Annotated in this window: 45 protein-coding genes and 1 tRNA gene (1 of these 46 cut by a window edge); 20 read left to right on the top strand and 26 right to left on the bottom strand. The window is 66.7% G+C overall.

The genetic code is table 11. From position 1 onward, the window contains the following. Positions 1-1,028 carry the 3' portion of a Gfo/Idh/MocA family protein gene (locus ABWO17_RS15880; protein WP_353120243.1) on the top strand. The gene continues 55 nt to the left of window position 1, outside the view, so the window shows 1,028 of its 1,083 coding nt (coding positions 56-1,083); its start codon lies beyond the left edge, outside the window; its stop codon occupies positions 1,026-1,028. 237 nt (positions 1,029-1,265) lie between these two features. On the opposite strand, the gene glmS is transcribed toward ABWO17_RS15880, so the two are convergent. The 8 genes from glmS to rimO form a co-directional block, all read right to left on the bottom strand. After that, positions 1,266-3,089, bottom strand: coding sequence for a glutamine--fructose-6-phosphate transaminase (isomerizing) (gene glmS / locus ABWO17_RS15875; protein ID WP_353120241.1), 1,824 nt, complete (start codon positions 3,087-3,089; stop codon positions 1,266-1,268). A gap of 327 nt (positions 3,090-3,416) precedes the next feature. After that, on the bottom strand, positions 3,417-4,964 hold the full coding sequence (malQ, locus tag ABWO17_RS15870; RefSeq protein ID WP_353120253.1) for a 4-alpha-glucanotransferase: 1,548 nt from the start codon (positions 4,962-4,964) through the stop codon (positions 3,417-3,419). Between the two features lie 238 nt (positions 4,965-5,202). Then, positions 5,203-6,168 (bottom strand): GNAT family N-acetyltransferase, encoded by a 966-nt coding sequence (locus ABWO17_RS15865; protein ID WP_353120239.1) that lies wholly within the window; start codon positions 6,166-6,168, stop codon positions 5,203-5,205. A gap of 136 nt (positions 6,169-6,304) precedes the next feature. Then, a complete protein-coding gene (gene sppA / locus ABWO17_RS15860) occupies positions 6,305-7,198 on the bottom strand; it encodes a signal peptide peptidase SppA (RefSeq protein ID WP_353120237.1) in 894 nt (297 codons plus the stop codon). Further along, positions 7,182-8,915 (bottom strand): 30S ribosomal protein S1, encoded by a 1,734-nt coding sequence (locus tag ABWO17_RS15855; protein WP_353120235.1) that lies wholly within the window; start codon positions 8,913-8,915, stop codon positions 7,182-7,184. Before ABWO17_RS15855 ends, sppA begins: the two co-directional genes overlap by 17 nt. A 609-nt stretch (positions 8,916-9,524) precedes the next feature. Next, positions 9,525-10,559, bottom strand: a complete 1,035-nt coding sequence (locus ABWO17_RS15850; RefSeq protein ID WP_353120234.1) for a DNA-processing protein DprA — start codon at positions 10,557-10,559, stop codon at positions 9,525-9,527. Beyond that, entirely contained in the window at positions 10,560-12,635 is a 2,076-nt protein-coding gene (locus tag ABWO17_RS15845; RefSeq protein ID WP_353120232.1) for a RecQ family ATP-dependent DNA helicase, read from the bottom strand. A gap of 199 nt (positions 12,636-12,834) precedes the next feature. Beyond that, positions 12,835-14,184 carry a 30S ribosomal protein S12 methylthiotransferase RimO gene (gene rimO / locus ABWO17_RS15840; RefSeq protein WP_353120230.1) on the bottom strand — a complete coding sequence of 450 codons (1,350 nt, stop codon included), beginning with the start codon at positions 14,182-14,184 and terminating at the stop codon, positions 12,835-12,837. 263 nt (positions 14,185-14,447) lie between these two features. On the opposite strand from rimO, the gene ABWO17_RS15835 reads away from it, so the two are divergent. The 3 genes from ABWO17_RS15835 (at position 14,448) to ABWO17_RS15825 (ending at position 20,358) form a co-directional block, all read left to right on the top strand. Further along, on the top strand, positions 14,448-16,247 hold the full coding sequence (locus ABWO17_RS15835; protein WP_353120228.1) for a two-component system sensor histidine kinase NtrB: 1,800 nt from the start codon (positions 14,448-14,450) through the stop codon (positions 16,245-16,247). 233 nt (positions 16,248-16,480) lie between these two features. Next, on the top strand, positions 16,481-17,170 hold the full coding sequence (locus ABWO17_RS15830; RefSeq protein WP_353120226.1) for an XTP/dITP diphosphatase: 690 nt from the start codon (positions 16,481-16,483) through the stop codon (positions 17,168-17,170). A gap of 296 nt (positions 17,171-17,466) precedes the next feature. Then, positions 17,467-20,358 carry a bacteriohemerythrin gene (locus ABWO17_RS15825; RefSeq protein ID WP_353120224.1) on the top strand — a complete coding sequence of 964 codons (2,892 nt, stop codon included), beginning with the start codon at positions 17,467-17,469 and terminating at the stop codon, positions 20,356-20,358. Positions 20,359-20,432: 74 nt separating this feature from the next. On the opposite strand, the gene ABWO17_RS15820 is transcribed toward ABWO17_RS15825, so the two are convergent. The 3 genes from ABWO17_RS15820 to ABWO17_RS15810 form a co-directional block, all read right to left on the bottom strand. Continuing rightward, on the bottom strand, positions 20,433-20,750 hold the full coding sequence (locus ABWO17_RS15820) for a hypothetical protein (RefSeq protein WP_353120222.1): 318 nt from the start codon (positions 20,748-20,750) through the stop codon (positions 20,433-20,435). Positions 20,751-21,101: 351 nt separating this feature from the next. Then, positions 21,102-21,761 carry a response regulator gene (locus tag ABWO17_RS15815; protein WP_353120220.1) on the bottom strand — a complete coding sequence of 220 codons (660 nt, stop codon included), beginning with the start codon at positions 21,759-21,761 and terminating at the stop codon, positions 21,102-21,104. After that, a complete protein-coding gene (locus ABWO17_RS15810) occupies positions 21,749-23,206 on the bottom strand; it encodes a sensor histidine kinase (protein WP_353120218.1) in 1,458 nt (485 codons plus the stop codon). Before ABWO17_RS15810 ends, ABWO17_RS15815 begins: the two co-directional genes overlap by 13 nt. Before the next feature lie 293 nt (positions 23,207-23,499). On the opposite strand from ABWO17_RS15810, the gene ABWO17_RS15805 reads away from it, so the two are divergent. From ABWO17_RS15805 to ABWO17_RS15790, 4 genes are all read left to right on the top strand, one after another. Then, positions 23,500-24,099, top strand: coding sequence for a hypothetical protein (locus ABWO17_RS15805; RefSeq protein ID WP_353120216.1), 600 nt, complete (start codon positions 23,500-23,502; stop codon positions 24,097-24,099). Between the two features lie 194 nt (positions 24,100-24,293). Then, positions 24,294-25,130, top strand: a complete 837-nt coding sequence (locus tag ABWO17_RS15800; protein WP_353120214.1) for a MipA/OmpV family protein — start codon at positions 24,294-24,296, stop codon at positions 25,128-25,130. A 67-nt stretch (positions 25,131-25,197) separates the two neighbouring features. Next, positions 25,198-25,536, top strand: a complete 339-nt coding sequence (locus tag ABWO17_RS15795; protein ID WP_353120212.1) for a hypothetical protein — start codon at positions 25,198-25,200, stop codon at positions 25,534-25,536. A gap of 258 nt (positions 25,537-25,794) precedes the next feature. Continuing rightward, positions 25,795-27,003, top strand: coding sequence for a histidine phosphatase family protein (locus ABWO17_RS15790; RefSeq protein ID WP_353120210.1), 1,209 nt, complete (start codon positions 25,795-25,797; stop codon positions 27,001-27,003). Positions 27,004-27,133: 130 nt separating this feature from the next. On the opposite strand, the gene ABWO17_RS15785 is transcribed toward ABWO17_RS15790, so the two are convergent. The 3 genes from ABWO17_RS15785 to ABWO17_RS15775 are packed head-to-tail and all read right to left on the bottom strand — an operon-like array spanning position 27,134 to position 31,379. Further along, positions 27,134-27,763: a cytochrome b/b6 domain-containing protein gene (locus ABWO17_RS15785; protein ID WP_353120208.1), complete on the bottom strand. Its 630-nt coding sequence runs from the start codon at positions 27,761-27,763 to the stop codon at positions 27,134-27,136. Between the two features lie 2 nt (positions 27,764-27,765). Next, entirely contained in the window at positions 27,766-29,478 is a 1,713-nt protein-coding gene (locus ABWO17_RS15780) for a tetrathionate reductase family octaheme c-type cytochrome (RefSeq protein WP_353120206.1), read from the bottom strand. A 44-nt stretch (positions 29,479-29,522) separates the two neighbouring features. Continuing rightward, positions 29,523-31,379 carry a 4Fe-4S dicluster domain-containing protein gene (locus tag ABWO17_RS15775; protein ID WP_353120204.1) on the bottom strand — a complete coding sequence of 619 codons (1,857 nt, stop codon included), beginning with the start codon at positions 31,377-31,379 and terminating at the stop codon, positions 29,523-29,525. Positions 31,380-31,892: 513 nt separating this feature from the next. Between ABWO17_RS15775 and ABWO17_RS15770 the strand changes: the two genes are divergently transcribed. The 4 genes from ABWO17_RS15770 (at position 31,893) to ABWO17_RS15755 (ending at position 36,449) form a co-directional block, all read left to right on the top strand. Further along, a complete protein-coding gene (locus ABWO17_RS15770) occupies positions 31,893-33,437 on the top strand; it encodes a sigma-54 interaction domain-containing protein (RefSeq protein WP_353120202.1) in 1,545 nt (514 codons plus the stop codon). Positions 33,438-33,795: 358 nt separating this feature from the next. Next, positions 33,796-34,197 carry an RT0821/Lpp0805 family surface protein gene (locus ABWO17_RS15765; protein WP_353120200.1) on the top strand — a complete coding sequence of 134 codons (402 nt, stop codon included), beginning with the start codon at positions 33,796-33,798 and terminating at the stop codon, positions 34,195-34,197. A gap of 173 nt (positions 34,198-34,370) precedes the next feature. Continuing rightward, entirely contained in the window at positions 34,371-36,092 is a 1,722-nt protein-coding gene (locus ABWO17_RS15760; protein WP_353120198.1) for a polysaccharide biosynthesis/export family protein, read from the top strand. A 102-nt stretch (positions 36,093-36,194) separates the two neighbouring features. Then, positions 36,195-36,449 (top strand): hypothetical protein, encoded by a 255-nt coding sequence (locus ABWO17_RS15755; protein ID WP_353120196.1) that lies wholly within the window; start codon positions 36,195-36,197, stop codon positions 36,447-36,449. Positions 36,450-36,769: 320 nt separating this feature from the next. On the opposite strand, the gene ABWO17_RS15750 is transcribed toward ABWO17_RS15755, so the two are convergent. Further along, positions 36,770-37,924, bottom strand: a complete 1,155-nt coding sequence (locus tag ABWO17_RS15750) for a hypothetical protein (RefSeq protein WP_353120194.1) — start codon at positions 37,922-37,924, stop codon at positions 36,770-36,772. 329 nt (positions 37,925-38,253) lie between these two features. Here ABWO17_RS15750 and ABWO17_RS15745 point away from each other — a divergent pair. Further along, positions 38,254-38,329 (top strand) — tRNA-Val (locus ABWO17_RS15745). A 109-nt stretch (positions 38,330-38,438) separates the two neighbouring features. On the opposite strand, the gene ABWO17_RS15740 is transcribed toward ABWO17_RS15745, so the two are convergent. The 6 genes from ABWO17_RS15740 to ABWO17_RS15715 form a co-directional block, all read right to left on the bottom strand. After that, a complete protein-coding gene (locus ABWO17_RS15740; protein ID WP_353120192.1) occupies positions 38,439-38,663 on the bottom strand; it encodes a helix-turn-helix domain-containing protein in 225 nt (74 codons plus the stop codon). Between the two features lie 2 nt (positions 38,664-38,665). After that, positions 38,666-38,878: a type II toxin-antitoxin system HicA family toxin gene (locus ABWO17_RS15735; protein WP_353120190.1), complete on the bottom strand. Its 213-nt coding sequence runs from the start codon at positions 38,876-38,878 to the stop codon at positions 38,666-38,668. Next, the gene (locus ABWO17_RS15730; protein WP_353120188.1) at positions 38,856-39,083 is read right to left on the bottom strand and encodes a type II toxin-antitoxin system HicB family antitoxin; all 228 of its coding nucleotides are present in this window, start codon (positions 39,081-39,083) and stop codon (positions 38,856-38,858) included. Before ABWO17_RS15730 ends, ABWO17_RS15735 begins: the two co-directional genes overlap by 23 nt. 497 nt (positions 39,084-39,580) lie before the next feature. Further along, positions 39,581-39,817 (bottom strand): hypothetical protein, encoded by a 237-nt coding sequence (locus ABWO17_RS15725; protein WP_353120186.1) that lies wholly within the window; start codon positions 39,815-39,817, stop codon positions 39,581-39,583. 12 nt (positions 39,818-39,829) lie between these two features. Then, positions 39,830-40,357 carry a hypothetical protein gene (locus ABWO17_RS15720; RefSeq protein ID WP_353120184.1) on the bottom strand — a complete coding sequence of 176 codons (528 nt, stop codon included), beginning with the start codon at positions 40,355-40,357 and terminating at the stop codon, positions 39,830-39,832. A gap of 87 nt (positions 40,358-40,444) precedes the next feature. Continuing rightward, on the bottom strand, positions 40,445-41,152 hold the full coding sequence (locus tag ABWO17_RS15715; protein ID WP_353120182.1) for a hypothetical protein: 708 nt from the start codon (positions 41,150-41,152) through the stop codon (positions 40,445-40,447). 324 nt (positions 41,153-41,476) lie between these two features. Between ABWO17_RS15715 and ABWO17_RS15710 the strand changes: the two genes are divergently transcribed. Both ABWO17_RS15710 and ABWO17_RS15705 read left to right on the top strand, forming a co-directional pair. Further along, positions 41,477-41,818: a helix-turn-helix transcriptional regulator gene (locus ABWO17_RS15710; RefSeq protein ID WP_353120180.1), complete on the top strand. Its 342-nt coding sequence runs from the start codon at positions 41,477-41,479 to the stop codon at positions 41,816-41,818. Next, complete coding sequence (locus ABWO17_RS15705) at positions 41,808-43,076, top strand: type II toxin-antitoxin system HipA family toxin (protein WP_353120179.1); 1,269 nt, start codon at positions 41,808-41,810, stop codon at positions 43,074-43,076. Before ABWO17_RS15710 ends, ABWO17_RS15705 begins: the two co-directional genes overlap by 11 nt. Before the next feature lie 147 nt (positions 43,077-43,223). On the opposite strand, the gene ABWO17_RS15700 is transcribed toward ABWO17_RS15705, so the two are convergent. The 3 genes from ABWO17_RS15700 to ABWO17_RS15690 form a co-directional block, all read right to left on the bottom strand. Further along, positions 43,224-45,554, bottom strand: a complete 2,331-nt coding sequence (locus tag ABWO17_RS15700) for a methyl-accepting chemotaxis protein (RefSeq protein ID WP_353120177.1) — start codon at positions 45,552-45,554, stop codon at positions 43,224-43,226. Positions 45,555-45,929: 375 nt separating this feature from the next. Beyond that, positions 45,930-47,477, bottom strand: a complete 1,548-nt coding sequence (locus ABWO17_RS15695) for an ATP-binding protein (protein ID WP_353120175.1) — start codon at positions 47,475-47,477, stop codon at positions 45,930-45,932. Continuing rightward, positions 47,474-48,289 (bottom strand): response regulator, encoded by an 816-nt coding sequence (locus tag ABWO17_RS15690; RefSeq protein ID WP_353120173.1) that lies wholly within the window; start codon positions 48,287-48,289, stop codon positions 47,474-47,476. Before ABWO17_RS15690 ends, ABWO17_RS15695 begins: the two co-directional genes overlap by 4 nt. A gap of 367 nt (positions 48,290-48,656) precedes the next feature. On the opposite strand from ABWO17_RS15690, the gene ABWO17_RS15685 reads away from it, so the two are divergent. The 5 genes from ABWO17_RS15685 (at position 48,657) to ABWO17_RS15665 (ending at position 54,276) form a co-directional block, all read left to right on the top strand. Continuing rightward, the gene (locus tag ABWO17_RS15685) at positions 48,657-49,805 is read left to right on the top strand and encodes an ABC transporter permease (protein ID WP_353120171.1); all 1,149 of its coding nucleotides are present in this window, start codon (positions 48,657-48,659) and stop codon (positions 49,803-49,805) included. A gap of 19 nt (positions 49,806-49,824) precedes the next feature. Further along, the gene (locus tag ABWO17_RS15680; RefSeq protein ID WP_353120169.1) at positions 49,825-50,751 is read left to right on the top strand and encodes an ABC transporter ATP-binding protein; all 927 of its coding nucleotides are present in this window, start codon (positions 49,825-49,827) and stop codon (positions 50,749-50,751) included. Positions 50,752-50,879: 128 nt separating this feature from the next. Beyond that, positions 50,880-52,031, top strand: a complete 1,152-nt coding sequence (locus ABWO17_RS15675) for an efflux RND transporter periplasmic adaptor subunit (protein WP_353120167.1) — start codon at positions 50,880-50,882, stop codon at positions 52,029-52,031. 134 nt (positions 52,032-52,165) lie between these two features. Continuing rightward, entirely contained in the window at positions 52,166-53,794 is a 1,629-nt protein-coding gene (locus tag ABWO17_RS15670; protein WP_353120165.1) for an efflux transporter outer membrane subunit, read from the top strand. Positions 53,795-53,856: 62 nt separating this feature from the next. After that, entirely contained in the window at positions 53,857-54,276 is a 420-nt protein-coding gene (locus tag ABWO17_RS15665; protein WP_353120163.1) for an EF-hand domain-containing protein, read from the top strand. A 366-nt stretch (positions 54,277-54,642) separates the two neighbouring features. Here the strand turns inward: ABWO17_RS15665 and ABWO17_RS15660 are convergent, their stop codons facing one another. After that, positions 54,643-56,319, bottom strand: coding sequence for a sensor histidine kinase (locus ABWO17_RS15660; RefSeq protein WP_353120161.1), 1,677 nt, complete (start codon positions 56,317-56,319; stop codon positions 54,643-54,645). Beyond that, positions 56,300-57,118 carry a response regulator transcription factor gene (locus tag ABWO17_RS15655; protein WP_353120159.1) on the bottom strand — a complete coding sequence of 273 codons (819 nt, stop codon included), beginning with the start codon at positions 57,116-57,118 and terminating at the stop codon, positions 56,300-56,302. Before ABWO17_RS15655 ends, ABWO17_RS15660 begins: the two co-directional genes overlap by 20 nt. Between the last annotated feature and the right edge of the window lie 243 nt (positions 57,119-57,361).

Raw genomic sequence — 57,361 nt, 5'->3', positions numbered from 1 at the left:
ATTGCGAATTGCTGGGTGGGGGAATGATTCAGGGGGCAAGCCTTGCCGCCGTCTGCGACATCCGTCCCGAAAGGGCCGAGGCCGCTGGCGCCCAATGGAAGGTGCCCGCCTTTACCGACATGCACGAGATGATGCGCTTCCTGAAGGACGATGTGGACGCCGTGGCGGTGCTTACGGAAAGCGGCAACCACGCCCGCCACACCCTGGAATTGGCCCCCTACGGAAAACACATCATCGTCGAAAAACCCATGGCCCTCACCCTGGATGATGCGGACGCCATGATCCACGCCTGCGACTCCAACGGCATCAAGCTGTTCGTCATCAAGCAGAACCGGTTCAACCTGCCGGTGCAGAAACTGCGCGAGGCCCTGGAGGCTGGCAGGTTCGGTCGCCTGGTTCTCGGTACGGTGCGGGTACGCTGGTGCCGTACGCAGGCCTATTACGACCAGGATGCATGGCGGGGCACCTGGGCTCTTGACGGCGGGGTGCTGTCCAACCAGGCCAGCCATCACCTTGATCTGCTGGAATGGATGATGGGTGACGTGGAAAGCGTGTTCGCCAAAAGCACGCGGGCGCTGGTGGACATAGAGGCGGAGGACACGGCCGTGGTGGTGCTGCGGTTCCGCAATGGAGCGCTCGGCATCATAGAGGCCACCAATGCAACCCGCCCCAAGGATCTTGAAGGATCATTGTCGGTACTGGGCGAACTCGGAAACGTCGTCATCGGCGGGTACGCCGTCAACAAGATCGAAAGCTGGGCGTTCTCCCGTCCCCTGCCCAGCGATGAAGACGTGATGGCGAACTATTCGACCAACCCGCCTGACGTGTATGGCTTTGGTCACCGCAGCTACTACGAACACATCGTCAAATGCCTGAACACGGGCGGCAAGATGCTGGTGGACGGTCTGGAAGGCCGCCGCAGTCTGGAATTGATCATGGCCATCTACGAATCCGTCGAAACCGGAAAGGAAGTCTTCCTGCGGTTTGCCCCCCGCAAGTGCCGTCTGGGCATCGGTCACCCCAGGTAGGTGCCGCGCGGGGAGCGCAGCGGGCATGTTGCGCCCGGTGCGCATGTCGTTCGTGGGTGTCGATTTTCAAGGCTCCGGATCATCAGGGCGTGCCCGATGGTCTGGAGCCTTTTTGAACTCTGTCGGGTTTCTTTCTTCCGAGGATACCATCGCGAGGCTGATGGCGATTGCGGCTGGTCATAGGCCAAATAAAAAGGCCCCCTTTCGGGGGCCTTCATGATGAACGGGCAGGGGGCGCTATTCCACCGTCACGCTCTTGGCGAGGTTGCGCGGCTGGTCCACGTCCTTGCCGAGGTAATCGGCGGCCTCGTAGCTGAACAGTTGCAGGGCGGGCAGCACCAGAAAGGCGGCCATGGGCCCCCAAGCGTCGGGGATGGACCAGGGGTGGTCCACCTTCAGTTCCACGCCGGGGTTGGTCAGGGCAATGATCTTGCCGCGCCGGGCCTGCACTTCTTCGATGTTGGACTTCACCTTGGGGAACAGCTCGTCGTTGAGCGCCAGGGCAAAGGTGGGAAAATCCGGGTCGATGAGCGCGATGGGGCCATGCTTCATTTCGCCGGATGCGTAGCCCTCTGCATGGATGTACGAGATTTCCTTCAGCTTCAGGGCGCCTTCCAGTGCCAGCGGGAAGCAGTGGCCACGCCCCAGGTAGAAGAAGCTCTTGGCCTTGGAGTAGGTGCGGGCCAGCACCTGCGCCTCGTCGCGCATGGCGGGCAGCACGGTTTCCAACTGGTCCGGCAGCTTCCTGAGGGTTTGCAACACGTTGGCGCGCACCGTTTCGGAAAGGGCGCCGGTGCTGCGGCCCCAGTGCAGGGCCATCAGGGTCAGCAGCACCATCTGGCTGCACATGGCCTTGGTAGAGGCCACGCTGATTTCCGGCCCGGCCTGGGTGTAGATGACCGCGTCCGCCTCGCGCGCGATGGACGAACCCACCACGTTGCACAGGCCCGCCACCTTCACCCCGTGCTCCCGCGCTATGCGCAGGGCGGCCAGGGTGTCCGCCGTTTCGCCCGACTGGCTGATGACCAGCACCATGTCCGCCGGGTCCAGGATGATGTCGCGGTAGCGGAATTCAGAGGCGATTTCCACGTTCACCGGCACGCGGGCCCAGCTTTCCAGCAGGTGCTTGCCCCACATGCCCGCATGGTACGAGGTGCCGCAGGCCACGATGTGCAACCGTTTGGGCACGGGCAGCGCGGCCAGTTCCGGCAGGGTCACTTCCATGCGGTTCCAGTCCACGCGGCCCGCAAGGCAGTCGGTGATGACCTTGGGCTGCTCGAAGATTTCCTTGAGCATGAAGTGCTTGTAGCCGCCCTTCTGGGCCGCCTGCATGTCCCACTGGATGTGGTTGACGGTCTTTTCCACCGGCGAAAGGTCGGCGATGCGCATGACCTTCCACGCGTTGGCGTCTATGCGCACCAGTTCGCCGTCTTCCAGGAACACCACGTCGCGGGTGTAGGGCAGGAAGGCGGGGATGTCGGACGCCACGAAGTTCTCGCCGGTGCCCACGCCCAGGATCAGCGGGGCGGACAGGCGCGCGGCGTAGAGCACTTCCGGCTCTTCGGGCGTGGTCAGGGCCACGGCGTAGGCCCCGTGGGCCTGGCGCAGCGCCCAGGCAAAGGCGTCGAGCATGGTCGCGTTGTGCTTGCGGCCCTCGGAAATGAGGTTGGCCAGCACTTCGGTGTCGGTTTCGGAATGGAAGACGTAGCCCTTGGCGGCAAGGTCGGCCTTCAGTTCCGCGTAGTTCTCGATGATGCCGTTGTGCACGATGGCGAGGCCGCCGTCGTTGGACTTGTGCGGGTGGGCGTTGCGTTCCACGGGAATGCCGTGGGTGGCCCAGCGGGTGTGCCCCATGCCCGTGGTGGCCACGGTGTTGGGACAGGACGCCAGCTTTTCGTCAAGGGCGGAAAGCTTGCCCTCGGCGCGCACGGTGACCAGTTCGCGGTTCTGGACAAAGGCGACCCCCGCCGAGTCGTAGCCCCGGTATTCCAGGCGGCGCAGGCCTTCTATGATGAGGGGAACGGCGGGACGATGACCGGCGTATCCGATGATGCCGCACATAGGTGGTGTGCTCCTTGGCAGAGGCGCGGCGCAGGCCGCGCGGCGACGGCCTGGGTGGCCGCCGGAAGGTGTGGGCGAGGGCCGCAAGCTTTCGGAAAAGGCGGCGGCCGGTGCGGGAATCTTCCCGGTCGGCGCATGCCGCCCGAACGATTCCTCGCGGTGTGGCATGTATCAGGTTTGCGGCACGGTTCGCAACTGGTGTGGGGGCACGCGGCGGCGCGGAAAATGTGGTGCGCGCAAGAATGCGGCCTGCCGGAACGGGTGGCACAGACGGTTCGCGCATGCGCTGTGCACGGCGCTTGGGTGCCAGACAAAGGCGCGCCCGCGCTACCGCCCGAACAACCGCGTCAACCGTCCCAGTTCCGCGTACAGTCCGGCGTCCATCTGTTCCGGCGTCATCCGCCAGGCCCAGTTGCCCGCCGCCACCGAAGGGGTGTTCATGCGCGCCTCTGCCCCCAGCCCCAGCACGTCCTGCACCGGGGCCACGGCCAGTTCCGCCACGCTGCCCATGGCCAGGCGCAGCAGCACGCCGGGGGCCTCGTGCGGGGCAATGGCGTGCCCGACGTATTCTTCCACCCGCGCCCGCTCATGCGCCGGGGCAGCTTCAAACCATGCCCGCGTGGGCGCGTTGTCGTGGGTGCCGGTGTAGACAACGCTGCGCGCCTCGTGCCGGAAGGGGACATCCGGGTTGTCGGCGGGGTCGCCGCCAAAGCCGAACTGCAACACCTTCATGCCCGGCAGGCCGAAGGTCGCCTTCAATTCGCGCACGTCGGCGGTGATCACGCCCAGATCCTCGGCAATGAGCGGCAGCGCCGTGAACCGCCGGGCCAGCGTGCCGAACAGTTCCATGCCCGGCGCATCCACCCAGCGGCCATTGATGGCAGTTTCCTCCTCCGCCGGTATTTCCCAGTACCCCGCGAAGCCCCGGAAGTGGTCCAGCCGCACAATATCGGCCATGCGCAGGTTGTGCGCCACACGGCGCACCCACCAGCCAAAGCCGTCGCGCCGCAGGGCGTCCCAGTCGTACACCGGGTTGCCCCAGCGTTGGCCCGTGGCGCTGAAATAGTCCGGGGGCACCCCTGCCACGTGGGTGGGGGCGAAATCCTCGTCCAGCCGGAAATAGCCGGGGTTGGCCCACACATCGGCGCTGTCGTGGGTGACGTAGATGGGCACGTCACCCACCAGCCGCACGCCAAGGTCGGTGCAGGCGGCCCGCAGGTCGTACCACTGGCGGAAGAACAGGTACTGGCAGAAGCGCACGTGATCCAGCGCGGCGACCTCCTGCGCGTCCAGCAGGGTCAGGGCGTCCGGGTGGCGGCGGGCGAAGGGCTCGTCCCAGGTGGTCCAGGCTGCCCCGCCGAAGCGTTCCTTCAGCACCGTGAACCGCGCGTAGTCGTCCAGCCAGTGGGCGTTGCCCCGGCAAAAGCGCAGGTAGGCGGTGTCCATGCCCAGTTGGTGTCGGTTGCGTTCCCACGCGGCGCGCAACAGGATGCGGCGGTGTGCCTCCACGGCTTCGAACCGGATCGGATCGTGCGACACGTCCCGGAACTGTTCCGTCCCGGCGTCCACGTCGGCCCACGAGACAAAGCCTTCTTCGGCCATGCGTTCGGGGCTGACCAGCAGGGTATTGCCCGCGAAGGCCGAGGGGCTGGAATAGGGCGAGTTGCCGATGAACGTGGAGGTGGGCGCAAGCGGCAGGAACTGCCACACCGTCTGTCCGGCCCCGGCCAGCAGCCGCGCGAAGGCACGAGCCGCCGGGCCAAGGTCGCCGATGCCGAAGGCCGAGGGCAGTGAGGTAATGTGCAGCAGGATGCCGCTGGCGCGGACCGGTCGGGTCATGGCGTGCTCCTTGAAACATGTGCGGCGGCGAAAGATGCGTCCGGATCATTGTCGAGCGGGGCGATGGATGCATCCGACTGCGACGCTAGCATGAACGGAAACCGCGCGCCATGCGCGTAGACAGGGTGGTAGCGGGAAGGGGCGCGAGGTGCTGCGCATCGGGAGGGGAGGTACGCGGGGCCGGACTGGGACAAACGGGGCCGGGCCAAGCCGAGCGCTGCCGGGCGAGGCCAGGCGGAAACGTATGGGACAGCACCGTTCCCGCACGACAGCGTCACCGCAGCACGCGGTACCAGTACCCGTAGCTGGTGGTGAACCCAAGCCCCTCGTACAGCGCGCGGGCGGGCGCATTGCCCTGCCCCACCTGCAACCAGGCGTTGCGTGCGCCCTCACGCCGGGCAGCCATCAGCATGGCGGCAACCAGTGCGCGTCCGTGGCCTTGCCGCCGCAGGTCCGGGCGGGCCACCACGGCGAAGATGCCGTAATCGTCGCCCGTGCGCACCCCAAGGCCGCAGACGGCGGGCTGCCCGTTCACGGACAGCAGCCATGTCATACCGGCGGAACCAAGGGTGGCCAGCAGAATGCGCAGCACGGGATTTTCCGTGGCGCTGCCGGTGCGGCCACGCACTGCACCCTCTGCGGCCAGCCATGCGGCGTGGTCCACCATGGCGCACTGCCGGGATGGTGAGGGCGTGGTGGGCACGGTGGACGTTGTCACGGACCGGACTGCGGAACCATGGGGGGCGGTTTCCGCGCCCTCGGCCCAGTTCACCAGGTTCAGTTCCTGCACCAGCGTGGGGTCGGTGGCGGTGTAGCCCATGGCGGCCAGCACGGGATCAAGGCCGCATCCCGCGTCGCAATGGGGTGCCACCGTTGCGGCGCGTCCGGCCATTTCGGCAGCGCATTCCGTCGCCTCGCCTTCCAGCGGCTCCGGCACCCTGAATTGCGCGGGCAGGCCCCGCGCGGCGAACCATGCCTCGGCATCACGCACGTGGCCTTCGTCCCACGCAACGCCAGTGCCCGCAGGCAGCAACGGCACGCCGCTGTTGATGCGCATGGAATAGCCCCCGGCCGCGCGCAGCAGCAGGTTGCCCCGCCGTTCTTCCTCCTGCGCGGGCCACGCGGCGAAGCAGGCCGCCTCCAGCCGCAGGCAGCGGGCCAGCCGATCCTGATGGGCGGTACACGCCGGGGCTACCGCGAAAGTGAAGGGCTGGTGGTATGCGGCATCGAGCTTGATCACGGCTGTCTCCCGGTTCCCGAATTCATGACCACTCTCTTGTGCTGCGAACCATACATGCTGGGCCGCCCCAAAACGGAAGCCCCTGCGGCGTGGGCGGCAGGGGCGGAACATTTGCTTCGATGCTTTGCCGTTGCGGCTAATATGCGTACAGGAAACCGGGCGTAACCACCCGCGACGCCGGTTGCAGGTCCAGTACCGTTTCCAGCGCGTCGCGCAGCCACGAGGAAGGCTTGGGCTGTTCCACCAGCACTGGCCGCTCCGTGATGCCGCAAAGCTGCTGCAAGTCGGTCAGGGCCACGTCCATGCTGCCCAGGGCGTCCACAAGTCCCAGTTCGTGGGCCTGCCGCCCGGTCAGCGCCCGGCCGTCGGCCACGGCGCGCACCTTTTCCACCGGCAGGTTGCGCGAATTGGCCACCTCGGTCACGAACTGGTCGTACATGTCCATGACCAGCGCTTGCAGGTACTCGCGCTCCTGCGGGGTCATGGCCCGGAACGGGGAACCTGCGTCCTTCATGTCGCCGGAAACCAGAGTCTGCCGGGCCAGGCCCAGCTTGTCCATCAGGCCCTGCACGTTGGGCAGTTCCATCTTCACGCCGATGGAGCCGGTGAGCGTGGCGGGGTTGGCGATGACGCGCGTGGCCCCCAGCGAGATGTAGTACCCGCCGGACGCGGCCACGGTACCCATGGACACGACAACCGGCTTCACGCTGGACATGCGGCGCACGGCCTCCAGCAGTTCCTGCGATGCGGCAACGCCGCCGCCCGGCGAATCCACCCGCAGCAGCACGCCGCGCACCGTGGGATCGTCGCGCAGCGTATCCATCCACGCCGTGGTCTTGGAAATGTCGGTGATCATGCCTTCAACCCGCACCACCCCGACGCGCGGGCCCGCGAACGGACCCGCGCCGCCGGTCAGATGGCGCAAGGCGGCCGAAGCCCCCATGAAGAGGGCAACGGCCGCCAGAATGAGCAGGAATCCGAAGATGAACGGATGCCGCTGGCTGAAGGAGGGTCTAGCTGTCGGAAGCATCCTCTTCCAGCTTCTGCTTCAGCAGGTCACCAAGGTTCTGGCCGCCCGTATCAGCGGGGCCGGCGCGGAATTCCTTGGGCTTGCGACGTTCTTCCTCGTCCTTGAGCTGCTTGATGGACAGCCCGAGGCGACGTTCTTCGGCGGAGACGTGGATGACCTTGGCCTGAATGACCACGCCTTCCTTGAACATCTCGGAGGGCGACTTGATCTTCTTCTGGCTGATTTCGGAGACGTGGACCAGGCCTTCGATGCCTTCTTCCACTTCAACGAACAGGCCGAAGTCGGTGATGTTGGTCACGGTGCCTTCGATCAGCGCACCCACCGGGTAGCGCGAAGGCACGTGGGTCCACGGGTCTTCGGTCAGTTGCTTGATGCCGAGGGTGAACTTTTCGTTCTCCTGGTCGACGGTCAGCACCTTGGCCTGCACCACGTCACCGGTCTTGAACACTTCGTTGGGATGGCGGATCTTCTTGGTCCAGCTGATGTCGGACACGTGGATCAGGCCGTCGATGCCGTCCTCGATGCCGATGAACATGCCGAATTCGGTGATGTTCTTGATCACGCCTTCAAGGACGGTGCCTTCAGGGTACTTTTCGGCCACAACTTCCCACGGGTTCGGCTTGACCTGCTTCATGCCGAGGGAGATGCGCTTCTTGTCCTGATCGACGCCGAGGATGACCACTTCCACTTCGTCGCCCACGCGCACCATCTGCGACGGATGACGCAGCTTGCGGGTCCACGACATTTCGGAAATGTGGACCAGGCCTTCCACGCCGGGCTCCAGCTCGACGAACGCGCCGTAGTCCACCAGGTTGGTCACGCGGCCCTGCAGCTTGGCGCCTTCGGGGTACTTGGCGGTGATGTCCTGCCAGGGGTCGGCCACCAGCTGCTTCATGCCCAGCGACACCTTCTGGTTGTCGCGGTCGAAGGAGAGCACCTTCAGTTGCAGTTCCTGGCCAAGGGTGACCAGTTCCTTCGGGTGACGGATGCGCTTCCAGGACATGTCGGTGATGTGCAGCAGGCCGTCCAGCCCGCCAAGGTCCACGAACACGCCGTATTCGGTGATGTTCTTGGCCTTGCCGGTGACGATCTGGTTCTCTTCGAGAGTGCGCAGCAGATCCTGACGCTTGGAATCGCGTTCCTCTTCAAGCAGGACGCGGCGGGAAACGATGACGTTGCTGCGCCGACGGTTGATCTTGAGAACACGGAATTCGTATTCCTGGTTGACCAGCGCGTCCATGTCGGGGACGGGGCGCAGGTCCACGTGCGAACCGGGCAGGAAGGCTTCGACGCCGCCGAGATCGACGGTGTAGCCACCCTTGATGCGACGCACGATGCGGCCGGTGATGACCCCGTTGTTTTCCTGAATCTCTTCGAGCTTGTCGAAGAGCTGCATGCGCTTGGCCTTCTCGAAGGACAGGGTGATGGTGCCTTCCATCTCGTTCTTGCGAACGACGAAGACGTCCACCTTGTCGCCCACGGCGATGTTGACCTTGCCGGTGCTGTCCCTGAACTCGGAAGCGGAAATCTGCCCTTCGGACTTGAAGTTCACGTCGATGAGGACGCTGTCCTCATCCACGCGAACCACCTCGCCCTTGATGATCGACCCTTCTTCAAGGTCGCCGAAATCGGAGCTGAGGTAATTCTCGAGGGCGCTCTCGAAACTCAGATCCATTTCAAGAGCGGCGTTTTCCATGTTTTCGGGGGTTGCTGTCATACGTTTCCTCCAACCGACGCAAATTTTCCCGCCCAAAGAGCGGGATTGGTCTGCATAGCAGAATGCCCCGGGAATGACAACCGCGCGAGCCGCGGCGGACAGGTGGCGGGAAAGAAAGAGACGGTGGGGCGCGACGGGAACAAGGGTGGCACGGTGCGCGTATCCGCCATGCCCAGACGCCATGCCAGACGCCATGCCAGCCGCTATGCCCAGACGCCATGCCTGTCGCCATGAAGCGCGGCAGAACGCCGTCAGGGTTGCGGGCGGTGTTTCAGGCTGTACGTCACGGGGTGCCCGCCCTTTTCCAGCACCCCCCCAGGCCAGCAGCAATTCCAGCCAGGCACGAGCCAGCCCGGCGGCCACTCCCAGCGCGGCGGGCACCTCGTCCTCTTTCTTCGGGGTGTGCAACAACTGCGGCCGCACCCGGTGGACCAGTACCGGAAGTTCATCGACCGGGGGCAGCGGCACTGCCGCAAGCCCGTCCCGTTGCCGGGAGGGCGGCTGCGCGAACGGCTCCCCGCACGGTTGGACGGATGGCTGGGGCTCAGCCCGTTACGCCCCGGACAGACCTGTCGCTTCGTCGGGGCGCCCCGTGCCCGCTGGTACGCCTTATTCGGTGGTGGGTTCCGGGGGCGTCGTCGCGGCGGCATCCAGCAGCGACAGCGCCTGCACCCTGGGCGGCGCGGCAACGGGGTGGCGCAGCAGTGCCGTCAGCGCGGCAGGGTCGGCGGGTTCCGGCCAGGGGTGCGCCCCCTTGGCGCTCAACGCCTCCAGCCCGTCACGGCGCGTGCCTGTGGCGCGCACGTAGACCGGCACCAGCCGCAGCGTGTCCAACTGCTCCTGCGCTCCGGCCCAGGTGCCGCCCCTGCCCGCATCGCAGCAGACCACCAGTGCCGCGTTCGACAGCGCATGAATGAGTTTGTTGCGCTGCATGGCGTTGCCCGCGTTGAAGGCCGCGTTGGGGTCATACGGCGAAAGCAGCAGCAGGCGACCTTCCGCTATGGCGTTGCGATTTTCACGGCGCAGGGCGCGCGGCTCCAGCCCTTCGGCCAGCACGCTCACCGCCGTGCCGCCCGCTGCCAGTGCTCCGCCGGTGGCCGCCTCGTCGATGCCCCGCGCGCCGCCGGATACCAGCACCACCCCTGCTGCGGCGGCCAGACCGCCCACACCCGCCGCGTAGTCCAGCAGGGCATCGTCCGCATTGCGCGAGCCGACCACGGCCAGCCCTTCCCGTTCGAGCAGCGACAGGTTGCCGCAGGCATACAGGACCGGGGGGCTGTTTTCCTTCAACCGGCCCTTCAGGCGGGCGGGATATGCGGCGTCGGCACGACTGACCACCCGGATGGACCTGGCCTGCCAGCGTTGCACCGCCTGCCCCAGCAGAAAGCCGCGTCCCAGCAGCCGCCGCAGGCGCTCCGGCTCGACGATGTCGGCGCAGTCCGCGCACAGCGCCTCCCCGTCCGCCGCCAGCAGGTCGGCGGGCTGGCGGGAAAGCTCGCGCAGGCGACGGGCAAGGCGCTTGTACTCGCCAAGGTGCAGCACTTCCGCGGCCGGGCCGCCGTAGCCCATGGAACCCGACCCCACCAGCAGTGGGGCCGTCAGCAGCAGGATGGCCCTGGTATTCAGCGAAAGGGTGTCGTTCATCTATCCCTGACCTGTCCGGGAAAGCGCGACCGGCCACACCTCTCCGCTGCCGCCCCGGCGCAGCAGCCAGGCGGCCACGGTCAGCGTCCACCGCGAATCCACCATGTCGTCCACCAGCAGCACGGGGCCGGCGGGCAGGGGAACATCGGCAAGGCCCAGCGAACCGTCCACGTTGCGCGCCTGCTGCACGCTGTTGCCCATGGTTGCCTGCTCCGGCCTGTCTTCCGTCTTCTCCAATGCCGGAACAAACGGCAAGCCCAGCCGTGCTGCCAGACGGCGCGCGAAGTCCGGCACCAGGTCCGGGTGGCGCAGCGAAGGGATGCAGGTCACCCATTGCGGCGCGGGCTGGGGATCCCATCCCTGTACCATGGCGGCGCAGGCGTCCACCAGTTCATCGGCAAAGCGCCCGTCCCGGTGCTTTCCCTGCCGCACCGTGGTTCCCCAGCCTGCATCGCACCACGCGCTCAGGGCCATGCCCTGCATCGCCCGCTCGGCGGCGGGAATCCTGCCCCGGACATCGCAATGCGGCATGCCGCCCACGGGCCACTGCAACCGGGGTTCGATGGGCATGTTGCCCCGGCGCAGGAACGCCATGGCCTCGTGCACCAGCGCGGGGTCTGCGGCTTCCGGCAGGGGCGGCAGCGTGGGGGGCGTGATGTCCGCCACGTCCCCGTCCAACGCCCGCACCAGATGCTGCATGTGCCCCCCGAAGGGCAGGTCCACGTATTCCTGCATCTGCGCGTTTTCCGCATGGCGCAGCGCCGTCAGGCGTTCCGCCCGCTGCCAGAACGCCTCGGACAGCGGCGCCGCCGTCAATTGCCACCTGGTGCCTTGCCTGGCGATGGGCGCGGGCGATTCCAGCGACAGCAGGGTGATGCCCTTGTCGATGCGGCCCTTGCCCATGTTCACGCGGATCATCAGTTCCGGGGTCGAAAGCCCGTCCGGCGCGCCTTCCAGGGCATCCAGAATCTGTTGCACCTCGGCGCGGGTGGGAAAGGCGCTGCGGATGAACCAGTCGTTGATGTCGTCTTCTTCCGGCCCGCTCAGCAGCACGCCGTAGGCGGCGGGCAGGGCGCGTCCGGCGCGGCCCACCTGCTGGTAGTACGCCACGACCGACCCCGGCGTCTGGAAATGTATGACGAAGGCAAGGTCCGGCTTGTCGTAGCCCATGCCCAGCGCCGTGGTGGCCACCAGGGCCTTGACCCGGTTGTGCAGCAGTTCCTGCTCCAGGCGTTCCCGGTCCTCGCCGGTTTCGCCCGTGTAGGCCGCCACGTTGAACCCGCGCTGTTGCAGCCATGCCGCCACCAGCCCGGCATCGCGCACCGTCAGGGTGTAGATGATGCCGTGCCCGTCCAGTTCGTCAAGCCGCTCGGCCAGCCAGGCCAGGCGCCCGGCCCGGTCCGGCAGGCGGATGGTTTGCAGCGTCAGCGAGTTGCGGTTCAGGTTGCCCCTGGATACCGCAAGCCTGGGCCCCAGCACGGTGGCCAGGTCGGCCATGACCCGGTCGTTGGCGGTGGCCGTGGTTGCCAGCAGGCGCACGGTGGGGGGCAGGTTGGCGGCCATGCGCCCCAGCAGCCGGTAGTGTGGCCGAAAGTCGTGCCCCCAATCGGAAATGCAGTGCGCCTCGTCCACCACCAGCAGCGACACCCGATCCGCCACCGGGCCCAGCACCTGCGCCTGGAACCAGTCGTTGCCCAGCCGCTCCGGCGAGATGAGCAGGATGTCCACCTCGTCCCGGGCAAGCCGCGCCTCCACGTCCGCCCAGTCGTCCCGGTTGTCCGAGTTGATGGTGGCGGCCCGCACGCCCATGCGTTCGGCGGCGGCGATCTGGTTGCGCATCAGCGCCAGCAGGGGCGACACCAGCAGCGCGGGCCCCTGACCGGCGTCGCGCAGCATGCGTGTGGCAATGAAATAGACGAAGCTCTTGCCCCAGCCCGTCTTTTGCACCACCAGCAGGCGCCCCCGGCCTTCCACCACGTGCCGGATGGCGTCTTCCTGCCCGTCCCGGAATTCCGCCCCGGCCAGCCCGGACCCGGCGCGCAGCAGTTCCAGCGCCCGTTCATGCGAATAGGTCATGTCCACTCCCCGAAGCGTGAAAGGGTGTCTGCATCACGGCTGCGATGCGCATGCGTCGCCAGCATACGGACACGCCCCCGCCGGGGAAAGGCACCCGCGTACCACCGGACGCCCGCGTACCGCGCCCGCGCCCTTCGGGCCGGAAGCCAAGGGAGAATAGCGCAAGGCAAGGGACAAAGGGGCGTTCCGGAAACCGCACCTAGTCTTCCGGCTCGGCCAGGGCCACCAGATCGTAGGTCCGGGCTTCCACCATGTCCGCCTCCACCAGCGCGCCGGGCACCACCCCTGCCCCGCTCACGTAGGTCACCCCGTCTATCTCCGGGGCCTGGAACCAGGTGCGGCCGGTGTGCAGGCCGGGCCATTCGTCGTGGGGGGCGTCCACCAGCACGGGCAATCGCTGTCCCACGTAGGATTCCATGATCTCCTCGCTGATTTCGGCCTGCACTTCCATCAGCGCATCGCGCCGCCATTCCTTCACCTTGTCGTCCACCTGGTCGGGCATGGCGGCGGCGGGGGTGCCTTCTTCCGCCCGGTAGGCGAACACGCCAAGGTGATGAAAGCGCGTCTCCACCACGAAGTCGGTGAGCGCGGCGTAGTGTTCTTCCGTCTCGCCGGGAAAGCCCACGATGATGGACGTGCGCAGGGCCGCGTCCGGAAAGTGCTTGCGGATGCGTTCCACCACCACGCGGGGGTTGCGGGCGAATGGGCGCCCCATGCGGCCCAGCACGTCGGGGTGGGCGTGCTGCAGGGGCACGTCGAAATAGGGAACGAAAGGCGCGCCCGCCGCCGCGAGGTAGGACAGCAGGTCGTCGGTGAGTCCGGCGGGGTACAGGTACATCAGGCGCAGCCGGTCCAGCCCCGCCAGCGGCAGCAGCCGGTCCAGCAGGGGGCGCAGGTCGCCCTTGCCGCTTGCGCCATCCAGATCGCCGCCCCAGGCGGTGACGTCCTGGGCCACCAGGATCAGTTCGCGCACGCCCATGCCCAGCAGTTGCCGCGCCTCGCGTTCCAGTTCCGCCGCCGGGGTGGAGCGGTGCGCGCCGCGAATGGAAGGGATGGTGCAGAACGAACAGTTGTGGCGGCACCCGTCGCTGATCTTCAGCCAGGCGTACGACGGCCCGGTGGACAGAAGCCGCGTGCCCCCCGCGTAGCCGGGCGCCACGGTGCCAGCGCCGGTCACCCCTGTCATCCTGCCCCCCACGGCCCGTGCCAGCAGGTCCGGCCATGTCTCGATGGACTGGTTGGGCAGCCACAGGTCCACCTCCGGCAGTTCGGCGGCCAGATCGCGCTCGCCGTAGCGGCCCACCAGGCACCCGGCCACGGCCAGCAGGGGCCGCCGGGCCAGGCCGGAAATCTCGTCCACGGCCTCCACCACGGTGCGCACCGATTCTTCCACGGCGGGAAGGATGAAGCCGCAGGTATTCACGAGCACCACGTCGGCCTCGGCCATGCTGGCCACGGGATGCACGGGGGTGCCCAGCGCGCCCAGCAGGCGTTCGGTGTCCACGCGGTTCTTGGGGCAGCCAAGGCTGACGGAATAAACACTTATCATTGGATGACGTTCCGGGTATGGGAAGGATGGAGGGTACCACACGCCCCGTGGCGGCACATGCCGTGCCACGGAAGCCGATGCGCCTTCGGACGCCTGCGGCGGAAACCGCAGAATGGCCCGTGGGCGTGGTGCTGGGTGCCGCGTACCCGCAATGTGCGCCGGGCGCAAGCCCCGCGTCCGGCAGGCCGGGCGTGGAGCATGCTCCATCCCGGCATTCGCGCAGGACGTCCGCCGCCATCACTCCCCGGCCCAAGGAGCCCCGCATGACCACGCAGCCCTCTTCCGGCCCCCGCACACCGCACACCGCCACGCCGGAACCCGGCGATGCACCGTCCCGTCCCTCGACCGGCTGTCCCGAATGCGGCCAGATGCATGCCGGACAGGGCGAAAGAGACGTGCCCCCCGTCGGTGCCGCTGCCTTGGGCGAAACGGAAGGGTACGCTGCGCCGCGCCGCCCCTTTCCCGTGGCGCTGGCCGGGGTGGGCCGCGCCCTGCGCCCGGTGGCCGGGCTGCTGCAACGCCCCGATTTTCTCCAGGGCTTTCCGTGGGTGCATCTGGCGGGCATGCTGCTGACCGGGCAGGACCACGAAGCGTTGGCACATCACGCCTGCCAGCCGCTGAGCGCACCCGATGCCACGGGTACGCCGCACGAGTGCCGCACGCCGCTGCCCACTTCACCGCCCCTCGCCGTGCTGGAGGCCCGCGCGGGCCTGCCCCCCGCGCCGCCCGCGCCCGGGGGGGTGCCCCGCTTCGATGACGCCGCCGCCCTGTTCGCGGCCCGGCCCGAACTGCGCCTGGTCATCGACCTGACCGACGATGGCCGCCACATGGCCGACCTGCGCGCGGCGGCCCCCGCCGGGGTTTCGCTGCTGGACGCGGGCGGCGCGTTGTGGGTGTGGGAAATGCTGGCCTCGGAAAAGCTGTGCTCCACCTGCAACCTGCACCTGCGCGAGGCGCGCGACCTGTTCGCCACGCTCATCGACCAGGTGGACGAGGACATCCTGCTGCTGGACACCGAAGGCCGCATCGTGGACCTGAACCGCAACATCCTGCAACGCAAGGGCGGCACCAAGGACGACTGGATCGGCACCTGCTGCTGGCAACTGGACGGCGCCTCTTTCTGCTGCCCGCCCGAACACGGCGGCTGCACCTTTCGCGAAACCGTGAGCACCGGGCACAAGGCGGAGCGCATCCACACCAGGGTCAACGACGATGGCCGGGTGCAGTATTTCCGGGTGTACACCTACCCGGTCACCGACGATGCGGGCCGACTGACGCGGGTCATCGAGATGCGGCGCGACATCACCAACCGCACCAACATGGAAATCCGCCTGCAACAGGCCGAAAAGATGGCCGCCATCGGCGAACTGTCCACCTACGTGGCGCACGAGATCCGCAACCCGCTGTTCGCCATCGGCGGCTTTGCCAATTCGCTGCTGCGCTCGCCCTCGCTGGACGAGGCCGCGCGTGGCAAGGTGCAGGTGATTCTGGAAGAGTCGCGGCGGCTGGACACCATCCTGAAGTCCATCCTCAACTTTGCCCGGCCCACCTCGCCCCGCACGGGCGAAGTGGACCTGAACCTGCTGTCCCGCCAGACCATGGAACTGATGAGCATGGGCTTCGACCAGCGGCGCATCACGGTGGACATGCAGCTTGCGCTGGATATCCCCAAGGCCCACGGCGACGGCGAAATGCTCAAGCAGTGCCTGATCAACCTGGTGAAGAACGCGCAGGAAGCCATGCCCGACGGTGGCCGCCTGACCGTGCGCACCGGCATGAACCAGCAGCATGTGTATGTGGCCGTGGCGGACACGGGCGTGGGCATTCCGCCGGAACTGCACGACAAGATATTCAGCCCGTTCTTCTCCACCAAGGAGAAGGGCGCGGGCATCGGCCTGGCCATGAGCCGCAAGATCATCGAGGAAATGGGCGGCAAGGTGGACCTGCAAAGCCAGGTGGGCAAGGGCACCACCATCACCCTGTATCTGCTGCCGCTGCTGGCCGTGCCGCAATCGACGGAACCCGCGCGGGACGACCCGGCGGGCGAGGGCATGAGGGGCTGACCACACGTCGGCCCGTCTGGCCCGGCCCTGTCCCGTCTGGCCAATCTGGCCAGTCTGGCCACGCCGGGCTCTGCCCGCAGCCTGTCGGCACGCTATTGCCTCCGGGCCGATTCTTCCGCACAATGCGCACCGCGCGGCTTTCGCATGCCCCCGCGCCCGGCGGCCTTCTGCCTGGCCCGTGCCGTGGGGCTGCCCGCCGCCTTCACCCCAACCTCGAACATCATCGACACGCCATGACCACCCCCCCGAACAGCACCCCCACGAACATTACCCCTCCGAACAGCACCCCCCCGAACATTACCAATGACACCGCCGTCATCGTGCTGGCCACCCGCAACGCGGGCAAGATCCGCGAACTGAACGACATGCTGCAAGATACCGGTGTCACCGTGGTCGGCCTCGACGCCTATCCCGAAATCGGCGAAATCGAAGAAACCGGCACCACCTTCGAGGAAAACGCCCTGCTGAAGGCGCGCACCGTGGCCGAACTGACGGGCCGCATCGCCGTGGCCGACGATTCCGGGCTGGAGGTGGACGCCCTTGGCGGTGCACCCGGCGTGTATTCCGCCCGCTATTCCGCCGAAGACGGCGTGCCCGCCACCGACGCCCGCAACAACGAAAAACTTCTGGCCGCCCTGGCCGACGTGCCCGATGCGCAGCGCACGGCGCGGTTCCGTTCGGTGATAGCCGCCTGCGCCTCGGACGGGCGCCACATCACCGCCGCCGGGGCCTGGGAAGGCCGCGTGGCCGCCGCCCCGCAGGGCGACAACGGCTTCGGCTACGACCCGCTGTTCTTCGACCCGGAGCTGGGCCGCACCGCCGCCACCCTTACCCGCGACGAAAAGAACGCCCGCAGCCACCGGGGCAAGGCCCTGCGCCGCCTGCTGGAAATGTGGCCCGCCTTTGCGGGCGGCAAGAGCTAGCCCGCGCCGCACGCATCCGCACTGAACGCGCCCCGCCCGTTCCGGTTCATCCGGCGGCGCGGGGCGCTGCACATGCGCGGGGCCGCCTGCCTGCCTCGCCACCCCTCTCAGATGGCACGCCCCTTTTCCGTTCATGCGGCACGCGTCCAGCCCCCGTTCAAGGCGGCACCCCGCGAATTATCACGCCCCGCGCAGTCTAATCATTGCTCCTTCTCCCCCGCCCTCCCTTATATTGACAGTGCGGAGGCCGGACGCCTTTCGCCCTGGCCCGACGACCGGAACGACGAGGGGATGGCATGACGCTGCGTTTGAAATTGCTTGGGGGGTTCATTGGTGCCCAGGTGCTTACCTGCCTGCTGACGGCAGGGCTGCTGTGGTATTTCGGTTCTGATGCCATGCGCAGCGTCAATGCTGCGGGCGTGACGGCCATACGGCAGCGGGCCACGGACCAATTGTCGAGCATCCGCAGCTCCAAGGCATTGCACGTGGAGGATATGTTCCGCCGCATGCGCAACCAGCTACATACGCTGGCTGCGGACATTGCCGTGCACGACGTCGCGCGGGAGATACCTTCGGCGTTCCACGCCGCGGATCGGGAGTCGCAGGGGCAACTGACGCCCGAAGGGGCCAGGAGTGCCCTGTTGCAAGGCTATGCCGGTGCGGACTACCTGGGTGCCCCCTTTGCCCCGTACCCCCCCGGCCATGCCGCACGCGCCCCGGAACGCTACCTGCCGGAAACGACCAGCGGCATCCTGCTGCAAGCCATGTACGCCGTTGCGCCGGGCAACCCCAACCCGCCCGACCAGCGCCAGAACCTTACCCAACACCCGCTGCGCATCACGTACAATGCGCTGCATGCCCGCTATCACCCCTTCCTGCGGCAGTTCGTGCAGACGTTCAACTACGGGGACATCCTGCTTGTGGAACCTGCTACGGGCGTCATCATGTACAGCGTGTGCAAGCAGCCGGACTTCGCCACCTCGCTGCTCACCGGTCCCTACAAGGATTCCGGATTGGCAGAGGTCTTTCGCCGGGTAATGGCCAACCATTCGGGAAAAACTGCGGTGCCGGGGTCCTATCCCGTGGAACTGGGCGACTTCGCCCCGTACGAACCTGCCCGCAACGCGCCTTCTGCCTTCATGGCCACCCCGGTGCGGGATGGCGACGGCAAGGTGCTGGCCGTGCTTGCCTTCCGCATCAACGAGACCGGCATCAACCGCATCATGACCTCCGAAGGCAAGTGGGGGGACGTGGGCCTTGGCAAGACCGGCGAAACCTATCTTGTCGGCAGCGACAGGAAGACACGGTCCGTGCTGCGCGCATCGGACAGGCGGACCATGCTTGCGGACACCGTGGACACGGAAGTCGCGCGCAAGGCCCTGGCAGGCGATACCGGAGATGGAACCGGTACCGACTACCGGGGAAAGACCGTCCTTGCTTCGTGGCAACCGTTGCATATCGACGGGCTGTCCTACGGGCTTGTCGCGGAAATAGACACCGATGAAGCGCTTGCCGCCGCGAGTGACATAGCCGCCGTGAGCGACAAGGCAGAGCACAGGATGCTGACCGGCGTCGCCATCGTCCTGCTGTTGGCGGTGGCATTGGGTTCGGCATTTGCCTTCATGCTGGTGGCCACGATCTCCACGCCGCTGCGCAGGCTGTGCGCCTATGCGGGTGACGTGGCGAAGGGCGATCTGGATACGCACCCCGAAGGTGCATATCCCCCGGAACTGGACGCCTTGCGTCACTCCATCGAGCGCATGGTGCAGAACCTGCGCCAGCGCATCGAAGAGGCCGACGCCCAGGGGCGGGAAGCCGCGCGCATGGCCCGCGAAGCCCAGGACGCCATGAAGAACGCCACCGCATCCGAGACGCGCATCAAGCGCCTGATGGAGCGTATGACCGGCGCGGCGGGCAAGACGCGCACCGTGTCGGAGCATGTCTCGCACTCCATCGCCGACCTGACCAGCCAGGTGCACACCGTCACCGGCGGGGTGGAAACCCAGCGCCAGCGCATGGACGAAACGGCAGAGGCCGTGGCCGACATGCGGGTGACCGTGGCCAACGTCACCGACAACGCCCGCAGGGCCGCCGAGCAGGCGGACCTTTCGCGGGGCAACGCGGACGACGGCGCGCGCGGGATGCGCGAGACCGTGGCGGCCATCAACGGCATCCGCGAACGCATCCAGCGGCTGAACGAGGCCATGGGGCGCCTTGGCGTGGAGGCCGAGAACATCGGGCAGGTCATGTCGCTGATTTCGGACATCGCCGACCAGACCAACCTGCTGGCGCTGAACGCGGCCATCGAGGCGGCCCGCGCCGGTGACGCCGGGCGCGGCTTCGCCGTGGTGGCCGACGAGGTGCGCAAGCTGGCCGAAAAGACCATGACCGCCACCCGCGAAGTGGGCGAGACGGTGGCGCGCATTCAGGGCCACACGCGGGAGAATATCGCCGCCGTGGAACAGGCCGCCCGCGATGCCACGGCATCCGCCGAGTCGGCAGAGGCCGCCGGGCAGGCCATGGCCCGCATCGTCTCGCAGGTGGACGAAACGGCGGGCATGGTCCAGTCCATCGCCGCCGCCAACGGCCAGCAGGCGGCCGCCAGCGAGGTGGTGGGGCGCAGCGTGGACGAGGTGAACCGCATCGCCGGGGAAACCGCCGCGGCCATGACCCGCTTCACCGGCACGCTCAACGACATCTTTGCCCAGGTGCAGGAAATGTTCTCGATGGTCGAGGTCATTTGCGCCGGGGAGGACGGCGTGGCCCTGATGTCCGATGCCAGCGACGAGACCCTGATCCGCTGGACCGACGAGTTGTCCAACCTGTCCAGCATCGACGTGCAGCACAAGAAGCTGGTGGACTACATCAACGCCGTGCACCGCGCCGCGCGCACCAGCGACATGGCCGCCGTGCTCGAGGTGTTCGGGCAGTTGAAGGCCTACACCGTGGAGCACTTCGGGTACGAGGAACGGTTGTTCGACCTGCACGGCTACCCGGAAGCAGCGCAGCACAAGGACGTGCACCGACGTTTCGTGCAGCGGGTGCTGGAGTGGGAAAAGCAGGCGGCGGGCGGCAACCCCACGGTGGTCATGGAAATACTGCGCGGACTGGTGGACTGGCTGGTGTCGCACATCATGAAGGTGGACAAGCGGTACGAGGCCTTCCTGCGTGAACGCGGCGTGGAGTAGGCGCGCGGGCAAGATGAAGGGAGAAGGCGGTAAAAGGCGGCCCGGCATGCCGGGCCGCCTTTGCGTTTGGCGAACTATTTGGCGGGCTGGTCCGGCTGTGCCGGGGCGGCGGGGGACTGGGGAGAAGTCTGGGGCGCGGGCTGAGCGGCGGATTGGGGTTCCACCTGCTGCGACTGGGTCACGGGCGCGGTGGCGTTCACCGGCTGCACCACCTTGGTTTCGATGGGGGACACCAGGTTGCCGAACACCAGCAGCATGGCCCCGCCCACGGCCAGGCTGCGCGCGCGCATGCCCGCCGCCTGGTTGCCCGAGCGCCAGCGCAGCCAGTTGAAGGCGGCCCCGGCCAGCATGGCCATGCCGCACAGGTTCAGCAGATAGTTGATGGCATACATGGGCGGCCTCCTGCCGGATGATCGGCGGGTGTCGGGGTATGGCGTGGATGGGGCGGGTGGTTGTGCCCCGTGGGGGGGGAGAGGGGCAAGGCGAACCCCGCCGTGAAATTCTGTTGGCATGCCGGGCGGGTGGCGTCAAGTGGATGGGGGGGGAGGGGGGATGGGGAGCGCTGATGCGGCGGGGGAGATGGCGTGGGGGCGTCACGGCCTGATCTGCGCCCCCTCCCGGTCCTTGGACGAAGCGGGAAACGCCGTTTTGCTGCAAGTGCAAACGAGTCCTCAACCGGGCTCATGGGCATCGAAACGGAACAGGCCGACGGTCATGTCTGGCTGTTACCAACGAAGCAGCGGCTACCCTTTGACGATCCCTTCACGCCATGCATAGACGGCAACCTGCGTGCGATCGTTCAGGTAAAGCTTGCTCAGGATGTTGCCCACATGCGATTTGACGGTTTTTTCCGATATTTTAAGGCGTTCCGCGATTTTCATGTTTGAAAGCCCCTCCGCGATGCAGTGCAGCACTTCCATTTCGCGTTCGGACAGTTCTTCATGATACTGGTCCGTCTTCACTGCTTGCGAGCGGGTCTGCGCCACGACGGTCATGAGCGCCTTGGCAATGCGCGGACTCAGCGTGCCTTCTCCCGCCGCAGCCTTGCGCACGGCAAGGACAAGATATTCGGGCGTCGTGTCCTTCAGGATATACGAGATGGCCCCGGCCTGCGTTACCGGCACCACGTGCTCGTCGCCTTCATGTGAAGTGACCACGATGATCTGGCTGCGCGGGCTGGCTTTCTTGATCTGGCGCACGGTGTCCACGGCGGGCTGGTCCGGCATGAACAGGTCAAGCAGCACCACGTCCGGTGCGTGCCTTTGGGCCGCGTCCACCGCTTCCGCCCCGCTTGCCGCAACAGCCATCACTTCGATGTCGGGGGCGGTGGCCAGAAAGGCCGTCAGCCCCCTGCGCACCATTTCGTGGTCGTCCGCAAGGATGAGGGTAATCATTTCGGGCATGTGTCGTTTTTCCATGCAAGACGGATTCGGGTTCCCTCACCGGCGGTGCTTTCAAGTGCGAACGTGCCGCGCGGCACATCGCGCATCCTGCCGCGCATGGAGGTAATGCCGAATCCGTCCGTCTGTTTTGAAGTGTCGAACCCTGTTCCGTTATCGGCAATGGTCAGTGTGGCGGCATCTTGTTCGATGCTGCCCGTGATCACGATATGGGACGCCTTGCCGTGGCGCACCGCATTCATCAGCGCCTCCTGCACGATGCGCAGCACATGATGCTCGGTCTGTGCCGCGGGCTGGATGGGGGCTGTCCGGTCGAAATCGATACGCACGCCAAAGCGCCGCCTGAAATCATCGGCAAGGGTGGTCATGCGGTCGTAAAACGGAAGGTCGCCGGTTCCGGCGGGGCGCAATTGGGTGATGATTTCCGTCAGGTCGTGCTGCGCCTCGCGGGTAATGGCCTCTGCCTCAAGGATATGCTCGCGGGCGGCCTCCATCACGGCGGGCTTTGTCTTGGCGGTTGCCAACTGCAAGCCCAGCGCAAAGAGTTTCTGTTTCACCGTGTCGTGCAGTTCGCGCGCCATGCGATTGCGCTCGTCGCTGACAGCAAGGCCTTGCTTCAGGCGCAGGAACATCTCCAGATCCTGCGCCATGTCGTTGAGGTGCTGGCTGTGCCGGATAAGCACATCATCATCCGGCAGTGCAATGCGCGCCTCGAAATTGCCCTGGCGCCAGCTTTCCGTAACCGCGTTCATTTTGCGCAATTGCCGTGTCACGTAACGGGATGCCACGAATCCGCAGGCAATGCCGATGGGAACGGAACAGATGAACATGGGCGCCCAGACGAAGCGCAGAAACGCAAGCAGGCTTTGCAACTGTACCCACAGGCTGAATTCGGCGACATACAGGACGCGCACGCGTCCGATGCTCTCGTTGCCGTCGTCCGGTATGGGCATGTCCACCCAGATGGGGCCATTGTCCCCCAGCTTCCTGATGTTGCTGCCTGCGGCGGATGATGCAGCCTGCGCGGCGAATTGCGTGGCTGCCCTTTCCGGGAGCATGGCCGGGTCTGACAGCAGCAGCTCGCCGTTTTTGTCCAGAATCTGCACATACACTTCGGGGCGGCTGGAACTGGTGATGCGGTAGATCGAAGTGCCGCTCCCATGTTCCAGGTTCAGCAGTTTTTTAGCGATGTTGTCCCGCGCCTTTTCCAGCCATTCGGTGTTCCCCCCATCGCGGATTCCCTGCGCCAGGGTAAGTCTTTCGCTGGCCACCTGTTCCCCGACGCTGTCGAGGTTGAGCGTGGCGTGGAAATCCTTGTAATCATCCATGCCGTAGAGCAGCAGGATGAGTACCGTCAGTGCGCAGAAGGCCAGCAGGGTGTAGCTGATGGCAAGCTGGCACCACAGGCGTTTCATGAACGCCGGGCAATGCGTACGCCAGTTCTTCATATCCCTCCCCATAAAGGCTCCCTTCGGGAATTGCATCCGCCTCAGGTCGGATTGGGCCCTTTTTTTGGACCCAATCCGACCTGAGGCGGATGTGCCGCGTGGCGTCTTTCTGCATGTTCATGCGCATGCTGCGCGGGATCTGCCGGGTTCCGAAAGAAGTTGCCCTGTTGCACGGCGGTGGGCAGTGCTGTCCGCCTCCAGCCGTTTTCGGGACATTTCGTCAGGATAGCGGGCAAGGCGGCACACCCTGTCTGCGCGCGGCGAAAACGGACACCTTATCAAGGAGCGGTTGCATGAAGATCGGAACTGCCAACGCACAATGGCCGGAGATTGAAGAAATGCAGAAAGCCGTTTCCCAGGCCGGGGCCGATACCGCCGGGGGAAAAAAAGCCGGTTCCCTTTTGCCGCAGGACACGGTGGACATTTCCCCGGAGGGCAAGCGGAAGTCCACGGCGCTGCAGTCCGCCATCGCCGCCGAAGGCGACGGTGCCGGCGATCCGGATGTCGATGCCGGTGGATCGGGGCAGGCTGTCGGTGAAACGAGCACGTCTGCCAGTGAAGCAGGCCAGACAACTGGTGAAGCCGACCAGACTGCCAGCGAGGCAGGCGCGTCCGTCGGTGAAGCCGGGCAGTCCGGTGGCGGAGCCGGTGACGGCGGCGGCATTACCGGTGGCGATTCCGGCACGGCAACCACGGTAACGGTTGCCGAGCTGAAAGAGCAACTACAGTCAAAGAAGAACTCGATCAAAGCCAGGCAGGCCGACCTGGAGGCGGCCAAGGCCCAGGCTGAAGGCGACCTTTTGAAGCAGGGCGAGGTCAAACGGTTGCAGCAGTCCCTTTCGACGCTGGAGAAGGAAGCCGCCAAGCTTCAGTCCGCGATATATTCTTCCTGAACGTAGCTTCGGACAATATGCCCTCCGGTTTTCGCGCAAGGCCGGGCTTCTGTGCGCCAGAAGTCCGGCCTTGTGCGTCTGTGATGCGGCTGTCTTCCGTTCACTCCGCCTCAAGGCGGATGTGCCTTGCGGCAAGAACCGTCATGGTCATGCCCGCGATGCACTTTCGCATGCGAAACAGGAAGGAGCTACCCATGTTGCACAGTCTGCGTTCAATCACGTTTGCATGCATCGTCATGCTTGCCGCCATGTCCGCCAGTGCCCATGCCGAGGATGATGGCTGGCCCACCCGACAAGCGGAACAGCAAGACGGTTCCGCCGCACAACCGGGCACGAGGAACTGGGAAGTTTCAGTGGGCGGCGGAGCGCTTTACGGGCCTGCCTATGAAGGTTCCGACAGGTACAAGGTCGCGCCAATCCCCGATATTTCCGTGAGCTACAAGGAGGGTTTGTTCTTCGCGAACATCTGGGACGGAATCGGCAGTTATCCCCTGATGGGCGAGGACTACAAGGTTGGCGCCTCGGTGGGGTACGCCCCGGGCCGACAGGAAGACGACGACAGGGATACCCTGCGCGGCATGGGCGACATCGACGGGGGTGCGACGGCCAACCTGATGGGGGAGTACAGCTTTGGCCAAATCACTGCGTCCGGAAAAATTTCAACGGGGACGGAAGATTACGGCACGACGGCAAAGCTGGAACTGGGCACCATGTTTCCCGTTGCCGAGCGGTTCACGGTCATGGGGTCGGCTGGTGCAACCTGGGCCGATGAAGAACACATGGAGACCTACTTCGGCGTTTCTTCCGCACAATCCGCGCGTTCCGGCCACAGGCGCCATCATGCGGACGCCGGTATCAAGTCCGTCGGCTTCACCGTCGGCGTCATTTATTCCGTTACGGATAAGTGGGATGTAAAGCTTATGGTGATGGGCGATCAACTGTTGGGCGATGCGGCGGACAGCCCGATCGTGAAGAGCGAGTTCAATCCGTCAGTATTGCTGTCCGTAAGCTATACATTCGACTTCGACTAAGTGGATGCGCACTCAACATTGCGTTTGTATGTCAACATGCATGAACGAGACGAATCAGGTGAAACTCATGGGTACAGCACGCAAGGCAACGTTCAATAAGCGGGAATTCGTTTCTGTAGGGTTGCTGATGACTGCGGCGGTTCTGGTGATAACGGCGGTAGTGATTCAGGTGTTCGAAGCATTGGAGGACAACTTCTACATGCATCTTTTTTTTGTGGCGCATATTTTTACAGGGGTTGCGTTTGCCGTGCTGGCCGTGATGCATGCCAACATGAACTGGGAATCCATCGATGGGTATTTGGGCAGCGGAGAGATGGTCGCCAGCAGAGAGGTACTCTGTGCGGCCCTGCTGACCGTGACGACCGTCATTGCGGGTTTTCTTTTTGTGTATTTCGTAATGTATTGAAAGCATGTCTTCGGTAGGGGGCGGAGCGGCAGGGTGGCTGGCAGGCGAGGCGTTTTCAGCCCGCCGGGGGGCAGGGCGCAATCGCGCAATGGACGCGTTGAAAACGCTGGTGTGTCTTCGTGGAAGCCGTTACCGATGGGGCAGGCCCGGACAGGGTCTGGCAGGACTGGACAGGGTCTGGCAGGACTGGGCAGAATCGGGGGCCGGACGGGCCTCCATACCCCTGCGTGCACCTTTCCCCCTCCCACAGGATTCCACATGAACAAGCTCTACGTCGTCATGGTCGGCCTGCCCGCGCGGGGCAAATCCACCATGGCCCGCCGCATCCGCGAGGGCCTGGAGGCAGAGGACTTCCGCGTCGAGGTGTTCAACAACGGCGAAATCCGTCGCTCCATGCTGGGCGTGGATTCCGCCCGCCCGGAATTCTACGACCCGGACAACGCGGAAGGCCGTGCCCGGCGCGAGGAAATAGCCCGGCTGAACATTGCCGCCGCGCGCGACTACCTGGCGGGCAACGGGCACGTGGCCATTCTGGATGCCACCAACGCCAGCCGTGCCCGGCGGGCCACCATAGAGGCCATGCTCACGGATCATCCGCTGCTGTTCGTGGAATGCGTCAACGACGATCCGGTGGCGCTGGGCGCGGCCATCCGGCGCAAGACGCAGATGCCGGAATTCGCGCGGGATACCACGCAGGCGGCCATGGAAAGCTTTACCAAGCGCATCCACTACTACGAGCGCATGTATGCCCCGTGCGCCGACGAGTCGTGCTGGGTGCGGGTGGATACGCTGGAAAACCGCGTGGTGGGCGAACAGATAGGCGGGCGGGTGCCGTACTACCACCGCATCCGGGACATTCTGGTGTCCGCGTGGGTGCGCAACCTGTACCTGATCCGGCACGGCGAGACCTACTACAACGTGGAAGGGCGCATTGGCGGCGATTCGGACCTGACCCTGCGCGGGCAGGCCCAGGCCAAGGCGCTGGCCGCGCATTTTGCGGATATCGAGGTGCCGTACATCTTCACCTCTACCCGCAAGCGCTCGGCGCAGACGGCGGCCCCCATGCGCGAGGCGCGTCCGGGTGCCACGGTGATGGCCCTGCCGGAGTTCGACGAGATCGACGCGGGCGAGTGCGAGAGCCTGCGGTACGACGACATCCGTCGCAAGTTTCCGGATGCCTTCGCGGCCCGCCAGCGCGACAAGTTTCACTACGTGTATCCGGGCGGCGAGGGCTACGTGACCCTGCGCGAGCGGGTGGAGCGCGGGGTGCGCCGGGCGCTGTTTCTGGCCGGGGGCGCGCCGGGGGTGATGATCATCGGGCATCAGGCCATCAACCGGATGATCCTGTCACACTTCCTGTACCGGCGGACGGAGGATGTGCCGTACATCTTCATTCCGCAGACGCAGTTCTACCACATAGTGGCCACGCAGCGGAAAAAGCTGTTCGAGTTGGTGCGCTTCATGTGAGGCGGGACGTCTTCATCCTCTGGGCCACCCCCAATGGAAAAGTTTGGAAGGGTGGAGGGGGTGTGGGGGAGGAGGGAAACTTTTCAAAGTTTCCCTCCTCCCCCACATTCTTTCCTTCTGTTTTCTTCTTCTACGCCTCCGGCTTCACGCCGTTGCGGGGCACATCCTCGTAGCCGGTGAACATGGCGGCGATGTGCGCGGTCAAGGTGTGGCCGGTGGTGGTCATGTAGACGTGCACGATGACGAAGGCCAGGAAGGCGAGGGCCCCCAGGGTGTGCAGCACGGCCACGGCCTTCAGGGTCAGGCTGCCCGCAAAGCCGAGCTGCGGCCACTGGTTGTAGGTGTAGTAGAGAAACCCGGTGATCATCTGGAACGGTACGAGAAACGAGACGATGCCGAGGTAGGTCAGCCGTTGCAGGGGGTTGTGCTTGGCGCGTTCGCTCTTGGGCACGGGGTGTGGTTCCCCCTTGAAGATGCCGGAAAGGTAGTAGCGCACCACGTCCATCAGCTTCAGGAAGGTGGGCACGTAGTGCTTCCACTCGTCGGTGACGGCCATCCAGAACACGATGAAGGCATACAGCACCAGCCACGACCACGCGCAGAAGTTGTGCACGGCGAAGGCGCGGCCAAAGCCCAGCAGGGTGAAGGTGCCGTGGATTTCGAAGCCGGTGACCAGCAGCACCAGGATGAGCACGGTCTGCGCCCAGTGCCAGAACCGCTCGAACCGGCTGTACAGGTAGAGTCGTTCGGTGGCGTGCATGGCTAGTCCTCCTTGCGGTTGTTGCGGCCACGCGCGGCCAGGCGCAGGAACCCGTGCACGCCCACGGCCAGCACGGACCCGGCAACGGCGATCCACCCGGCAGCGTCCACGCCCACGTTGCGGTCGCGCCCCGGCATCCACACCCCGCCCACGGCGGCAAGGCGGCTGCCCCCAGGCTTGTGGCATTCGCCGCAGGCCACGGACTTTTCCTTGGGGGCCACCTGGTGGGTGATGGGGTAGTAGTAGACGGTCTCCACGAATTCCAGCTTGCCGCTGAAGGGCAGATTCAGCGACTTCTGCCCGGCCTCCACGGCCTTCATCCAGTCATAGTTCTTCCAGTAGGCGGCGTCGTCCTTGCCGAACAGGTGCGGCGCCACGAAGGTGCGGTTGCCCGCGTCGAAGGGCTGGCGGCCCCGGTGTGCCTTGAAGGGCATGATGCGCGACTTGGGGTCTGCCGGGCCGCCGTCGATGCGGTTGATTTCCACGGGCTTCGCGGTGTCGGCAATCTTGTCGGTCAGCAGCAGGAATTCCATGCGTCCGTTGGACCAGTGGTATTCGGGGGTGACGTCCTTTTCCCAGCGAAAGTCGCCCTTCTTGCTGTCGTAGCTGGGCTTGCCGAAGGGCCCCTTTTCCGCGAACGGCTTGCCGTCCTTCTTCTTGCCCGCCGTGGACCAGTCCCACCACATCTTGGTGGCCATTTCGCGCGCAAAGGCGGGAATGTGGCAGGTCTGGCAGGCCAGCTTGTCGGTATGGTCGTTGGCCTTGTGCCCGGCCTTGTGCGGGGTTGCGGTATGGCACGATTCGCAGGCGATGCGGTGCACCCGGTCGTCGTCCAGCACGCTGGTGCGTTCGGTGAAGGCGGGCTGCTTGTAGGTGCGCCCGGCAATGACGTGGGCCTCGGTGGTGTGGCAGCGCTGGCAGGTGAAGTTGGCGCCCTTCACGTCCATGTGCACGTCCAGTTCGCGGCTGGGCTTGAACATGGTGGAATCAAGGTCGCCGTGCTTCACCGCGTCGCCCCCGCCGCCGTAGAAGTGGCAGACGCCGCAGTTGTCGCGGGTGGGACGGCCCACGGAGGCGGCAATGGCGTTGTAGTCGGGCGGGTTGAACGTCTTGCCCTCGAACTCGGTGGGTTCGCTGGCGGGCAGCCCGGCCATGGTGGGGAATTTCTTGTAGGTGCCGGTGTGGTCGTGACAGACCATGCAGTCCACGTTTTCCTGCGACGAGAAGTCGAACTGCGCGTTCTTCCAGCCGAAGCCCGCGTGGCACGAGGTGCAGCGCGGCTCGTTGGAGGGAATGGCGATGCAGAAGTTGTTGAAGGTGATGCCGCCCTTGCCCATCTTGCGTTCCGGGTCGGCGGGGTCCAGCCAGGTCCAGTGGATGGTCTTGTGCACCTGCTGCGCGGCGGCGTTGTGGCACGACAGGCAGGCCCTGGTCACTTCCTGCGGGGTGGCAAAGGGCTGTTGCAGGGCCGGGTGGCGGGAATGATCGGCGGTGATGACGTGGGCTTCCGGCTTCTTCACCGCGCCGGTGGCCCCTACGGGCACCCCGGTGGCCAGTTGCGCGGCGCGGGCCGGGGCCACCGGCGCAAGGGTCAGGGCAAGGCCCGGCAGCAGGCACAGCAGCAGGAGCAGCAGGATCGGCTGTACTGGCGGGATTAACGGGATTGGCGGCGAACCGCCATGTGCCCGGTGGGGCGAAACGTGTGGCGACGACATGGGACTCCTCCTTCAGCGGTGAACGTCAGCGGGTAAGCCCTGCGCTACGCGCGGGGCGGATGTGCGGGATGGTGACCGGGCGACGGAGCCATGCCGGGGGTGGTGGCGGTCCAGGCGGAACGGCCCGTCAGGGCCAGCACCAGCGAGACGATGCCCAGCAGCCCGGCAAGGCCAAGATGCGTCCAGTCCAGGTACATGGTCAGGGTGGGGCCCCAGTCGAAGCCGGGCAGGTTCTTGCCCACCCGCATGGCCCCGGTAACGATGAGCGCCGCCACCAGCCACAGGCGTAGCGTGCCGCCGCCCGTCAGGTGATACAGGGCGGGGTGGCGATACGGGGTGGAAAGGCGCTGGGCGGTGAACAGGCGGGCGCTGCGCGGCCCGGCACAAGCCCGCACGGTCAGCCACGCACCAAGTGCCAGCAGCACGGCGGCGGCCCCGTAGTGCAGCAGGTGGGTGAAGTAGAAGTCGGCAGTCCAGGCCAGGCCGGGCACGGCGGCAATGCCATAGCGCGCGGCAATGGGCATCTGGGCCATGCCGGTGACGCCGAGCACGCTGGCGCAGGCGATCCACAGCCAGCGGGCCACGGGCAGGGGATGGGATACGGGCGTAGCGTCAAGATCGTCTGTGGCGTCATCTACCCTGCGGGGCGGGCAGGTGGGACAGTCGACGGCAGTGGACAGGCGGCAGGTCGGGGTGTCCGGCCTGTCTGGGGTCGTTGCCGCATTTGGCGCGTTCGTACCGTCGGCATCTGCGCGAGCCATGTCGCCGATGCCGCGCGCCACGCGCAGCAGGGCGGCCCCGGCACCGGCCAGCGGCGCGGTGACCAGCGCGGCGGCCAGCATGGTTTCGTCCCGCATGGCGTCGGCCACGGCGTGGAAATGCGGCCTGCCGGGACCCAGCGTGGCGGAAGCCTGTACCGGAGCCTTTCCGGCGTCCTGTGCGGCGTCCTGTCCGGCACTCGGCCCGGAAACGTTCGTCGCAGCCTTTGTCGCGGCATCCAGCGCCGCCTGAATTGCCGCGAAGGGCACGGGCGAAAGATAGATGGTCGAGGTGCCGCCGTTTTCGTCCAGCCCGTACAGATGCCAGCCGCGCTCGGCAGCCAGACGGCGGGCCTCGGCGATGATGGCATCGCGCGGGCCGATGGACTGCACCGCGTTGGGGCAGGCTTCGATGCAGGCTGGGGTGCCGCCGCGTGCCACCACGTCGGCGCAGCGGTCGCACTTGTACATCACGCCGTTGCCCGCGTAGCGGGGCAGCAGGTCCAGATACAGGCCAACGCCCGTCTGGCGCTGGGGGATGTGCCACGGGCACACCGTGCGGCACTTGGCCCCGCCCAGACAGATGTCCGCGTCGATGGACACGGTGCCGCTGGCCTCGCGCCGGGCCGCGCCCCACGGGCACAGGTTGGCGCAGGGTGGGTTATCGCAGTGCAGGCAGCGGCGGGGGATGTTCAGTTCCACCTGCTGCCCGCCGTGCTGCCCGCCGTGCTGCACTGTCACGCTCTGGATGTACAGCCAGTTGTAGGGGGTCAGCCGGTCGTCCGTGTCGCGCCGGGCGGACCAGTCCTCGGCCTTCACCGAGGCCGGGAACATGGGCGGAAAGGGCTTTTTGGGTTCCGGATACCGGGCCGCGTTGCGGTCGTGGCAGACCTGCACGCAGGCTCCGCAGCCCACGCAGGCGGAAATGTCGATAAGTGTGGCGAAGGGGCCGTCGTTTCCGGCCATTTCCCGTCCGGCGGGCACGGGCGCGCTGCCACCCGCGCTCGTGCCCGCCGCCGCGGAGGGGAACATGCCGGTTGCGAGGGAGGCGGACCCGGCGAGCCCGGTGCCCGCAAGGCCCTTGAGGAAACCGCGCCGCGAAAGGCGGCGGGGGGATGCTGCGTCGATGGTGCGTGAGGTCATTCCGGTGCCTGTGTGCTGATGAATGGGGGCGCGCACGTGGCGCATCCGTACAGCTGTGAGCAGGAAGCGTGCCCACCCGCGCTGGAATGCTAACATGCCGATGTGACATGTCTTTTATAAAGATGGGCAGGGGCAATAGCCTGCTTGCGCGGTGGTGAATTTTCGGCATATGCTGCGCCATGTGGTGAAAAATTGATCATATGGCGCAGCGTTCGCCAGTGGGGCGTGATGTCCCATGGCGGTGCCCGGCCTGTGCCACCAGCATGCGATTTCGATCGTCAGGGGCGGACAGGGCGCACGGAAACTGGATCTGCAAGGATTCGTTGTGATTCCGGCAAGTAATGGCGCAACGGCAACGAAGCGCCATGCGCCGCCCGTCTGCCCTGTGGCATGCCCGGCCCCGTTTTTTTTGAGGCGCGCAACGGCCCCGATGCTGCATGGCGATGGGCGCGCCTGAGGGCATGGCACCGCGCCCGGCACATGCCCGCGCCCACACCAACCAAGGAGAACGCCATGAACGCCCTGGAATCCGGCCGCTTCCTGCGCGAGGTCATCAACACCATCAACGACGGCTTCTTCCTGGTGGGGCCGGATGGCCGCATCCTGATGGCCAACCCGGCCCTGGAGCGGTTGACCGGCTACGAGGCGGGCGAACTGGTGGGCCAGACCTGCGCCATTCTCAATTGCGATGCCTGCGTGCGCTCGCGCTCGCTGGGCGGCGGCCACTGGTGCCGCCTGTTCGACCGCAAGGACGAGCACCGCAAGCGTTGCACTCTGGTGCGGCGTGACGGCACGTCCATCACCGTGCTCAAGAATGCCAAGGTGCTGAAGGAGGATGGCCGGGTCATCGCGGCGGTGGAGACCATCACCGACATTTCCGCCGTGGTGGAAAAGGACCGGCGCATCGAGGAGCTTTCGCGCCTGCTGGGTTCCGACGAGGGCTTCGCGGGCATGGTGGGTACTTCGTCCGCCATGCAGCGGGTGTTCCGGATCATCGAGCGGGCGGCGGAAAGCGATGCCCCGGTGCTGGTGCTGGGGCCATCGGGCACGGGCAAGGAACTGGCGGCACGGGCCATCCACGAACTGGGCCGCCGCAAGAACGGGGCCTACGTGCAGTTGAACTGCGCGGCCCTGAACGAGGCGCTGCTGGAAAGCGAGTTGTTCGGCCATGTGCGCGGGGCGTTCACCGGGGCCATCCGCGACCGGCAGGGCCGGTTCGAGGCGGCCCACGGCGGCGACATCTTTCTGGACGAGATAGGCGACATCCCCCTGCCCATCCAGGTGAAGCTGCTGCGCGTGCTGGAAACCAAGCGCATCGAGCGGGTGGGCGACAACGCCTCGCGCGAGGTGGACGTGCGCATCATTGCCGCCACCAACCGCGACCTGGGGCGGCTGGTGCGGGCGGGCAGGTTCCGCGAGGACCTGCTGTTCCGCATCAACGTCATCCCCATCCACCTGCCGCCGCTGGCCGACCGGCGAGAGGACATTCCCCTGCTGGCCGCCCATTTCCTGAAAGGCATCCGCGAGCGCGACGGACGCGACGTGACCGGCCTGACGCCGGAGGCCCTGCGCCTGCTGACGGCCTACGGGTGGCCGGGCAACGTGCGCGAACTGCGCAGCGCACTGGAATATGCCTGCGTCATCGCCGATGGGGGGAGGCTGGGCGTGGAGCATTTGCCCCAGCATATCGCGGGGGCGGGGTGGCACCCGGAATGCGCCGGAACGGGCGGGGCGGCGGGGTACACCGGCCAGGCCAGTCAGATCGGGCACGCCGGAACGGGCGACCGGCATCCGGGGCTGCATCCGGCCCGGGCCGGGCACGAAGGGCAGGAGAACATGCCCCACACGGAAACGGGCATTGCACCGTCTGCTGGCGCGTTCGGCTACGGGGGGCGCCCGGCCCGGCACGAGCGCGAACGGGCCGAACTGGTGGAAGCCCTGCGCTCCGCCGGGGGCAATGTGTCCGAGGCGGCGCGCCTGCTGGGGGTGCACCGGGGCACGGTGCGCAACCGCATGCTGCGCCATGGCATCGATGTGCACAAGGCCGTGGCGGGGTAGCCCGCCGGACTTCATGCGGACAGGTAGTGCGGGAAGGGAAGGGGCAGGATGCCCCGCGCCTTGCCCACGGCCCCGTCCTTTTTGTTGTAAAGCCATTGCGCGGCAGCGGTCCGGGCCGGGGCGGCCAGTGGACAGCCGCCCGTTGCCGGGAGTATAGAAGGCGGCATCCGTACGGGCGGGTCCAATGTCGCGGGATTCGCCGGAAACCGACAGGCCGGAGCTGGCCGGCGCGCCCATTTTGCCCGGAATGCCCAGCGGTAGAATCGACCGGACCGCGTATGCGGCGCGACCATGCCAAACGGCACCACACCGACCACGGACAATCCGAGACATCTCCCACGCACCAGAGGTTCATTCCATGTTCGCCATCCGCCGTCTCCGCCCCGCCGCCGTGCTGGCCCTGTGCGCCCTGTGCGTGCTGCCCGTCCTGCTCGCCGCCTGCGGGGGGCGCCAGCAGCCCGCGCCGCAGGCGCAGGAACAGGCCCTGCCCGCCAAACCCGTCCTGGAATTCATGACCAGCAATCCGGCCGGGGCGTCTGCCGTTCTGGACGACCCGGAATTCGGCACCGGCATCCGGGTGGTGGTGGAGGGTCTGTTCACCTCCGCCACGGGAGAGGAATGCCGCCGCGCCACCCTGCTGTCCCAGCACGGCGAGGCAGAGGTGGTCATAGCCTGCCGCCCGGCTGGCAGCGGCGACGACGTTGCGTGGCAGATGGCCCCGCGCATCTGGGGGCAGGGGATAGCCCGCCCCGCGCAATAGGGATTTTTTGCGCCAGCCGGATATGCCGGGACAGGCGCATCGGCGGACGTGCCGGATGGCCTTCCGCTTCGGGCGGGCGCGCCATCCCCGCCGGAACCATCACGACAGAGACCGCATGCTTCCATCCGCCGGGTGCACACCGCGCCCGGCGTAGCCAATTACGGATACCCGCCATGGATACCGCATCGCTTTTCCGCCACGCCGCGCCCAGTCACGTCGCGCCCAGCCATGTCGCGCCCAGCCACGTCGCGCCCAGTCACGTCGCGACCTGTCGCGCGGGGGCTGCCGCATGGCTGCCCGCCCTTTTCCTGCTGCTTGTGCTGGGCGTCCTGCTGGGTCCGGCTTGCGCCACCGCGCCTGCCGCCCCGTCCGAGGCCAAGTCGCCCGCGTCTTCCGGAGCCGCCCCGGCCACCGGAGCCGACCTGCCGCCCTTTGCCGCCAACCTGTTCCAGGGCAACTTCGGACAGGCCCGCAGCGCGGAGGCGCGCGAATTGGCCCCCGGCGACCGGCTGGTGCTGCGCCTGTGGGGCGACCGCAACTTCGACGGCGTGGTCATGGTGAGCGACGCTGGCGACATCGAACTGCAGGATCTGGGGATCGTGCCCGTGGCCGGGCTTGCCCAGGCCCAGGTGATGGAGGCCATCCGCAGCAAGCTCAGCGCGTCCGGCGTGGAAAACGTGCAGGTCTACGTAAGCCCGCTGGACGGGCGGCCCGTGTCGGTCTTCGTCACCGGCTTCGTCATGAAGCCGGGCCGCTACAGCGGCGCGCCGTCCGATTCGGTGCTGGCCTTCCTGGACCGGGCGGGTGGCATCGACCCCCGGCGCGGCAGCTACCGCACCATCCGCCTGTTGCGCGGCGGCGCGGAACTGGGCAGCTTCGACCTGTACCCCTTCGCGCTCAAGGGCGCGCTGCCGCTGGTGCGCCTGCTGGATGGCGACACCATCGTGGTGGGCGAAAAGGGTCCGGCCGTGTCCGCCAGCGGCGAGATACGCAACGCTGCGCGCTTCGAATTCCGCAAGGGCGAGGCCACCGGCGCGAAACTGGCCGAAATGGCCGATCCGCTGGCCACGGCCTCGCACGCCAGCATCGTGGGCACCCGCAACGGCGCGCCCTTCAACCTGTACCTGCCCCTGCGCGAATTCCGCACCCTGCCGCTGGCCGACGGCGACCGGGTGGAATTTCTGGCCGACACCCCCGGCGACACCATCATGGTCGAGGTGCAGGGGGCCATCCGGGGGGCGTCGCGTTTTCCGCTGAAGCGCACCGCCCGCCTGCGCGACGTGCAGCAGTACATTGCCGTGGATGCCGACCGGGCCGACCTTTCCGGCCTGTACATCAAGCGGCGCAGCGTGGCGGCCCGCCAGAAGCGCGCCATAGAGGACGCCCTGCGCAGGCTGGAGGAAAGCTCGTTCACGGCCACCTCGGCCAGCCCGGAAGAAGCGCAGATTCGCAACCACGAGGCGGAGATGATCGCCAAGTTCGCCGAAAAGGCCCGCAACGTCACGCCCGAGGGCATCGTGGTGGTGGGCAGCGGCGGCAAGGTGGCCGACATCGCGCTGGAGGACGGCGACGTCATCGTCATTCCGGAAAAGAGCGACGTGGTGCTGGTGACCGGCGAGGTGGTTATGCCCCAGGCCATCGTGTGGAACGGCGACAGGCGCCTGAAGGACTACGTGCGGGGCGCGGGCGGCTACACCAACCGCGCGGATACCGGCAACATCCTGCTGGTGCGTCCCAACGGCGAGGTGTTCCGCACGTCCGACACCACCATTGCGGCGGGGGACCAGGTGCTGGTGCTGCCCCGCGTGGATTCCAAGAACCTGCAAACGGTCAAGGACATGTCGCAGATTCTCTACCAGATCGCGGTGGCGACCAAGGTGGTCATCGGCCTGTAGGGGAGTTTCCGGGTGGTCTTTCGCCCGTTGACGGGCCGTCCCGCAAGCAGTCCCCCCGTGGGGAGGGCGCCGGGCAACGGCCCTGTCCGTCAGGAGCAGCACATGAAGGTCAGCGACCCCAAGGGCCAGCCCCGGCAGGAAGACGCCGGGGAGGAAACCGGCCTTACCGAAGAGGAGCGCCGCGCCCTGCGCGCCGCACGGCGCGATGCCCTGCTGGACGTGCCGCTGGATTTGCGCACCCGCGTGCAGGAGGACAAGCGCCGCAAGCAACGTGATGCCCCCAAGCACAAGGGGCGGGGCTTCGAGGACGACGGCGGCACGACCGGGGGCAGGGGCGGAAAGGACGGGGACGACTAGCCGATCGGGCCGAGTAGGCCGGGCCAGCGCCGCTGCCCTTCACCGCCACTGGCAGCTCCTGGCTGCGGACCGGCTGCCCCCCCCCAACTGCCGTGGTCGGCATGACCGGCATGACTGGCATGATTGGCATGACTGGCACAACTGGCACAATCGGCCAGGAGCCGACGGTTCGAATTCTGGTTGCGGAAGAACACAGCAAGAGCGCCGATGGACATGGTCCGTCGGCGCTTGTTGCGTTTCCGGCCATGCCGGAGGGGAATTTTCGATCAACAGGCGTGGAGCACGGGGAAATGGTGCCCCCGTGCGAGTTGCCGGGCCGGTTACGCCGTGCAGCAGGTCTTGCGCAGGGTTTCCATTTCCTCTTCTTCATCGGCGGGGTTGCCCAGGTCCAGCACGTGGCGGCCCAGCACGTAGTGCATCAGGCGGGGCTTTTCGGCCGATTCCTCCAGCGCGTCGATGATGCGGGCGATGCGCCGGGTGGAGCGCAGTACGCCGTCCAACTGTTCCGTCAGTTGCGTGGTGTCCATGCGGTGCAGCACGTCGGCCAGCCGCGCGGCGGCGGCGTGGGCCTTGGAGCCTTCGGGCAGCAGTTCGCGCAGGTCGTCGGCGGCGTGCATGGCGTCGTCCCAGTCGTCGGCCATGTCGTCCAGCAGTTCAGCGCAGTATTCCGCGTGGTTGCGCAGGATGGCCAGGGCGTTGTTGCCGTGGTGGGCCACGGCCCCGGCGGCCTTTTCCAGCGCGTCGCGGGCCACGGCCACGCGGCTGCCGGTGGTCAGGGCCACGATGCGCGCGCATTTGGCCAGGAACCGTGCGTCATAGCTGTCGAAGCCGTGTTCGCGCTCGGAATACAGCAGCACCAGCCCGAAGGGCGGTCGGCCACCACGGTCGCGCAGCACGAAGGCCAGGCGCGAGCGGTAGCCCACCTTGTAGGCCATGCAGTCGTATGAATCGCCGCCCCGGTCCATGCCCATCAGGTTGTTGGAAAGCACGTGGCGGGTGCCGTCGCACACCGCGCGCATGACCGGGTGACCGGCCAGGCCTTCTTCCAGCACCGGCGAAAAGAGCGGGATGGGGCCGCCGTCCTCGCGTTCCGCCGCGATGATCTGCCATTCGCCTTCGTCGTCGCGCAGGCGGCACACGAACATGTCGGCGTGAAAGGCGCGCAGCAGCACGGCGGCGCTTTCGCGCAGGACCATTTCCGGCGGAGCCATTTCGTCGGCGATGCCCAGAAGCTCGCTGGTGACGCGCAGCAGCGTTTCCGTGTCGTGGCGCTGGGCGGTGAGGCCGGACAACAGTTGCATCAGGTCGCGCCAGTTGCGGATGGGCGCGGCGTGCATGTCGGGCCGCCAGCCCGTGTCCAGCACGGCCTTTGCGGCGGGCAGCAGGGCGAGGATGGCGGCGCGCGCCCTGGGCGGTGCGGAGCGGAGCAGCAGGGAGATGTCCTGCCGCAGTGTGCGGGGGGCTGTGGGGGGCATGAGGGGGCGGATTCACGGTCCGTCGGCCGGTTCGCAAGTCGGCGCGTGCACCGGTGTCCGCACGCCGCTGGGGGCGGTGGCACGGCGGACACAGGGCCGCGCGAGTGCTACATAGATATCCGACGTCACAATGTCCAGTACAAAAGCACAAGGTGTTTGACATCACCGCCGCCCCTGCACTATGAGACGTATCCCGTCACGGGCGGCGGCGGGCTGAAGCAAGCCGCAGTCGTTCGTTGTCACACGGGGAGGGCGGGTCATGGCGCTTTCGGGCGACATGCCGTATGGTCCTGCCATCATTGCCTTGCCGTGATTGTCTGACAATATCGGGGCGGTTAGCTCAGCTGGTAGAGCGTCGGCCTTACAAGCCGAATGCCGGGGGTTCGATCCCCTCACCGCCCACCATTGTAACGTCGAGAGCCAGATGCAAGTCTGGCTCTCTTTCCGTTTTCTGGGCGGGTCGGGCCGCACGGTGGTCCGCACAGCCTTGGCGGCAGGTTTGAGGGATGCCGACCTACGGCGATGTGGAAAGGAAGTGCGTCAGGGGGCAGCTCAACGCTTCGGCCAGCTTACGGGCGTTCTGCGTGGCGATGGGGCGGCGATGGTTTTCCATCTCGCTGATGTGCCGCTGCGGAATGCCTGTGCGGCGCGAAAGCACAGCCTGGGTCATGCCCTCGCGGTAGCGCAGGCCGCGCAGAATGGCGGCAGGGGACATGTCGAGAATCGATTCGGGCAGCACGGCTACAGGTCCTCCGGCGTCAGGCCGGTGTGGCGGGCAATGCGGGCCAGCATGCGGGGGCCGATTTCTTCCTGGTCATGGAAGGAGAACACGTAGTCAGGCCAGCCGGAGCGTTCAAGGGTACGGTGGGAACCGGCGCGACGCTTTTCCTGCCAGCCGATGCGCAGCAACGCGGCCAGCAGTCTGCGGGCCTTAACGGAGGGCCAATGGCTCATTGCTGGTGGCGAAGGTGATCTGCTCGATCCCGGGCACAGAATCGCCGTGTTCCAGTCGGTCTGCAATGACACGCAGGGCAAGGGCCTTGGCTTTGGTGGTCGCCATCTCCGCCGACGGGGCGTAGGCCATCACGCCGGGAAGTTCCATGACTTCGGCCAGCCAGCGCCCGTCTTCTTCCCGTTCGACTTCAATGGTGAAGTTCATGCGTGTTCTCTCCCTGTCGGGGTGGGCTGCGGCAAGTTTCTCGGGCCACATGCCCGGAAATTCGAATTCCGTGAAGCCTACCCATAGTCATGAATGCCCACAGGTGCAACAGTAATCAGGTGAAGGGAGAGCGTGCGGGTGTGCGGGACTAGTTTTTTGTAACCGTGCCTGTACGCACGTTGACCGAGTATTTCGCGCGCGTTTTCTCGCCGGGGCGTTCAACGCATTCCACGGTATACGTTGAGCCAGCCGTATTCTTTACGGAAAGGGCTTCGTGGCAGGGGTAACCAGCGTCACCGATACCCCGGCGATTCCTCTTTCGTTGCCAGCGGAGGGGCTTTCTGCTTCTTCTTCGGGCAGCACGGACTGCGCGAGAGCAATTCCTTGATTCAATGTGTCGGCACTGATTGAGGCATATTCGGCAATGTTGCCTCGTGTGCAAATGGCAAGAGAGTGCTGTTTATTTACAGATAATACGCCGTGAAATGGACTGAATGTCAAGATGGGATACTCGTGGCTGGCGGATCCTGCTGGGGAGGGGGCGCGGTGTGCGTTTTTGGCTGACGAATGGCGCTGATGATACCAATTGCGGCGAGCGATACAGCGAATGTTGTCACCCACACAGCCCCAGCGATTTGTTGAAATGCCGTCGTGGCCTGAAAATATGTCAGAAATCCTTCAAGTGCTGAGAGCAACGTCAAAAGGGCCAGCACTCCCTGAATCAGTGCATGCATATCGGCAACCTCCTATGGCGCTAGAATGACATTTTTGACCTCTCCCCCACGGACAGAAACGGTTTTCATGATTGCACCGCCTTGAGGATTGTGTGTCCCCGCAGACCACACGACAGATGTCATTACAAAAAAGTCCCCATTCGCCACGTTTTCAAAGGTGAAGTACCCTTGGGCGTCGCACTGCGTTTTGAGCATGTGTTGCTGATATTCTAGGTTTTCCGGAGAAAATAAGAGTTTGTTTCCGATGGCAGAGGTCCCAGCCATATCATTACCGTAGATAGCAATGAATCGTTCCGAAGAATACGCAGTCTTTGGAACCAAGGCCACTGGATTTCCTGCGCAGGTCACGACCCCTCCGCCTTGCTGTCGCCAAAGCGCACTGCCTTTGATGGTATTCGGCCCTTTTTCCAGCAGCGGTTTTGTTTCAGAGTAGTTGTAATTGTTTGCTAGGTAGACCACACGAGGCTGCGGGGTCGCACAGCCCGAGATTAAAGCCAGGACCGTTGCGAGCAAAGCCGAATAAACTAGGCGAATTTTCATGCCTCCTCCTTTTAGTAAGGCTGTTACTGGCCCGCCGCATCCGTCAACGAGGGACGGAAGCCCATTTGGTTGAGGGGCTTTCGTGATTCATTTCTTTTGGGGGGTGATTTCTGGACGCGCGGTATAGGGGCCAAACAGTATGTGGTTCCATATCGTGTATGCCGTCCATTTGGCCTCGTCTTGGGTGCAGTATACGAGGTAGGCGTTTTGGTCGCGAATATGTGGGCGCCATACGTATGTTTTACAGTCTTTAATTTCTGACTCTCTGAGCTTGCTGTCGATATATGGAGTTGTGTTAGTGCGCCATACGTAGTCGTACTGGCCCTCCATCCCTTCAATTTTTACCGGCTCTGGTTTGTTGGGCTGCGAGAACCACAACGCCGCTGTAAATCCAGCGACCAAGACAACAGCGATGCCGACAATACCATTTTTTTTGTCGTTCGTTGCCCTTAGCGGAGTTGGTTCGGCCTGCTCGGCGTCGGGACAATCATGGATTTTTTGGACAGCGGGCTCGGTATCTTGCAAAGATGCGACTTCCATTGGACCGACATCACGCCCGCAGTGCTTGCAGACGATGGCGGCTGGCTGAATCTCTTCAGCGCAGAATGGGCATGTGCGCGTGGGCGGCACTGGGGGCGCTTCCGATTCAATCTTCGGCATGAACCCAACTGTGAGCAGACCGATGGGGCCGAGGAGTGTGCCGCCAATGAACCATAGGCATCCGCTACGGCCTTTGGATGCCCCCACCAAGGCCGCTGCCACGCCACAACTAAGCCAGAAAAACACCCACTCCATGCGATCCCCTTTTTCGCAAATCCGTTATCAGTCGACTACATCCATGGCAACGGGGAATGGAAAAGCTTCGAATTGGGGCTTTCGTGGTTCACTCGTGACCCACGTCGACCATGGCAAGCATAGAGGGGTTCGTCCGACAGGACGAACCCCTTTTCGTGTTGCTCTGCCCGGCACCTTTTTCAGAACGGCGTGCCAAGGTCCCGCCGCGCGGGAGTCCTGAGATGGCCTTGTTTTCTCGGGGCGTGCGCGGGCCACTTTGGGTTATTGTAGGTAAAAAGACTAAAATAGATTGCGTTAATCCGGTTAGTGAGTAATATTTTAGTCATGAGCACGGCAAAGAGAACGGATAGATCATTGCCGCCGGAACTGGCGGCCCTGTGCGCGGAATTGGGTCGGAACATCCAGATCGCGCGCAAGCGGCGTGGCCTCAGCGAGCTTCGGCTGGCCCGGCTGGCGCATACCTCGCGGCGGACCATCCAGCGCATAGAGGCAGGAGAGCCGGGCGGCGGGCTGGGCATTCTGGCCAGCGTGCTGTGGGCATTGCAACTGGAGGGTGATCTGCGCCTGGTGGCCGATCCCGACCGGGACGAGCAGGGCAAGTTCCTGGCGGAAACAAAACTGCCGCAACGCGTCCGCGAGGCGCGGGACACCATGTATGACTTCTAGCGGTGCCCCCATCTATGTCTTTGTCTGGCTGAAGGGGCAGGGCTACGTGCCCGCCGCCCTGCTCACGGACTACGCCGGGGGGCGGCGGTGCACCCTGGGCTATGGCCGCAACTACGCGGCCCGGCCTGATGCCATCCCTGTCGACCCGGTATCCCTGCCTCTGTACATGGGGCACGCGGTCACAAGTCCGCCCGGCGCTGCCATTTTTCCTGCCCTGCGCGATGCCGCCCCGGACAAATGGGGGCGCAAGCTGTTGGCATTGCTGGCCGGTCGTCCGGCGGGCACCTTGTCCGAGGTGGAGGTGCTCACCGCTGCGCATTCCCGCAACCGGATCGGGGCGCTGGCTTTCGGCGGCACTGTTGCCGGGCCCGAGTCCATGGCGCCGTGGGCCACGGGCGAGATATTTTCCCTGCATGAAGGCGACCTTGGCCGGGTGAGCCGTGTGGTGGCCGAGGTTGACGAAATCGACGACGATGCGGACCTGGATGCGTTGCGCCGCACGCTGCTCGAGGATGTGTTCCTGCGGGCCCTGGCGTCATCCCTGAGCGTCGGCGGAGGTCGGCCCAAGGCCTTGGTGAACGTGAACGGCGTCGATCATATCGCCAAGTTCCCCAAGCGGGGGGACGTATGGGACGAGCCGCGCGTGGAGCACGCCACCATGACCCTGGCCGCGCGGTGCGGCATCACTGCCGCGCAGACCCGGGTGGTGGAGGCGGATGGCGTTGGCGTGTTGCTGGTGCGCCGTTTTGACCGGGACGACGCTGGCGAGCCGGTGCACTTCGTTTCCGGGTTCACGCTCAACCGCAGGATCAGCGAGGATGGCGACTGGGGGTCGTATCAGGACCTTGCCCAGGTGGCGCGACAGCACGGCGACGAGCGGGCCGGGCACGAACTGTTCCGGCGCATGGCGTTCAACGTGCTGTGCCGCAACGTGGACGACCATCCGCGAAACCACGCGTTCTTCGTGCGCCGCAACGGCATTGCCCTGACCCCGGTTTACGACGTGGTGCCCGCCCAGATACGGTTTGCCCGGCCAGAGCTGGCACTGGTCTGCGGGAGCAAAGGGCGCGAGGCCTCCGTGGAAAACGTGCTGAGCATGCCCGAGCCGTTCGGCCTGCGCCGGGCCGAGGCCGAGGACGTGGTGGCGCGGATGCGGCACGAGATGCGCGGCTGGCGCGGGCATTTCGAGGAATGTGGCGTGTCGGGGGCGGATATTTCCAGGTTGGAAGAGCGCTTTGCCCTGGTGTCCGGGCAGTGATGCCCTGGCCCACAGAACCCGCAAGGCGCGCATGCATCCGGCACCATTCCGATCAGGTGTCCGGGCGCCTGAAGGAATGCCCTGACGCCACGCAAAAGGCCCCCGTTACCGGGGGCCTTTGTCATGCTGTTCCTTGCGCCATCCCGCCTACGACTTCATGCCCTCGATGATGGCACGCAGTTCCTCGGACATGCGAGCCACCTCGGCTATGGCCAGGGCCGACTGGTTCATGGCCTCTGCCGTCTCGCCGGAGATGACGTTCAGTTCCTCGGTGGCGCGGGCGATCTGCTCGCTGGCCGCCGACTGTTCCTCGGCGGCGGATGCGATGGACCGCACCATGTCCGCCGTGTCCACCGAAACGCGCAGTATCTCGTGCAGCGAGGTTCCGGCCTGGGCCGAGCGCTGGGCAGAGGTATCGGCGTCGGCACCGGCAAGGCCCATCAGGTCCACGCTCTTCTGGGTCACCTGCTGGATGGCCCGGATGACCTGCCCCACCTCGCTGGTGGCGCTCATGGTCTTTTCGGCCAGCTTGCGCACCTCGTCGGCCACCACGGCGAACCCGCGCCCGGCGTCACCGGCACGCGCCGCCTCGATGGCGGCATTCAGGGCCAGCAGGTTGGTCTGGTCGGCGATGTCCGAGATCATGTCGATGATGGCGCCTATGCCGTCGGCCTGCTTGCCCAGTTCGTGCAGGCTGCCGCCCATTTCCGTCATGCGGTCGCGCAGGGCGCGGATGGAACCCACGGTGTCCTGCACCACCTTTTCGCCCTGTTCGGCGCGTGAACGGGCCAGGTCCGCATTTTCAGCCGCATTGCCCGCGCTGCGCGCAACCTCCAGGATGGAGGCGTTCATCTGTTCCACGGCCGTGGCCGATTCGGCAACGCGGGTCTTCTGGTTTTCCGTGCCCCGGCTGGATTCCTCGATCTGCGATGCCAGTTCCTCTGCCGCCGTGGACAAGCGGGCCGATACGTCCATGGCTGCGCGGGCCGCCTCGGCGATGCGGTCGCGCTGGGCCTCGATCTGGTGCTGCTTTTCCACCATCTCGCTGATGTCGTTCCAGAACGAGATGGAGCCCAGCAGTTCGCCGTCCATGTCGTAGAACGGGGTGGTCACCACGTCGATGTGCACGGTGCGCGTTCCGTCCTGCGAGGTCCACACGTTCTGCCCGGTCAGGGTGCGCCGTTCGGTTATGGCCCTGTCGGACAGGGTCACCCGGTCCGGATCGAACCAGTAGAATTCGCCGGATTTCAGGCCGTAATAGTCCGAGGGGGGCTTTGGCCTGCCCAGCAGTTCACAGACCTGGGGGTTGGCCCAGGACATGGTGAAGTCGGGTGCCACGATGCCGCACGGGCTGGGAATGCCCTCCAGCACGCCTCGGGCAAAGCCCAGTTCGCGCTTGATGCTGTCCTTCATGCGGCGGGTGTTGTCGGCAAGTTGCGCCAGCTCGCAGGAAAAGTTGCCGTCCAGCGTGGTGCCGAAGTTGCCCCCGGCGATGTCCGCCGTGAATTGTCCCACGGCCTGCAAGGGCACCATCACCAGCCTGCGCAGCATCAGCACCACCACGGCGGCCAGCACCACGCAGACCAGCGCGGCAATGCCCGCCACCACGTTGCGCAGGGCGTGCGCCTCGGCCAGCAACTCCCCCTCGTTCACGGTGCTGGCCATGATCCAGCCGGTCTGGGCGATGCGGCTGTACGCCGCCAGCTTGCGTGCGCCCTTGAATTCGTACTGCAACGTGCCGCGCGGGTTGGCCAGCATCTCGCGCACGAAGGGCAGGTCCTTGCCCGGTTGCAGCAGCGTGGCGGGATCAGGGTGGGCGATGAACGTGCCGTCTGTGTCCAGAATGTACAGGTAGCCGGTCTGCCCGACCTTGATGGGCGAGATGGCGGCTTCGGTGAAGGCGTTGAAGTCGAACGACACCTGCACCCCGCCGATGAGCGCCCCGGATGCGTCGCGCAGCGCCGTGGCCATGCGGAAGATCATCCGGCCGCCGTCGCCCTTGGCAACGGTCTTGTCCAGGGCCGTTTCTCTGCCGTTCAGCACCTGGCGAACAACGTCGTGTCCGCTCTTGTCCTGACCGCGCTCGTCGGCACCGCTGTTGTTGGCTCCGGCCACCACTACGCCGCGCTTGTCAAAGGCGTAGGCCGACCAGATTTCCTTGTAGGTGCGCAGGTAATCGCGAAAACGGGCTTGGGCCACGCCATTCTCGTCGTTGCCATCCACGACCGCTTCAACGATGGCCCGTTGCCGCGCCAGGGCGACAGCCAGCTTCCTTTCGTTTTCCAGCGTGATGTCGGCGGCTACCTGCGCCGTGTCCACCAACCCCTGTGAACTGGTCTGCTGCAGATGCAGCGCCAGGTTCGTGGTGGCCGAAGTCACGTACCAGCCCAGCCCGCCGAAACCGATCGCCAAAAGCGCGACGACCAGTGCGCCTATCCGGGTGTTCAGCCTGTCGAAAAATCCCGTAGTGTTCCGCATTGTGCCTCCCTGATGATGCAGCCCTCTCGGTGTCTTCGCAGCAATGTCGAAGATGTTAGCGAGCGAGGCAGAATTTTATAGTATTTTCCGTGGGATGGCAGCGCGGCATATTCTAATGACGAATGCATGTGGAGTGCCTTAGTCGGAAATATGTGTGATTCCGAGTGACTGCGGCAAAAGAAACGCATCCTGACAGGCGTGGAACATGGTGCGGTAGGATGGAATTGCAGGAATTCGAGGGGTTGCCCGACTTGACGCGGGGCGTGAAACAGCACGCCCCCTGGGGGGGCGGCGGAAGGCGCGGCGGGGCGCGTGGGTTGGCGGGGAAAGAGGGCGGGACACGGCAGGGTGTCCCGCCCTTCCGGCAGTGGCGGATTACGTGCGTTGGCGGCGCGTGCGGGGCAGGCGCAGCAGTGCTTCCAGTCCGCCGTCCTCGCGGTTGGTCAGGGTAATGTCGCCGCCGTGCTGGCGGGCGATATTGCGGGCGATGGACAGGCCAAGGCCGCTGCCGCCGGTCTGGCGGTTGCGCGAATGCTCCACGCGAAAGAACGGCTCGAACACCTTGTCCGTGAAGTGTTCCGGCAGGCCGGGCCCCCGGTCACGGATGGCCACGGCCAGCATGTCGTCCGAGTCCTGCACCTTGATGTCCACCTGCCCGCCGCCGTAGCGCGCCGCGTTTTCCAGCAGGTTGGACAGGCAGCGTTTGAGCGCCAGGGGCTGGGCATGGATGTGGGTGGAGCGCCCTGCGGCGGTACCGTGCAGGGTGATGCGCAGGGGCGCCTGTCCCACTTGTTCCGCCTGTTCCGTCAGCCCCGCCTGCCCGACATGTCCGGTCTGTCCGGCCTGTCCGTTATGGAGATCAAGGCAGTCCTCGGCCAGGCTTTCCAGCAGGGCGGTCACGTCTACAACTGCGGTGGCCTCGCGGCTGTCGGTGCTGCGCACGAAGTCGATGGTGGTGGCAAGCAGGTCGCGTATCTCGTCCAGGTCGGTCAGAAACCGTTCACGCAGTTCCGGCGGCTCCACCTGGTCCGCGCGTAGGCGCATGCGGGTAACCGGGGTGCGCAGGTCATGCGAGATGGCGGCCAGCAGCCGCCCCCGCTCGTCCACGAACTGGTGGATGCGGTCCTGCATGCGGTTGAAGGCCTGCGCCGCGCGGCGGATTTCCAGCGGGCCGCGTTCCGGCAGGGGCGCGCGCACCAGCCCGGCGCCGAATTCGTCGGCGGCGTCGGCCAGCATGCGCAGGGGGCGGGTCATCCAGCCCACCACCACCAGGCCCAGCAGGGCCACGCCCACGATGCGCCAGCCCAGATCCCACAGCATGGGCTGGGGTATCCATGGCCGATCGCCCTCGGGCAGCACGTGGGTGAATACGGCCCACATGCCGTCGCGCAGGCGTACGCCCACGGTGTAGCCGATGTCGTAATGGCCGTCGTCGGTGCGGCCCGGGGGCGGCGGCGGGCGGCGTCCCACATCGCGGGCAATGCCGTCTACCCGGCAGACGAGCTGCATGTCCGGGGCCAGCAGCCCGCGCAGGTGATCCGCGAAGATGGAGGAATACACATCGGCGGCGATACCGGGCTTGCCGTCCATGGGAGAGGCGGGCGCGGTGGTGGTGAGGGCGATGCGGCTGGCGCCCTGCACCATCTGGGCGATCATGTCTGCCCGTGCCTCCGGCTTGGCGGCGTCCAGCAGCAGGGCCTGCCCCGCAAGGCGCATGGCAGCCTGTCGGGCCACGGAGCTGTACACGAACGGTCCCCCGCGCGTGACCACGTACAGCATGCTGACGATCTGGATGAGCACCATGCCGCACACCAGCACCAGCACCACCCTGCCGCGCAGGGTGCGCGGGGGCAGGGTGGAAAGCTGCCGCGCGAAGGGGAACGGGGGCCTTGCGGCAGGGGGGGCGGCGTTGGCGGCGGTCATGCGTCGGCCGGGCCGGGGAAGGGAAGGGGGGGCGTGCCGGGCGCCGCGTCCGGTGCGGCGTTGGCGGCGCCTTCGGTTGCGGCATCGCGTTCCACGTCGGTGGCCAGGTAGTAGCCGTCGCCGCGTACGGTCTTGATGATTTGCGGCTCGCGCCCGTTGTCGCGCAGGCGGGTGCGCAGGCGGCTGACCAGCACGTCGATGGACCGGTCAAAGGCTTCCGCCGCGCGGCCCTGGGTCAGGTCCAGCAGCTGGTCGCGGCTCATCACCCGGTTGGGATAATTCAGGAACACCCGCAGCAGGCGGTATTCCGCACCGCTCAGGTTCACCACCATTCCGTCCGGGGCCACCAGATGGCGGGGTACCGTGTCCAGCGTCCACCCGGCAAAGCGGATGGTGCGCGACATGGCCTCCGGCTCGGCCTTGGCGATGTTTTCCGGCAGGGCACGGGCGCGGCGCAGCACGGTGCGGATGCGGGCCACCAGTTCGCGCGGGTTGAACGGCTTGGCCACGTAGTCGTCGGCACCCAGTTCCAGCCCGATGATGCGGTCGGTGTCGTCGTCCAGCGCGGTCAGCATGATTACCGGCAGTTCGGACCGGGCGCGCAGCCTGCGGCACAGGGTGAGCCCGTCGTCGCCGGGCAGCATCACGTCCAGCACCACGAGGTCGTAGCGGCCCACCTCGAGCATGCGGAACATTTCGGTGCCGTCGGCGGCGGATTCGGCGCGAAAGCCGTGCTTGTCCAGATAGCCGGTGAGCAGGTCGCGGATTTCGGGGTCGTCGTCCACGACCAGGATGTGTTCCGGGGTGTTCATGGGTCACCTATAGCGCCGCGCCGTGGCCCGTGCACGGGTTTTTTGCAACACAGTGTTTCCGCCGCACAGGGTGCAATACGCGGCAACACTTTGCCTGTTGCGGCAATGAAGCGGCAACGGGCAACACATATTACGGTTACGCCGCCGGGCTAGACCCTGCTCCACGCACCGCCTCCCTTCCGCAGGGGCGGCAAGGAGGCCGGACGGGTTGCATCCTTCCCCCCTGCGCCCTCCTGCCTTCGCAAACCGCCGGGATGGTCCCGGCGCAGGCCGCCAGACACCGCGTGCGACGTGGGCGCTCCGGCGCACGTTTCGTCCTCCGCCCCCTGCAAGGGGAAGCGCTGCTCCAACAGCCATCGGAATCCGCATGTACCAGATAGCGCTCAAGATGCTGCTCGCCAATCGGGGCAAGTACCTCGGCATGGTGCTGAGCCTGGCCTTCACCTCGCTGATCATGACCCAGCAGCCCGCCGTGTTCGCCAGCATTCTTACCCGTACCTACGGCCTCATCGACGATATCGCCATTGCCGACATCTGGGTCATGGACCCCCAGGCCCAGTCGGTGGATGAATCGAAAGCCATGCCCGACACGCGCCTGTCGCTGGTGCGCAGCGTCAGCGGCGTGGAATGGGCCGTGCCCCTGCACAAGGGCCAGCTGAAGGTGCGCCTGCCCGACGGCAATACCGTGGGCTGCGGGCTCATCGGGGTGGACGACGTGTCGCTCATCGGCGCGCCGGGCGTCATGCGTTCCGGCAGCATGGCCGACCTGCGCATGAGCGATGCCGTGGTGGTGGACGCCGAGGGCGCGTCCAAGCGCCTGGCCGTGCAGACGGACCACGGCCTGCGCCCCCTTGCCGTGGGCGACGGGCTGGAGGTCAACGACCGCCGCGCCGTGGTGGTGGGCGTGGCCAACGCCACTCCCACCTTCCAGTCGCAGCCCATTCTCTACACCACCTTTTCACGGGTGAAGGTGTTCAACAAGAGCGAGCGCAAGGTGATGTCCTTCGTGCTGGTAAAGGCCCAGCCGGGGCAGGACCACCGGGCGCTTGCCGCGCGCATCGCTTCGGAAACGGGCCTCAACGCCCTGACCGCCGACGACTTCCGCGCGCGGACGTTGAAGCACTTCATCAAGCGCACGGCCATCATCATGCACTTCGGCACCACCATTCTCATGAGCTTCTGCATCGGCGCGGTGGTTACCGGCCTGATGTTTCACAATTTCACCCAGGACGCGCTGCGCCACTTCGGCGTGCTGAAGGCCATGGGCACCGACGACCGTACCCTGTTGCTGATGATCCTGTCGCAGGCCCTGCTGGTGGCGGGCACCGGCTTCGGCATCGGGGTGGGCATGGCCATGATCATGGGCAACCTGCCCGGCGACCCCATGGGCATGCGCTTATCACCGCTCATCCTGGCGGTGGGCGGGGGCGCGGTGCTGTCCATCACCCTGGTTTCCGCGGCGCTCAGCATCCGCCAGGTGCTGCGGCTGGAACCGGCCGTGGTGTTCAAGCAATAGGGCAGCAGGGAAGGGACGCATGAAGGACATGAAGATGGACATCGGGACCGGCGCAGCCAGCGCCGGCAGCATGGCCGACGACCCCGCCGTGGTCTGCGCGGGGCTGCGCAAGTGCTACGGAGAAGGGGCCACCGCCGTGCACGCCCTGCGCGGCGTGGACCTGACCGTGCAGCGCGGCGAACTGCTGATGCTGGTGGGGCCATCCGGCTGCGGCAAGACCACGCTCATTTCGGTCATGGCGGGCATTCTGGACCCCACGGAAGGCAACTGCCGCATCTTGGGACAGGATATGACCACCCTGGCCCCCCGGCCCCGCGCGGCCTTTCGCGCACGCAGCATCGGCTTCGTGTTCCAGGCCTACAATCTCAATCCGGCCCTGACGGCGGCGGAGAACGTTTCCGTGCCGTTGCGCATTTGCGGTGCGCCGCTGCGCGAGGCCATGCGCAAGGCGGAAGCCGCGCTGGACCTGGTGGGCCTTGGCGACAAGGCGGAATCCGCCCCCGGCGACCTTTCCGGCGGGCAGCAGCAGCGGGTGGCCATTGCCCGGGCTCTGGTGCACCAGCCGCAACTGATCGTGTGCGACGAACCCACCAGCGCCTTGGACCACGCCAACGGCCAGCGGGTCATGGAACTGCTGCGCCGCGTGGGCACCGTGGATGGCCGGGCGCTGGTCATCGTCACCCACGATGCCCGCATCTTCGAATTTGCCGACCGCATCGCCGAACTGGACGATGGCCGGGTGACCCGCGTGGGCACGCCCGCCGCGCTGGCCGGTCCGTTGGAGGGGGCGGCGGGGCTGCATGGCGGTGACCCCGGCGCGAAACCCGACGGCGACAACCACGGCGATCGGCCCCCCGCGCATGTCGGTCACGAAGAGCACCAGGCCCCGCCCGGCGGCAACGGCGCGGGCACGTCCGCCCGGATGCCGCGCTGCTGCACGGACTGACGTCCGGCGGACTTCCGGACCGCGGCGTGGCTGCGGCGGTCATGCCACCGCCAGCCATTTCCCGAACACCCACGGAGCCGCCCCGCCAAGATGCGGTGCGCCCCGATACCTTACGGACAGAGATACCCATGCGACGCAACTTCATCCTTACGTATGTCCTTCCCGCCCTGGCCCTTGCGGGGCTTGCGGCGGGCGTCGTGTACGCCTCGCGCACGTCGGCGCCGCCAGCCCCGGTCCCCCCGGTGGCCGACCCGGCCGCGCCGCCCTATGAAACGTACATCAGCGGGTCCGGCATCGTGGAGGCGGCCAGCCGCGATGTGGGCGTGGCCACGCCCACGTCCGGGGTCATCGTGGAAATCCCCGTTACCGTGGGCGATGCGGTGAAGAAGGGCGACGTGCTGTTCCGGCTGGACGACCGCGAGCGCAAGGCGGCCCTGGCGCAACAGAAGGCCGCCCTGGCGACGGCCCGCGCCAAGGTGGCCGAGGCCCGCGTGGCCCTGGAAAAGGCCCGTGCCGACACCGTCCGCGTGCGCAGCCTGCGCGATGGACGCGCCGTGAGCGCGGAAGAGGCGGCCCAGCGCGGCTATGCCGAGGACGCGGCCCGCACCGCGCTGGCGTCGGCCACGGCGGACGTGGCCCAGGCCGAGGCGGCGGCCCGCGCCATAGAAGTGGACCTGGACCGGTTGCGCGTGCGCGCCCCCATGGACGCCACGGTGTTGCAGGTGAACGTGAGCGAGGGCGAATACGCCACGGCAGGTGCGCTTTCCACCCCGCTGGTTATGCTGGGCGACGTCAGCCGCCTGCACGTGCGGGTGGACATCGACGAGAACATCGCCTGGCGTTATCGCGCGGGCATGCCCGCCACGGTGTTTTTGCGCGGCAACCGCGATTTTTCCGCGCCGCTGCGCTTCGTGCGGGTGGAACCCTACGTGCTGCCCAAGACGTCCCTGACCGGCGATACCACCGAACGCGTGGACATCCGCGTGTTGCAGGTGCTGTATGCCTTCGACGCCAAGGACATGCCCGCCTACGTGGGCCAGCAGGTGGACGTGTATTTCGACGACACCGGGCGCCACACCGGGAACGACCCGGCAAAGGGCGGCACGGCCAGCACGGGGGGCAGCGTGCCAGGCATGGCTGGCCGCTCCGATGGGGCGGGTACCGTGGCTGTGGAGCGGGCCGCCACCGGAGGGCCGCTGCCGGAGGTGGTGGTGCCCGTGCGCGACCTTGGCAGGGGTGCCCGCCCCCTGCGAGCGACCGGCACGGGGGTGCGGGGATGACCGCGCCGTTCCGTTTCCCCAGCCGGGGCGCAGGGGGGGCAGAGGCCCATCCGGCCCCGGTTTCCACTTGCGTTTCGGCAAGTTCCACAGGTCCGGTCATTGCGACAGGTCCGGCCATTGCGACAGGTCCAGCCATGGTGACCGCCGCGGCGGAACCGGCCACCATTTTTGCCGTGTCCGGGTGGCGCCGCCGCCTGTCGGGCCTGTCGGGCCTGTCATGCGCCCTGCTGTGCGCGGTGCTGGCGGCGGGCTGCGCCGCCGCGTCCGCCTCGCCCCGGCCCGGCATGCCCGCCGCGTGGAGCGCGGAGGCGACCGGGCTGGCTTTCGCCAGCAACGGGAGCGGGTCCGGGGGCGGGCATGCTGCCGCATCGTCCGGGTCCGCCACGGGCGCGGCGGTACAAACCGCGCACCCCGGCGCGGTGCTGGCCCGTTGGTGGGGCACCTTTGGCGATCCGGTACTGGACGGCTTGCTGGACCGTGCCGCCACCGCCAACTTCGATGTGCGCATCGCCGCCGAAAAGGTGCGCGAGGCCCGCGCCGCCGCGCGCGAGGCCGGGGCCGGCCTTGGTCCCACGGTCACCGGTTCCGCCTCGGGCACCCGCAGCCGCTCCGGCACGGGCGAGGCGCAGTCCACCGGGTCGCGCGATGGCAACGTGTATGCCACGGGCCTGGACCTGGCCTGGGAAATCGACCTGTTCGGGCGGCTGCGCGCCACCCGCGAGGCCCGCGTGGCCGACGCCCAGGCGGCGGAAGAGGATCGGCGCGACACGCTGGTCACCCTGCTGGCGGAGGTGGCCACCCAGTACGTGACCCTGCGCCAGGCCCAGAACGAACTGGACCTGACCCGCGACATCGCGACCAGCCGGGCCGAAACCCTGGCCCTGGTCACCGCCCGGCGCGACGCGGGTCTTGCCGGTGACATCGACGTGGCCCAGGCCGCCGCGTTGTGGCATTCCGCGCAGGCCGATGCCGCCGACTACGAGAACAACGCCTGGGCGGCCCTGGCCCGTCTGGAACGCCTGACGGGCGCCGCCCCCGGGGAACTGCGTCCCGTGCTGGAGGCGGCCGCGCCCATTCCGGTGCCCGCGCGGGAAGTGCCCGTGGGCCTGCCCGCCGACCTGCTGCTGCGGCGCCCGGACATCCGTGCGGCGGAGCGTAGCCTGGCCGCTGCGGCGGCGGACCTTGCCGCCACCACGGCGGAGCGCTGGCCCACGCTCAGCCTGTCGGCGGCGCTGGGTTCGCAGGCGTCCACGGTGAACAGGCTGCTGTCTTCGGGCAGCGGGGTGTGGTCCGTGGCCCCGGCGCTGGGGCTGACCCTGTTCGATTCCGGGGCCACCACCGCGCGCATCGAACAGGCCGACGCCCGGCGCGAGCAGGCCGCCCTGACCTATCTGTCCACGGCCCGCACGGCGGTGGAGGAGGCGGAAGCCGCCCTGTACGCCGTGAACCGCCAGCAGCGCAGGCTGCCTGATCTGGCCGCCGTGCTGGAGGCGGACCGAACCGCCCTTGTCCTTGCCTGGGACCGCTACCGGGCAGGACTGACCGACTTTCTGGACGTGGCCGACGCCGAGCGCGAACTGTCCACCGCCGTACTGGCCCACGTGCGGGCACGGGCGGTGCTGGCCACCCGCGCCATCACCCTGTATCGCGCGCTGGGCGGCGGCTGGGCCGTGCCGACGGGCGAAGGGCAGGCCGCCGTTTCCGCGCCGGGGCCTGCGCCCCGATCCGCATCGCCTTCCGCCGGTGCGGACACCGCATCATAAACCAAGACGACAATGGCACCCTGCGGAATCCTTTGGCGTGGGGCGCCCCAGGAGTACCTGCAATGAAAGAGTCCCGCATTCCCCTGATCACTGCCTTGTTCTGCGGCCTGCTGCTGCATGCGGAATTCACGGCCGTGGCGGCCGATGTCGCCACCGCCCCTGATGATCCGGTTCCGGTGGCGGTCGATACCGCTTCCGGCGGTGCGAGGCCGGGGGAGGATGGACCGTCTTCGGCCACGCCGGGCTCCCCGCCCGCGCGCAGGGAGCAGGCGCGCCGCTTCGAACTGGCCGACCGCGACCATGATGGCAGCCTGACCCGCGAGGAGGCCGCCCACCCCGAAACCGGATTGCCCGTGGTTTCCCGCGAGTTCACCGCCATCGACACCAATGGCGACGGCAAGTTGAGCAAGGCCGAACTGCTGCGCTTTGCCCGCGAACGGCGCCAGGCCAACCGGACGCGACGGACCGACCAGCCGTCGTGATGGCGGTGCGGTCGGGCAGGCCCGGTTGACGGTTGTACCGGCAGTTTCGACCCAGTAAAGAAATGTAAAGAAGCCACCCGGCAAGATTTGCCTACCTTTGCCCGCCCCGCACGTTGCCGTGCGGGGCGTTTGTGCTTGTCGGCGGCTAGGTGGGCGGCGGGTGCCCGTGGGTGCCCGTGGGTGCCAGTGGGAGCCATGGGGGAGCCATGGGGAGCATGACGTGATCGGGCGTGCTGGCGTGCAGGGCATCCGGCTTGCGGTGCGGCGTGGGCTGGAAGGAAACCGGCGGGTGGATGGGCCGGGGGACCCGCGCGCCAACGGGCGAAAAGGCCCCGCAGAAGCGCCCCCCCCCCCCGGAAGGCGCCCCTATGCGGGCAGGCGGATGATGACCTGCAACCCGCCCTTGGGCAGGTTTTCGGCGGCTATGGTGCCGCCATGCAGTTCCACGGCGCGCTGGGCGATGGCCAGGCCAAGCCCGGTGCCCGTGCCGCGCGGGGCGTTGCCCGCCCGGAAGAACGGCACGAAGAGCATGGGCAGGTCGGCTTCGGGCACGCCCGGCCCCTGGTCCCGGACGGATATGACCGCCCAGCGCTCCGGCTCGGAGCCGTCGGCGGTTTCGGCCACGGCGGCAGGACCGGGCCGGTCCGCCGCGCAGGACAGGGCCACGGTCACCCGCGTGTCCGGCGGCGAGAACTTCAGGGCGTTCTGCACCACGTTGTCCAGGGCGCCGTACAGCATCTCGCGCATGCCGTGAAAGGCCGCGCATGGATCGTCCACGCGCAGTTCCACCCGCTTGTGGTCCGCGCGGGCCTGGAAGTCGGTTTCCTCCACCAGTTGGACCAGCAGCGTGGACAGGTCGAACCATGCGGGCGGTTCGTCCTCCTTCTGGCGGTCCAGGTGGCCAGTGGCCAGCAGGTGCGCGCTGAGGCTCGAAAGGCGTTCCGCATCACGGCGGATGCGCTCCAGAAAGCGCTGCGATTCGGGCGAGACGGTGCGCGAGGCCATTTCCAGCGCCAGGGCCACGCGCGACAGGGGCGAGCGCATCTCGTGCGACACATCGTGCAGCAGGCGGCGCTGGGTTTGCAGCAGTTCTTCGGTCCGTTCGGCCATGGTGTTGAAGTCGCGGGCAAGGCGGGCCAGTTCGGTGCCGTGCGTGGCCACATCGCCATTGACGCGCGCTTGCAGGTCGCCCCGCGCAAAGCGTTGCAGCGCGCTGCCCACCTCGCCGATGGGCCTGCTGGCCTGGCGCAGCAGCAGGTGCAGCACGCCCCCCGCCAGCACCATGGCCACGGCCAGGGGCAGCACGAAGGGCGGCAGGGGCATGTCCGGCGGGGTGGGCATGTCCTTGCGCAGGGTGAGCACCCCGTGCCCGCCGCCGGGCAGGTCGATGGGGTCGGCCATCAGGACCACGGGCTGGAAGGTGAACGGCAGCGGAAAGTCCAGTTGGGTGGTGCCCGTGTCGCGCGCGTTCACGGTCAGCTTGCGGGCTTCGGCCAGTATGGTGGCTTCCGTTTCCGGCGATTGCGGGGCAGGCGCGGGGGGGCGTGCCTCCAGGGACGGCGGGGGCGGCATGCGTCCTTCCAGGGCGCCCAGGATGCGTTGCTGCCATGTTGGCTGGAACGGCGGCCCGAAGGGCTGGCCGGGTGCGGGCGCGGGGCCGGTACCGTCTTCCGCGTTGATGAGGCGGCCCGTTCTGCCGTCCGCTGCATTCGGCTCGTCCCGGTCATCCGGGCGGAACGGCGGACCAAAGGGCATCGCCTGCACCGGGCCGTTGTCGGCCAGCGGCTGCAATCCGGCGTCATGCACCACCACGCGCACGCCGCGCTTGCGCAGCGTGTCCAGCAGGGCGGCCAGTTTGTCCGTGCGGCCTTCGGCCAGGTACTCGGCAACGCGGTCGCCCAGCAGGTCCAGCAACACGGCGCTCATTTCGAAGGGGCCGCGCTTGGGGCGGTCTTCCAGCCGGATGCGGACGAAGGTACCCAGGGTGAAGATGCCGCAGCCGACCAGCAGCAGCACCAGCAGCCTAACCGGCCACGTTTTCATGCCCCGTCCCGAGGCGCGGTTCTGCCGCGTCCTGCCCGCCGAAGGTCGATTCCGTGGGCGAAACGCGGAAGTAATATCCCGTACCGCGCACCGTGCCCACGCGGGGTTGGCCGTCGTCGCAGGGGCCCAGCTTCTTGCGCAGGTTGCTGACGTGCACGTCGATGGACCTGTCGAAGGGCAGGATTTCGCGTCCCAGCACCCCGCGCGAGATTTCCTCCCGCGCGACCGTGGCGCCCTCGGCCTCCAGCAGCAGGACCAGGATGGCGTATTCCACGGGGGTCAGGGGCAGGGGAGCGCCGTCGCGCAGGGCCGTGCGGGCCGAACGGTCCACGGTAACGCCCCCGAAGGACAGGTTGCGCTTGCGGTACGGTCCCACGCCACCAACGCAGCCTGGGCCGCCCATGCCCGCGCCGGCCGCCATTCCCCCCGTGCCATGGACGCGGGTGCGGCGCAGCACGGCGCGCAGGCGCGCCAGCAGTTCGCGTGGCACGAAAGGTTTGGGGACGTAGTCGTCCGCGCCCATTTCCAGCCCCACGATGCGGTCCACGTCGTCGCCGCGCCCGGTCAACATGAGCACGGGCAGGGCCGAACGGGAACGGATGGTGCCGAGCACGTCGAAGCCGCTGGTGTCGGGCAGGGCCACGTCCAGCAAGGCAGCGTCGTAGTCGCCCGACAAGGCGCGCGCCAACCCTTGTCCACCCGTGTGGCAGGGTTCCACGGCAAGCCCTTCGGGGGCGAGATATTCAGTCAGTAGTGCGCAGAGTTCCTTGTCGTCGTCGATCAACAGGACTCGATCCATGATGTCACCCTCTGGGCGGTGGCACATATTACCGGTTGCCGCTTGTGACCGGATATACTGCAAGAACCGCGCCCGAATGATTTCCGTGAGTGTAAAACAATGTAAACTAGTGTGTCCGATACTTTCAAAACACTACTCGTCCTGAACGGACAATGTGGGTGGCCTCGCGTATGGATAATGACAGCCCGGCATGTGCGGGGCTTGGCTTTTCCACAATTTCCGGCGTGGTGCATGGATCCGGTT

The organism is Nitratidesulfovibrio sp. (assembly GCF_040373385.1).
GTDB lineage: Bacteria > Desulfobacterota > Desulfovibrionia > Desulfovibrionales > Desulfovibrionaceae > Cupidesulfovibrio.
Note: the sequence above shows the minus strand (reverse complement) of the source record. Positions and strands in the feature narration are given on the sequence as shown.

What these genes read in the sequence shown, in the direction of transcription:
- ABWO17_RS15750 (WP_353120194.1), bottom strand. Translation starts at nt 37,924, where the DNA reads ATGCCCCCCACAGCCCCCCGCACACTGCGGCAGGACATCTCCCTGCTG.
- ABWO17_RS15765 (WP_353120200.1), top strand. Translation starts at nt 33,796, where the DNA reads ATGTTCGCCATCCGCCGTCTCCGCCCCGCCGCCGTGCTGGCCCTGTGC.
- ABWO17_RS15810 (WP_353120218.1), bottom strand. Translation starts at nt 23,206, where the DNA reads ATGAAGAACTGGCGTACGCATTGCCCGGCGTTCATGAAACGCCTGTGG.
- ABWO17_RS15690 (WP_353120173.1), bottom strand. Translation starts at nt 48,289, where the DNA reads ATGAACACCCCGGAACACATCCTGGTCGTGGACGACGACCCCGAAATC.
- ABWO17_RS15675 (WP_353120167.1), top strand. Translation starts at nt 50,880, where the DNA reads ATGCGACGCAACTTCATCCTTACGTATGTCCTTCCCGCCCTGGCCCTT.
- ABWO17_RS15855 (WP_353120235.1), bottom strand. Translation starts at nt 8,915, where the DNA reads ATGACAGCAACCCCCGAAAACATGGAAAACGCCGCTCTTGAAATGGAT.
- ABWO17_RS15780 (WP_353120206.1), bottom strand. Translation starts at nt 29,478, where the DNA reads ATGTCGTCGCCACACGTTTCGCCCCACCGGGCACATGGCGGTTCGCCG.
- ABWO17_RS15845 (WP_353120232.1), bottom strand. Translation starts at nt 12,635, where the DNA reads ATGACCTATTCGCATGAACGGGCGCTGGAACTGCTGCGCGCCGGGTCC.
- ABWO17_RS15730 (WP_353120188.1), bottom strand. Translation starts at nt 39,083, where the DNA reads ATGAACTTCACCATTGAAGTCGAACGGGAAGAAGACGGGCGCTGGCTG.
- ABWO17_RS15655 (WP_353120159.1), bottom strand. Translation starts at nt 57,118, where the DNA reads ATGGATCGAGTCCTGTTGATCGACGACGACAAGGAACTCTGCGCACTA.
- ABWO17_RS15785 (WP_353120208.1), bottom strand. Translation starts at nt 27,763, where the DNA reads ATGCACGCCACCGAACGACTCTACCTGTACAGCCGGTTCGAGCGGTTC.
- ABWO17_RS15670 (WP_353120165.1), top strand. Translation starts at nt 52,166, where the DNA reads ATGGTGACCGCCGCGGCGGAACCGGCCACCATTTTTGCCGTGTCCGGG.
- ABWO17_RS15800 (WP_353120214.1), top strand. Translation starts at nt 24,294, where the DNA reads ATGTTGCACAGTCTGCGTTCAATCACGTTTGCATGCATCGTCATGCTT.
- ABWO17_RS15700 (WP_353120177.1), bottom strand. Translation starts at nt 45,554, where the DNA reads ATGCGGAACACTACGGGATTTTTCGACAGGCTGAACACCCGGATAGGC.
- ABWO17_RS15715 (WP_353120182.1), bottom strand. Translation starts at nt 41,152, where the DNA reads ATGGAGTGGGTGTTTTTCTGGCTTAGTTGTGGCGTGGCAGCGGCCTTG.
- ABWO17_RS15760 (WP_353120198.1), top strand. Translation starts at nt 34,371, where the DNA reads ATGGATACCGCATCGCTTTTCCGCCACGCCGCGCCCAGTCACGTCGCG.
- ABWO17_RS15825 (WP_353120224.1), top strand. Translation starts at nt 17,467, where the DNA reads ATGACGCTGCGTTTGAAATTGCTTGGGGGGTTCATTGGTGCCCAGGTG.
- ABWO17_RS15830 (WP_353120226.1), top strand. Translation starts at nt 16,481, where the DNA reads ATGACCACCCCCCCGAACAGCACCCCCACGAACATTACCCCTCCGAAC.
- ABWO17_RS15710 (WP_353120180.1), top strand. Translation starts at nt 41,477, where the DNA reads ATGAGCACGGCAAAGAGAACGGATAGATCATTGCCGCCGGAACTGGCG.
- ABWO17_RS15795 (WP_353120212.1), top strand. Translation starts at nt 25,198, where the DNA reads ATGGGTACAGCACGCAAGGCAACGTTCAATAAGCGGGAATTCGTTTCT.
- sppA (WP_353120237.1), bottom strand. Translation starts at nt 7,198, where the DNA reads ATGCTTCCGACAGCTAGACCCTCCTTCAGCCAGCGGCATCCGTTCATC.
- ABWO17_RS15660 (WP_353120161.1), bottom strand. Translation starts at nt 56,319, where the DNA reads ATGAAAACGTGGCCGGTTAGGCTGCTGGTGCTGCTGCTGGTCGGCTGC.
- ABWO17_RS15820 (WP_353120222.1), bottom strand. Translation starts at nt 20,750, where the DNA reads ATGTATGCCATCAACTATCTGCTGAACCTGTGCGGCATGGCCATGCTG.
- ABWO17_RS15705 (WP_353120179.1), top strand. Translation starts at nt 41,808, where the DNA reads ATGACTTCTAGCGGTGCCCCCATCTATGTCTTTGTCTGGCTGAAGGGG.
- ABWO17_RS15695 (WP_353120175.1), bottom strand. Translation starts at nt 47,477, where the DNA reads ATGACCGCCGCCAACGCCGCCCCCCCTGCCGCAAGGCCCCCGTTCCCC.
- ABWO17_RS15725 (WP_353120186.1), bottom strand. Translation starts at nt 39,817, where the DNA reads ATGCATGCACTGATTCAGGGAGTGCTGGCCCTTTTGACGTTGCTCTCA.
- ABWO17_RS15815 (WP_353120220.1), bottom strand. Translation starts at nt 21,761, where the DNA reads ATGCCCGAAATGATTACCCTCATCCTTGCGGACGACCACGAAATGGTG.
- ABWO17_RS15755 (WP_353120196.1), top strand. Translation starts at nt 36,195, where the DNA reads ATGAAGGTCAGCGACCCCAAGGGCCAGCCCCGGCAGGAAGACGCCGGG.
- ABWO17_RS15685 (WP_353120171.1), top strand. Translation starts at nt 48,657, where the DNA reads ATGTACCAGATAGCGCTCAAGATGCTGCTCGCCAATCGGGGCAAGTAC.
- ABWO17_RS15805 (WP_353120216.1), top strand. Translation starts at nt 23,500, where the DNA reads ATGAAGATCGGAACTGCCAACGCACAATGGCCGGAGATTGAAGAAATG.
- ABWO17_RS15720 (WP_353120184.1), bottom strand. Translation starts at nt 40,357, where the DNA reads ATGAAAATTCGCCTAGTTTATTCGGCTTTGCTCGCAACGGTCCTGGCT.
- ABWO17_RS15680 (WP_353120169.1), top strand. Translation starts at nt 49,825, where the DNA reads ATGAAGGACATGAAGATGGACATCGGGACCGGCGCAGCCAGCGCCGGC.
- ABWO17_RS15835 (WP_353120228.1), top strand. Translation starts at nt 14,448, where the DNA reads ATGACCACGCAGCCCTCTTCCGGCCCCCGCACACCGCACACCGCCACG.
- ABWO17_RS15775 (WP_353120204.1), bottom strand. Translation starts at nt 31,379, where the DNA reads ATGACCTCACGCACCATCGACGCAGCATCCCCCCGCCGCCTTTCGCGG.
- rimO (WP_353120230.1), bottom strand. Translation starts at nt 14,184, where the DNA reads ATGATAAGTGTTTATTCCGTCAGCCTTGGCTGCCCCAAGAACCGCGTG.
- ABWO17_RS15850 (WP_353120234.1), bottom strand. Translation starts at nt 10,559, where the DNA reads ATGAACGACACCCTTTCGCTGAATACCAGGGCCATCCTGCTGCTGACG.
- glmS (WP_353120241.1), bottom strand. Translation starts at nt 3,089, where the DNA reads ATGTGCGGCATCATCGGATACGCCGGTCATCGTCCCGCCGTTCCCCTC.
- ABWO17_RS15735 (WP_353120190.1), bottom strand. Translation starts at nt 38,878, where the DNA reads ATGAGCCATTGGCCCTCCGTTAAGGCCCGCAGACTGCTGGCCGCGTTG.
- ABWO17_RS15770 (WP_353120202.1), top strand. Translation starts at nt 31,893, where the DNA reads ATGAACGCCCTGGAATCCGGCCGCTTCCTGCGCGAGGTCATCAACACC.
- ABWO17_RS15790 (WP_353120210.1), top strand. Translation starts at nt 25,795, where the DNA reads ATGAACAAGCTCTACGTCGTCATGGTCGGCCTGCCCGCGCGGGGCAAA.
- ABWO17_RS15665 (WP_353120163.1), top strand. Translation starts at nt 53,857, where the DNA reads ATGAAAGAGTCCCGCATTCCCCTGATCACTGCCTTGTTCTGCGGCCTG.